Annotated in this window: 52 protein-coding genes and 1 tRNA gene (2 of these 53 cut by a window edge); 30 read left to right on the top strand and 23 right to left on the bottom strand. The window is 67.6% G+C overall.

All coding sequences use genetic code 11. From position 1 onward, the window contains the following. A protein-coding gene (locus tag KIT53_RS05050) for an MOSC N-terminal beta barrel domain-containing protein (RefSeq protein ID WP_297748607.1) crosses the window boundary here: on the bottom strand, window positions 1-809 show its 5' portion. 91 nt of this gene lie to the left of the window's left edge; only the first 809 of its 900 coding nucleotides appear in the window; its start codon is at window positions 807-809; its stop codon lies off the left edge, out of view. Window positions 810-899: 90 nt separating this feature from the next. Between KIT53_RS05050 and KIT53_RS05045 the strand changes: the two genes are divergently transcribed. From KIT53_RS05045 to KIT53_RS05035, 3 genes are read left to right on the top strand one after another with little or no spacing between them, the layout of a single operon-like run. Then, window positions 900-2,066, top strand: coding sequence for an FAD-dependent monooxygenase (locus KIT53_RS05045; RefSeq protein WP_297748604.1), 1,167 nt, complete (start codon window positions 900-902; stop codon window positions 2,064-2,066). 36 nt (window positions 2,067-2,102) lie between these two features. Then, window positions 2,103-2,819, top strand: coding sequence for a DsbC family protein (locus KIT53_RS05040; RefSeq protein ID WP_297748602.1), 717 nt, complete (start codon window positions 2,103-2,105; stop codon window positions 2,817-2,819). Next, window positions 2,819-4,627, top strand: coding sequence for a peptidase M61 (locus KIT53_RS05035; RefSeq protein ID WP_297748600.1), 1,809 nt, complete (start codon window positions 2,819-2,821; stop codon window positions 4,625-4,627). Before KIT53_RS05040 ends, KIT53_RS05035 begins: the two co-directional genes overlap by 1 nt. Window positions 4,628-4,636: 9 nt before the next feature. Here KIT53_RS05035 and KIT53_RS05030 read toward each other — a convergent pair whose 3' ends face one another. From KIT53_RS05030 to KIT53_RS05015, 4 genes are all read right to left on the bottom strand, one after another. Then, entirely contained in the window at window positions 4,637-5,167 is a 531-nt protein-coding gene (locus KIT53_RS05030) for a hypothetical protein (RefSeq protein ID WP_297748596.1), read from the bottom strand. Between the two features lie 157 nt (window positions 5,168-5,324). Next, window positions 5,325-6,620: a phenylacetate--CoA ligase PaaK gene (gene paaK, locus KIT53_RS05025; protein ID WP_297748591.1), complete on the bottom strand. Its 1,296-nt coding sequence runs from the start codon at window positions 6,618-6,620 to the stop codon at window positions 5,325-5,327. Further along, entirely contained in the window at window positions 6,617-7,057 is a 441-nt protein-coding gene (gene paaI, locus KIT53_RS05020) for a hydroxyphenylacetyl-CoA thioesterase PaaI (protein WP_297748586.1), read from the bottom strand. Before paaI ends, paaK begins: the two co-directional genes overlap by 4 nt. Next, window positions 7,057-7,851, bottom strand: a complete 795-nt coding sequence (locus KIT53_RS05015) for an enoyl-CoA hydratase-related protein (protein WP_297748583.1) — start codon at window positions 7,849-7,851, stop codon at window positions 7,057-7,059. The genes paaI and KIT53_RS05015 overlap by 1 nt, the downstream gene beginning before the upstream one ends. A gap of 141 nt (window positions 7,852-7,992) precedes the next feature. On the opposite strand from KIT53_RS05015, the gene KIT53_RS05010 reads away from it, so the two are divergent. The 11 genes from KIT53_RS05010 to mdoH all read left to right on the top strand — a co-directional run bounded on the left by KIT53_RS05010 (window position 7,993) and on the right by mdoH (window position 20,122). Further along, window positions 7,993-8,778 (top strand): enoyl-CoA hydratase, encoded by a 786-nt coding sequence (locus tag KIT53_RS05010; protein ID WP_297748579.1) that lies wholly within the window; start codon window positions 7,993-7,995, stop codon window positions 8,776-8,778. Window positions 8,779-8,847: 69 nt separating this feature from the next. Then, a tRNA-Met gene (locus KIT53_RS05005) sits at window positions 8,848-8,924 on the top strand. Between the two features lie 57 nt (window positions 8,925-8,981). Further along, a complete protein-coding gene (locus tag KIT53_RS05000; RefSeq protein WP_297748576.1) occupies window positions 8,982-9,542 on the top strand; it encodes a YaeQ family protein in 561 nt (186 codons plus the stop codon). A gap of 15 nt (window positions 9,543-9,557) precedes the next feature. Further along, entirely contained in the window at window positions 9,558-10,877 is a 1,320-nt protein-coding gene (locus tag KIT53_RS04995) for an aspartate aminotransferase family protein (protein ID WP_297748573.1), read from the top strand. 88 nt (window positions 10,878-10,965) lie between these two features. Then, on the top strand, window positions 10,966-11,409 hold the full coding sequence (locus KIT53_RS04990) for a hypothetical protein (protein ID WP_297748570.1): 444 nt from the start codon (window positions 10,966-10,968) through the stop codon (window positions 11,407-11,409). 69 nt (window positions 11,410-11,478) lie between these two features. Further along, a complete protein-coding gene (gene miaB, locus KIT53_RS04985) occupies window positions 11,479-12,822 on the top strand; it encodes a tRNA (N6-isopentenyl adenosine(37)-C2)-methylthiotransferase MiaB (RefSeq protein WP_297748566.1) in 1,344 nt (447 codons plus the stop codon). Next, the gene (locus KIT53_RS04980) at window positions 12,819-14,231 is read left to right on the top strand and encodes an ATP-binding protein (RefSeq protein WP_297748562.1); all 1,413 of its coding nucleotides are present in this window, start codon (window positions 12,819-12,821) and stop codon (window positions 14,229-14,231) included. The genes miaB and KIT53_RS04980 overlap by 4 nt, the downstream gene beginning before the upstream one ends. Then, a complete protein-coding gene (locus KIT53_RS04975; RefSeq protein WP_297748559.1) occupies window positions 14,225-14,968 on the top strand; it encodes a hypothetical protein in 744 nt (247 codons plus the stop codon). Before KIT53_RS04980 ends, KIT53_RS04975 begins: the two co-directional genes overlap by 7 nt. Next, the gene (locus tag KIT53_RS04970) at window positions 14,965-16,401 is read left to right on the top strand and encodes a sigma 54-interacting transcriptional regulator (RefSeq protein ID WP_297748556.1); all 1,437 of its coding nucleotides are present in this window, start codon (window positions 14,965-14,967) and stop codon (window positions 16,399-16,401) included. Before KIT53_RS04975 ends, KIT53_RS04970 begins: the two co-directional genes overlap by 4 nt. Window positions 16,402-16,592: 191 nt before the next feature. Continuing rightward, window positions 16,593-18,164 (top strand): glucan biosynthesis protein G, encoded by a 1,572-nt coding sequence (locus tag KIT53_RS04965; protein ID WP_297748553.1) that lies wholly within the window; start codon window positions 16,593-16,595, stop codon window positions 18,162-18,164. After that, window positions 18,161-20,122, top strand: a complete 1,962-nt coding sequence (mdoH, locus tag KIT53_RS04960) for a glucans biosynthesis glucosyltransferase MdoH (RefSeq protein WP_297748551.1) — start codon at window positions 18,161-18,163, stop codon at window positions 20,120-20,122. The genes KIT53_RS04965 and mdoH overlap by 4 nt, the downstream gene beginning before the upstream one ends. Window positions 20,123-20,203: 81 nt before the next feature. On the opposite strand, the gene KIT53_RS04955 is transcribed toward mdoH, so the two are convergent. Genes KIT53_RS04955 through KIT53_RS04935 form a run of 5 tightly spaced genes read right to left on the bottom strand, consistent with a single transcriptional unit; the run spans window position 20,204 to window position 25,183 of the window. Beyond that, window positions 20,204-21,118: an EamA family transporter gene (locus tag KIT53_RS04955; protein ID WP_297748548.1), complete on the bottom strand. Its 915-nt coding sequence runs from the start codon at window positions 21,116-21,118 to the stop codon at window positions 20,204-20,206. Further along, window positions 21,115-22,113, bottom strand: coding sequence for an SDR family oxidoreductase (locus KIT53_RS04950; protein WP_297748544.1), 999 nt, complete (start codon window positions 22,111-22,113; stop codon window positions 21,115-21,117). The genes KIT53_RS04955 and KIT53_RS04950 overlap by 4 nt, the downstream gene beginning before the upstream one ends. After that, a complete protein-coding gene (locus KIT53_RS04945) occupies window positions 22,110-23,036 on the bottom strand; it encodes a bile acid:sodium symporter family protein (protein WP_297748540.1) in 927 nt (308 codons plus the stop codon). The genes KIT53_RS04950 and KIT53_RS04945 overlap by 4 nt, the downstream gene beginning before the upstream one ends. 24 nt (window positions 23,037-23,060) lie before the next feature. Further along, window positions 23,061-24,371 (bottom strand): NAD(P)-binding domain-containing protein, encoded by a 1,311-nt coding sequence (locus KIT53_RS04940; protein WP_297748538.1) that lies wholly within the window; start codon window positions 24,369-24,371, stop codon window positions 23,061-23,063. Next, entirely contained in the window at window positions 24,368-25,183 is an 816-nt protein-coding gene (locus KIT53_RS04935; protein WP_297748535.1) for an SDR family oxidoreductase, read from the bottom strand. Before KIT53_RS04935 ends, KIT53_RS04940 begins: the two co-directional genes overlap by 4 nt. Window positions 25,184-25,283: 100 nt before the next feature. On the opposite strand from KIT53_RS04935, the gene KIT53_RS04930 reads away from it, so the two are divergent. Continuing rightward, window positions 25,284-26,045, top strand: a complete 762-nt coding sequence (locus tag KIT53_RS04930; protein ID WP_297748531.1) for an IclR family transcriptional regulator — start codon at window positions 25,284-25,286, stop codon at window positions 26,043-26,045. Between the two features lie 23 nt (window positions 26,046-26,068). Here the strand turns inward: KIT53_RS04930 and KIT53_RS04925 are convergent, their stop codons facing one another. Both KIT53_RS04925 and ffh read right to left on the bottom strand, forming a co-directional pair. After that, window positions 26,069-26,695 (bottom strand): energy-coupling factor ABC transporter permease, encoded by a 627-nt coding sequence (locus KIT53_RS04925; RefSeq protein WP_297748967.1) that lies wholly within the window; start codon window positions 26,693-26,695, stop codon window positions 26,069-26,071. A gap of 26 nt (window positions 26,696-26,721) precedes the next feature. Further along, window positions 26,722-28,092, bottom strand: a complete 1,371-nt coding sequence (gene ffh / locus KIT53_RS04920; RefSeq protein ID WP_297748528.1) for a signal recognition particle protein — start codon at window positions 28,090-28,092, stop codon at window positions 26,722-26,724. A 174-nt stretch (window positions 28,093-28,266) separates the two neighbouring features. Here ffh and ccsA point away from each other — a divergent pair, with 174 nt between their 5' ends. From ccsA to KIT53_RS04880, 8 genes are all read left to right on the top strand, one after another. Then, window positions 28,267-29,067 (top strand): cytochrome c biogenesis protein CcsA, encoded by an 801-nt coding sequence (gene ccsA, locus KIT53_RS04915; protein ID WP_297748525.1) that lies wholly within the window; start codon window positions 28,267-28,269, stop codon window positions 29,065-29,067. 19 nt (window positions 29,068-29,086) lie between these two features. Further along, window positions 29,087-29,332: a PP0621 family protein gene (locus KIT53_RS04910; protein ID WP_297748522.1), complete on the top strand. Its 246-nt coding sequence runs from the start codon at window positions 29,087-29,089 to the stop codon at window positions 29,330-29,332. A gap of 1 nt (window position 29,333) precedes the next feature. Then, complete coding sequence (locus KIT53_RS04905) at window positions 29,334-31,127, top strand: PAS domain-containing sensor histidine kinase (protein ID WP_297748518.1); 1,794 nt, start codon at window positions 29,334-29,336, stop codon at window positions 31,125-31,127. 11 nt (window positions 31,128-31,138) lie between these two features. Next, complete coding sequence (locus tag KIT53_RS04900) at window positions 31,139-32,629, top strand: sigma-54 dependent transcriptional regulator (RefSeq protein ID WP_297748515.1); 1,491 nt, start codon at window positions 31,139-31,141, stop codon at window positions 32,627-32,629. 4 nt (window positions 32,630-32,633) lie between these two features. Then, the gene (ampD, locus tag KIT53_RS04895; RefSeq protein ID WP_297748512.1) at window positions 32,634-33,251 is read left to right on the top strand and encodes a 1,6-anhydro-N-acetylmuramyl-L-alanine amidase AmpD; all 618 of its coding nucleotides are present in this window, start codon (window positions 32,634-32,636) and stop codon (window positions 33,249-33,251) included. Window positions 33,252-33,664: 413 nt separating this feature from the next. Further along, on the top strand, window positions 33,665-36,571 hold the full coding sequence (locus KIT53_RS04890; protein ID WP_297748508.1) for a ribonucleoside-diphosphate reductase subunit alpha: 2,907 nt from the start codon (window positions 33,665-33,667) through the stop codon (window positions 36,569-36,571). A gap of 142 nt (window positions 36,572-36,713) precedes the next feature. Next, on the top strand, window positions 36,714-37,892 hold the full coding sequence (locus tag KIT53_RS04885; protein WP_297748505.1) for a ribonucleotide-diphosphate reductase subunit beta: 1,179 nt from the start codon (window positions 36,714-36,716) through the stop codon (window positions 37,890-37,892). A gap of 216 nt (window positions 37,893-38,108) precedes the next feature. Next, window positions 38,109-38,597 carry a histone H1-like DNA-binding protein gene (locus tag KIT53_RS04880; RefSeq protein WP_297748502.1) on the top strand — a complete coding sequence of 163 codons (489 nt, stop codon included), beginning with the start codon at window positions 38,109-38,111 and terminating at the stop codon, window positions 38,595-38,597. An 81-nt stretch (window positions 38,598-38,678) separates the two neighbouring features. Here the strand turns inward: KIT53_RS04880 and KIT53_RS04875 are convergent, their stop codons facing one another. The 7 genes from KIT53_RS04875 to KIT53_RS04845 all read right to left on the bottom strand — a co-directional run bounded on the left by KIT53_RS04875 (window position 38,679) and on the right by KIT53_RS04845 (window position 44,938). Continuing rightward, window positions 38,679-39,563, bottom strand: coding sequence for a carbohydrate kinase family protein (locus KIT53_RS04875; protein ID WP_297748499.1), 885 nt, complete (start codon window positions 39,561-39,563; stop codon window positions 38,679-38,681). A 20-nt stretch (window positions 39,564-39,583) separates the two neighbouring features. Further along, window positions 39,584-40,717, bottom strand: a complete 1,134-nt coding sequence (locus KIT53_RS04870) for a DUF3426 domain-containing protein (protein ID WP_297748496.1) — start codon at window positions 40,715-40,717, stop codon at window positions 39,584-39,586. A gap of 41 nt (window positions 40,718-40,758) precedes the next feature. Beyond that, entirely contained in the window at window positions 40,759-41,688 is a 930-nt protein-coding gene (gene prmA, locus KIT53_RS04865; protein WP_297748493.1) for a 50S ribosomal protein L11 methyltransferase, read from the bottom strand. Continuing rightward, window positions 41,678-43,027: an acetyl-CoA carboxylase biotin carboxylase subunit gene (accC, locus tag KIT53_RS04860; RefSeq protein ID WP_297748490.1), complete on the bottom strand. Its 1,350-nt coding sequence runs from the start codon at window positions 43,025-43,027 to the stop codon at window positions 41,678-41,680. The genes prmA and accC overlap by 11 nt, the downstream gene beginning before the upstream one ends. A gap of 20 nt (window positions 43,028-43,047) precedes the next feature. Next, a complete protein-coding gene (gene accB / locus KIT53_RS04855; RefSeq protein WP_297748487.1) occupies window positions 43,048-43,515 on the bottom strand; it encodes an acetyl-CoA carboxylase biotin carboxyl carrier protein in 468 nt (155 codons plus the stop codon). Between the two features lie 239 nt (window positions 43,516-43,754). Next, window positions 43,755-44,318 (bottom strand): TlpA disulfide reductase family protein, encoded by a 564-nt coding sequence (locus KIT53_RS04850; RefSeq protein ID WP_297748484.1) that lies wholly within the window; start codon window positions 44,316-44,318, stop codon window positions 43,755-43,757. After that, entirely contained in the window at window positions 44,315-44,938 is a 624-nt protein-coding gene (locus KIT53_RS04845) for a hypothetical protein (RefSeq protein ID WP_297748482.1), read from the bottom strand. Before KIT53_RS04845 ends, KIT53_RS04850 begins: the two co-directional genes overlap by 4 nt. A 134-nt stretch (window positions 44,939-45,072) precedes the next feature. Here KIT53_RS04845 and mpl point away from each other — a divergent pair, with 134 nt between their 5' ends. Next, on the top strand, window positions 45,073-46,551 hold the full coding sequence (gene mpl / locus KIT53_RS04840; protein ID WP_297748479.1) for a UDP-N-acetylmuramate:L-alanyl-gamma-D-glutamyl-meso-diaminopimelate ligase: 1,479 nt from the start codon (window positions 45,073-45,075) through the stop codon (window positions 46,549-46,551). On the opposite strand, the gene KIT53_RS04835 is transcribed toward mpl, so the two are convergent. The 4 genes from KIT53_RS04835 to rodA form a co-directional block, all read right to left on the bottom strand. Next, the gene (locus KIT53_RS04835) at window positions 46,541-46,861 is read right to left on the bottom strand and encodes a hypothetical protein (protein WP_297748477.1); all 321 of its coding nucleotides are present in this window, start codon (window positions 46,859-46,861) and stop codon (window positions 46,541-46,543) included. The genes mpl and KIT53_RS04835 overlap by 11 nt on opposite strands. A gap of 79 nt (window positions 46,862-46,940) precedes the next feature. Further along, window positions 46,941-48,074 carry a 3-deoxy-7-phosphoheptulonate synthase gene (locus KIT53_RS04830; protein WP_297748474.1) on the bottom strand — a complete coding sequence of 378 codons (1,134 nt, stop codon included), beginning with the start codon at window positions 48,072-48,074 and terminating at the stop codon, window positions 46,941-46,943. A gap of 261 nt (window positions 48,075-48,335) precedes the next feature. Next, window positions 48,336-49,796 carry a metalloprotease TldD gene (gene tldD, locus KIT53_RS04825; RefSeq protein ID WP_297748471.1) on the bottom strand — a complete coding sequence of 487 codons (1,461 nt, stop codon included), beginning with the start codon at window positions 49,794-49,796 and terminating at the stop codon, window positions 48,336-48,338. Window positions 49,797-49,989: 193 nt separating this feature from the next. After that, window positions 49,990-51,144, bottom strand: coding sequence for a rod shape-determining protein RodA (rodA, locus tag KIT53_RS04820; RefSeq protein ID WP_297748468.1), 1,155 nt, complete (start codon window positions 51,142-51,144; stop codon window positions 49,990-49,992). A gap of 24 nt (window positions 51,145-51,168) precedes the next feature. Between rodA and KIT53_RS04815 the strand changes: the two genes are divergently transcribed. The 6 genes in view from KIT53_RS04815 to KIT53_RS04790 are tightly spaced (at most 39 nt apart) and all read left to right on the top strand, a layout consistent with a single transcriptional unit that may run on beyond the window. Then, window positions 51,169-51,789, top strand: a complete 621-nt coding sequence (locus KIT53_RS04815) for a YqiA/YcfP family alpha/beta fold hydrolase (protein ID WP_297748465.1) — start codon at window positions 51,169-51,171, stop codon at window positions 51,787-51,789. 39 nt (window positions 51,790-51,828) lie between these two features. After that, window positions 51,829-53,901: an RNB domain-containing ribonuclease gene (locus tag KIT53_RS04810; RefSeq protein WP_297748464.1), complete on the top strand. Its 2,073-nt coding sequence runs from the start codon at window positions 51,829-51,831 to the stop codon at window positions 53,899-53,901. A gap of 33 nt (window positions 53,902-53,934) precedes the next feature. Further along, window positions 53,935-54,801 carry a TonB C-terminal domain-containing protein gene (locus KIT53_RS04805; protein ID WP_297748460.1) on the top strand — a complete coding sequence of 289 codons (867 nt, stop codon included), beginning with the start codon at window positions 53,935-53,937 and terminating at the stop codon, window positions 54,799-54,801. Between the two features lie 3 nt (window positions 54,802-54,804). Continuing rightward, window positions 54,805-55,551, top strand: coding sequence for a monofunctional biosynthetic peptidoglycan transglycosylase (gene mtgA, locus KIT53_RS04800; RefSeq protein ID WP_297748458.1), 747 nt, complete (start codon window positions 54,805-54,807; stop codon window positions 55,549-55,551). Beyond that, window positions 55,548-56,165: a lysophospholipid acyltransferase family protein gene (locus KIT53_RS04795; protein ID WP_297748456.1), complete on the top strand. Its 618-nt coding sequence runs from the start codon at window positions 55,548-55,550 to the stop codon at window positions 56,163-56,165. Before mtgA ends, KIT53_RS04795 begins: the two co-directional genes overlap by 4 nt. Window positions 56,166-56,176: 11 nt before the next feature. Continuing rightward, window positions 56,177-56,324 carry the 5' end (the start) of a phosphatidate cytidylyltransferase gene (locus tag KIT53_RS04790; RefSeq protein WP_297748453.1) on the top strand. 842 nt of this gene lie beyond the right edge of the window, so the window shows 148 of its 990 coding nt (coding positions 1-148); the start codon lies at window positions 56,177-56,179; its stop codon lies off the right edge, out of view.

Genomic DNA, 56,324 nt, shown 5'->3' with positions numbered 1-56,324 from the left:
ACGGCCCCGTTCAGGCGCGGGTCCTGCCGGTAGCCTTGCAGGGTGTCGTTGACCTCGGGGCTGGAGGTCGCGCGGTCGGGGTCGATGTTGGGAATGGGGCAGCGCGCGCAGGGCTTGACGGTCTCGATCTGCGCACCGCTGCCCTCGGTGGCGATGCGCAGGGGTCCGACGCGGTCCTCGTCGTGCGCCTCCACGCCGCGCAGCACGATGTTGGGCCGGAAGCGCCGCATGTCCACCGGTGCCTGCCCGGCGGCGGCGAGGCGTTCGTTGAGTCCATCGAGCGACGCGGTGCTGGTCACCAGCAGGGCGAAGCCGTCGGCGAACTGCGTGCCGGCTTCGCGGCCGCTCAGCCAGCGCGCGCTGCTGGGGCGGCGGACTTCGGGGTCGAAACGGGCCAGGCGCAGACGCCGCAGGCCTTCGGGCGCGTCGGCGCCGAGGAAGTCGCTGAACCACTGCGCCGCGAGGTCGCCCATGTCGCAGGCCTGGACTTCGTCGTCCCATACGCGCACCTTCATCGGCTCCTCGGCCGCGTTCAATTCGAGGTGCAGGGACAGCATGCCCGGCGCGCGCAGCACCAGTTGGCCCATGCGGAACGAAGGCTGGATCAGGGCCATGCGCGGCAGTTCGCGCTGGGTCACGAACTCACCCTGAGCATCGACCACCATCCAGGCACGGTCGTACAGCAGGCCGGTGTCCGTCAGCTCCGCTTCGGTCAGGGCCACGCCAGCGCAGGACTTCACGGGGTACACCCAGAGCTGGTCGATGGTCGCTTTCACGTCGGCGTCGGGACTGGTGGGGCTGGTGGTCATGGCGGGCTGGGCGTTGGGAGCGACGGACGGCTGGCGCGGATGGCGCGAGCGAGAAGGCCCGGATTGTGCCCTGCTCCTAAAATCCCAGGCATGAACTCGACCGCCTCCCGCGCCAGCCAGACCCGGCGCTTCGATGTCGCCATCCGCGGAGCCGGCGTGGTGGGCCAGACCCTGGCGCTGCTGCTGGCCCGCGAGCGCCTGCGGGTGGCCCTGGTCGGCGCGGCGCGCCCCGGCAACGGCCAACCCGACGTGCGCGCCTATGCCCTCAACGCGGCCTCGCGCGAACTGCTGCGTTCGGTGCGCGCCTGGCCCGAGCGCGCCGAAGCAGACGCAGGCCCGGTGGCCGTCACACCGGTCACGGCCATGGAAGTCTGGGGCGACGACGGCGGTGAACTTCGGTTCTCGGCGCAGGACCAGGGCAGCGAGGCGCTCACCTGGATCGTGGACGTGCCCGCGCTGGAGCAGCGCCTGGGCGATGCGGTGGGCTTCCAGGCCAGCATCGAGCGTCTGGACGAGGCCCCGCCCGCTGCCCTGACCGTGGTCTGCGAAGGCAAGCGCAGCCAGACGCGCGCCGAGCTGGGGCTGGAGTTCGACGTGCGGCCCTACCCGCACAAGGCCATCGCCGCGCGCCTGCGCTGCGAAAAACCGCACGGTGGCGTGGCCCGCCAGTGGTTCTCGCAGGGTGAAGTGATGGCCCTGCTGCCGCTGGGCGGCGAACAAGGGAACTCCGTTGCCTTGGTGTGGTCAGTTCCCACACAGCAGGCCGACACCTGGCTGCAAGCCGATCCCGAAACCCTGGCCCAGGCCGTGCAGACCCGCTGCGCGCTCGCCCTGGGCGCCATGCACATGGAAAGCCCCGCACAGGCCTGGCCCCTCGAACTCTCCCGCGCCCAGCGCTGGATCGCCCGCACCGCGGGCGGCGGCGTGGCGCTGGCCGGTGATGCGGCCCACGCCATGCACCCGCTGGCCGGACAGGGCCTCAACGTGGGCCTGGCCGACGTGGCCGAACTCGCCCGCGTGCTGCACGGGCGCGAGTACTGGCGCGAGCTGGGCGACCTCAAACTGCTGCGCCGCTACGAGCGCGCGCGTGCGGCCGAGGTGGGCACCATGAGCTGGGTGACCGACCGCCTGTTCGGCCTGTTCTCGCACGACGACACACGCCTGCAGGCGCTGCGCAACTGGGGCATGAGCGGCTTCGACCGCATGGCCCCGCTCAAGCGCTGGGTCGCCCGCCAGGCCATGGGCCAGAGTACCTGAGCGCGCCCACCACTTCCGAACGAACCACCCTCACCGATGAAACGCCTCAAACCCCTCCTGATCGCTGCCCTGGCCGCTCTGCTGTCCCTGGGCGCCTTCGCGCAGGAAGCGACCATCCGCAAGAACCTGGCCGAACGCCTGCCCAACCTGCCGCCCATCGATGAGGTGAGCAAGACGCCGCTGCCGGGCATCTTCGAGGTGCGCGTCAACCACAGCGACCTGTTCTACACCGACGCCGAGGGCAACTACCTGATCCAGGGTTCGCTCATCGACACCCAGGCGCGCGTGGACCTGACCGAGCAGCGCCAGCAGAAGCTGACCGCCATCGCGTTCAAGGACCTGCCGTTCAAGGACTCGTTCACCATCGTGCGCGGCAATGGCAAGCGCAAGCTGGCGGTGTTCGAGGACCCCAATTGCGGCTACTGCAAGCGCTTCGAGCGCGACCTGCTCAAGGTCAAGGACGTGACGGTGCACGTGTTCCTCTACCCCATCCTGAGCGCCGATTCGGCGGAGAAGTCGCGCCATATCTGGTGCGCCAAGGACAAGGGCAAGACCTTTGTGGACTGGATGGTGCGCGACGTGACGCCGCCCGAGGCCACCTGCGACGACGCCGCCGTGGCACGCAACTTCGAGTACGGCAAGAAAGCCCGCATCACCGGCACGCCCACCATCGTGTTCGCCGACGGCACGCGCGTGCCGGGCGCGATCGGCGCCGACCGCATCGAGAAGATGCTCAACGACGCCAAGCCGTGATGGCAAGGCGCAGTTCGGCCGCCACTGCGGCGGTGCACTACAGCGTCTCCGTCCTCGACGCGCATGCGCACCTGTTCCAGGTGACGCTGCGCGTGCAACGGCCAGCCAAGGACCAGCGCCTGAGCCTGCCCGTCTGGATTCCGGGCAGCTACCTGGTGCGCGAGTTTTCGCAGCACCTGCAGAACCTCTCGGCCCGCCAGGGTGGGCGCGGCATCGACTTGCGCCAGATCGACAAGCACCGCTGGCAGGCGCGCTGCGAAGCCGGCAAGCCACTGGAAGTCCGCTGCGAGGTCTATGCCTTCGACGCCTCGGTGCGCACCGCTTTCCTCGACGCCACGCGCGGCTTCTTCAACGCCACCAGCCTGTGCCTGCGCGTGGTCGGCCAGGAAGACCTGCCACACGGCCTGGACATCACGCCGCACGAGGCCACCCAGGGCTGGCAGGTGGCCACCGGCCTCGCGCCCCGGCGCGTGGACGCCGACGGCTTCGGCCGCTACGAGGCGGCGAACTACGACGAACTGGCCGACTGCCCGGTGGAGATGGGCCGCTTCTGGAGCGGCGAGTTCACCGCCGGCGGTGTGCCGCACCGCTTCGTGGTCAGCGGTGCGGGCGACTGGGTCGACGGCGAGCGCCTGCTGGCCGACACCCGGCGCATCTGTGAAGCGCAGATCCGCTTCTGGCACGGACAGACCGGCGAGAAGCCCCCCTTCGAGCGCTACGTGTTCATGCTCTGGGCCACAGGCGAAGGCTATGGCGGCCTGGAGCACCGCAACTCCACCGCGCTGATCTGTCAGCGCGCCGACCTGCCGCGCCTGCGAGCGCCGGGCGAAAAGGCCGCACCACTGAAGGCCACCGACGGCACCACCACGCTGCTCGGGCTGATCAGCCATGAGTACTTCCACACCTGGAACGTCAAGCGCCTGCGGCCGGCGGAGTTCGCGCGTTACGACTACGACGCCGAGAACCACACCGAGCTGCTGTGGTTCTTCGAGGGCTTCACCAGCTACTACGACGACCTGATGCTGCGCCGCGCCGGCCTGATCGACGATGCGACCTACCTGCAACTGGTCGCCAAGACGCTCAACCAGGTGCGCCAGACCCCCGGCCGGCTGGTGCAGACGGTGGCGCAGGCCAGTTTCGACGCCTGGGTGAAGTACTACCGCGTGAACGAGAACACGCCCAACGCCACGGTGAGTTACTACACCAAGGGCGCTCTGGTGGCCCTGTGCCTGGACCTCACGCTGCGCCGCGAAGGCCGCGGTTCGCTGGACACTGTGATGCGCGAACTCTGGCGGCGCTGCGCGGGCGGTCCGATGCGCGAAGCCGACCTGATGCGCGTGCTCAAGCAGGTCGGTGGAAGAAGCTACGAGCGAGAGATCGCCGCCTGGGTGCACAGCACGGACGAGTTGCCGCTGCCCTCCCTGCTGGAAGACATGGGTGCCAAGGCCACGCTGGAGAAAGCGCCCGTGGCCCAGCAACTGGGCCTGCGCGTGGCCGAGTCCGGTGGCAACGTGGTGCTCAAGAGCGTGCTGCGCTCCGGTGCCGCCGAGGCGGCGGGCATGGCGCCTGGCGACGAATGGATCGGCATCGAACTGCCACCGCCCCGGCGGGGCGCGGCTGTGGAGGCCTGGCGCATCCAGCGCCTGGACGATGTCGATGCGCTGCGCGGTCGCAGCAACCGCCTCACGGCCCTGGTCTCACGCGACCGGCGGCTGCTGCGCTGTGCACTGGACTGGCCCACCGCTTCGCACACCGTGCGTCTGGGCGTGGGTGATGCCACGAAGCTCGCCGCCTGGCTGACGGGCTGAGCGCCGCGTTCAGAAGCGCGGCAGGCGCGGGAACACCTCCTGGTCAAAGCGCTGCGCCGTGGCGCCGCCTTTGAAGTTCGCCAGCCCATCTCGAACGCGCGGCAGCAGGGCCTGCAGGTCGACCGGCGACTTGCAGGACTCCACGCGCAAGGCGAGCTGTTCGCCCATGGGCCCGAGCTGGTCGTTGATGAAACGCACCACCAGCCGCCGTGCCTCGCCAAAGGGCAAGGCTGGCGTGCGAGGAGGATCCACAGGCGGCGGCGCGGAGGCCGGCTCGCCCGCCTCCGGTGGGGCCGGTGGCAAGGCCGATAGCGGCCGGCCACTGGGGTCGACGGCTTCCACCCAGCCCGATGCCTGCAACTGCTCCAGCAGCGGCGCGGCACTGCCCTCGCCTGCGACGAGTGGATCCAGGTCGGCAACGGTGCGCTTGCCATCCACCATGATGAGCAGCATGCGCAGACGGGGAGCGAGACCGGCGGGCCGACTGGTCAGCGCTTCGCGCCCCTTGTCGGTCTTGGCGAACAGGGTTGTGGGTTCCATGGCCATACAGAGTTTGCCGAAATGTAGGCCCAGCCCCAGCCCGTGCCAACCGGGTTAGACCGGGTACGGGGTGCAGCCGGTCGCCCCAGACCGACCGCAGGGCGCTTGCAAGGCGCGAACACGGACTTTTCGCACGCCCCCGCAGAACCACGGTACCTCAGCGCGGGCGCAGATCCACGACCCGCCTGGCCTTGCCCTGGCTGCGCTCCACGCCGCCTTCGGCACGCAGTTCGACCACCACGGAGCTGCCCACATAGACCTTGATCTCGTGCTGCAGAAGCCGGGCCGCCTCGCGCGCCGCATCGGTTTCGGGACCCAGGCCGGCACGGGTCTCCACCACCACCGTGAGATCGTCCATCGGCCCCTGGCGCGAGAGCACGCACTGGTAGTGCGCGCTGAGTTCCGGGCGCCGAAGGATGAGTTCCTCGATCTGGGTCGGAAACACATTGACGCCGCGCACGATCATCATGTCGTCGCTGCGGCCGGTGATCTTTTCCATGCGGCGCATGGTGCGCGCGGTGCCCGGGAGCAGCCGCGTGAGGTCGCGCGTGCGGTAGCGGATGATGGGCAGCGCTTCCTTGGTCAGGCTGGTGAAGACCAGTTCGCCGATCTGGCCGTCGGGCACCGGTTCGCCGGTCTCGGGGTCGATGATCTCGGGAAAGAAGTGGTCTTCCCAGATGGTCGGCCCGTCCTTGGTTTCGACGCACTCGTTGGCCACACCCGGCCCCATCACCTCGGACAGGCCGTAGATGTCCACCGCGTCCAAGCCCATGCGCGCCTCGATGGCGGCGCGCATGTCGTTGGTCCAGGGCTCGGCCCCGAAGATGCCCACGCGCAGGCTGCTCTCGCGCGGATCCAGCCCCTGGCGCTCGAACTCATCCGCGATGGCCAGCATGTAGCTGGGCGTGACCATGATGATGTCCGGCCGGAAGTCCTGGATCAGTTGCACCTGGCGCTCGGTCTGCCCTCCACCGAAGGGCACCACCGTCAGGCCCAGTTTCTCGGCGCCGTAGTGCGCGCCAAGTCCGCCTGTGAACAGGCCATAGCCATAGCTCACGTGCACCAGGTCGCCAGGGCGCGCGCCGCTGGCGCGGATGCTTCGCGCCACCACCGTGGCCCAGGTGTCGATGTCGCGCAGGGTGTAGCCGACCACCGTGGGTTTGCCGGTGGTGCCGCTGCTGGCGTGGATGCGCGCGCACTGTTCACGCGGCACGGCGAACATGCCGAACGGGTAGCTCTCGCGCAGGTCCTTCTTGGTGGTGAAGGGAAACCTGGCCAGGTCCGACAGGCTGCGGCAATCGTCCGGGTGCACGCCCGCCGCATCGAACTTGGCGCGGTACACGGCGGAGTGCTGGTAGGCGTGGCGCAAGGTGGCCTGCAGGCGCTTGAGCTGCAGCGCGCGCAACTCATCGACGCTGGCCTTCTCGATCGGCTCCAGGGGAAACTTCGTCATGGCCTGCCCTCCTCGGGAAACACGGTACCGGCGATGGTGGCGCTCTTGCCGCGGAACATCGCCACCACCTCGCCACGCTGGTTGCTGACCTTCATGTCGTAGATTCCGTGGCGCCCGCTCAAGGTCTGCTCAAGGCCCTCGCACGTCAGCACGTCGCCCGCGTGCGCGGGCCGCAGGAACTCGATGCTGCAGCCTGCCGCCACGGTGACGCGGTTGTGGCTGTTGCAGGCGAAGGCGAAGGTCGAGTCCGCCAGCGTGAAGATGAAGCCGCCATGGCAGATCTGGTGGCCGTTGAGGTGCAAGGGCCGCACCTCCATGCGCAGCACGGCGCGCCCCGGCTCGCAGGCCAGCAACTCCATGCCCATGGTGTCCTTGCTCGCGGTGTCGACCGCGAACATGGTTTCGCCCACCCTGCGGGCCTTCTCCTGCGGGCTCATCAGGCCCCCTTGAAGCGGGCTGGGCGCTTCTCGCGAAAGGCCATCACGCCTTCGATGTAGTCGTGCGTGCGGCCCAGTGCCGACTGGGTGTCGCGCTCGGCGTCGAGCTGCTGGTTGAGCGTGCGGGTGCTGGCGTCGCGCAGCAGCGCACGGGTGGCCACCAGGGCCTTGGTGGGCATGGCTGCCAGGCGTTCGGCCAGGGCCAGGGAGGCGCCGACGCAGTCCTCGGCCACGTCCCAGACCATGCCCCAGTCGCGCGCCTGCGCGGCAGGCAGCTTGTCGCCCGTCATGGCCAGGGCCATGGCGCGGGCCAGGCCCAGGCGCTCGACCAGGAACCAACTCCCACCGGCATCCGGGATCAGGCCGATCTTGCTGAAGGCCTGGATGAAGCTCGCGCCCGGCGCGGCGATGGCAATGTCGCAGGTCATGGCCAGCGACGCGCCGGCGCCCGCCGCCACGCCGTTGACCGCGGCCACGGTGGGCATGCGCAGGCCCTGCAGGCGGCGTACCGTGGGGTTGAAAGCCTGGTCGATCACAGGCCCCGGGTCGGCGCGCTCGACCAGGCCCGGGCCGGGCTCGAAGTCGAATTCGGCCAGGTCGGCACCCGCGCAGAAGCCGCGTCCCGCGCCGGTGATGACCAGCGCGCGCACCGCTTCGTTGGCCTCGGCGCGGTCCAGCGCGGCCCAGAGGTCGCGGTGCATCTGGCGGGTGAAGCTGTTGAGGGTTTCGGGGCGGTTGAGGGTAAGCAGGGCCACGGGCCCACGCTCTTCGTACACGACGGTGGCGGCGGTCATGATCGGCTGGTCTCCTGTGATCGTTCTCGTTGCGATGCAATGTACCATTCGCCAACCAATCGGTCGGTTAATGTTTTCCCGGAGTTCCGGCCGCTATAGTGCGTGGCTCGCAGCCCCTTCGACCTACAGGAGAAACCATCCATGACAGCCGCCTCCCCTGAGTTCATCACCGTGCGCACCGAGGGTCGCGTGGGCATCGTCACACTGAACCGGCCCAAGCAGCTCAACGCACTGAACAACCCGCTCATGGACGAGCTCGGCGCCGCGCTCAAGGCGTTCGACGCCGACGAGGGCATTGGCTGCATGATCGTCACCGGCAGTGAGAAGGCCTTTGCCGCCGGGGCCGACATCGGCGCCATGGCCGGCTACACCTTCGCCGATGTCTACAACGGCGACTACATCACACGCAACTGGGAGACCATCCGCTCCATCCGCAAGCCGGTGATCGCGGCCGTCAGCGGCTTCGCCCTGGGCGGCGGCTGCGAGCTGGCCATGATGTGCGACTTCATCATCGCCGCCGACAACGCGAAGTTCGGCCAGCCCGAGATCAAGCTGGGCATCATCCCCGGCGCGGGTGGCACGCAGCGCCTGCCGCGCGCCATCGGCAAGTCCAAGGCCATGGACATGGTGTTGACCAGCCGCATGATGGACGCGGCCGAGGCCGAGCGCGCCGGTCTGGTCAGCCGCGTGGTGCCGCTGGACAAGCTGATGGACGAGGCCCTGGGCGCGGCGCTGGTCATCAGCGGTTTCTCGCTGCCCAGCGTGATGGCGGCTAAGGAATCGGTCAACCGCGCCTTCGAGGGCAGCCTGTCCGATGGCGTGATGTTCGAACGCCGCATGTTCCACGCGCTGTTCGCCACCGAGGACCAGAAGGAAGGCATGGATGCTTTCGTGAACAAGCGCGCGGCGGTCTTCAAGCACCGCTGAGCAGGACATCCCCCGCGAAGCGGAGCCCGTGAAGCGCCCCAAAAAGCTCGCTATAATGCGCGCTTCGCTGGCGATATAGCTCAGTTGGTTAGAGCGCAGCATTCATAATGCTGATGTCGGTGGTTCAAGTCCACCTATCGCCACCAGCACTTTCAGAAGCGGGCTCCGGCAACGGGGCCCGCTTCTTTCATTGGGCATTCCGAATGGCCTTGAAATCGACCATCTTCAAGGCGAACCTGCAACTCGCCGACATCGACCACGGCTACTACGCCGACCATGCGCTCACCCTGGCCCGCCACCCGAGCGAGACCGACGAGCGCATGATGGTGCGGCTGGTGGCGCTGGCGCTGCACGCCCATGAACTGCAGGACACCTGCCACGGCGACGGCACGCTGGCCTTTGGTGCCGGCCTGTCCGACCCCGACGACCCCGATGTCTCCCTGACCGATTTCACCGGCCGCAAACGGCTGTGGATCGAGGTCGGCCAACCCGAGGAAAAGCCGCTGGCCAAGGCCTGCAGCAAGGCCGATGCGGTGGTGGTGCTGGCCTTCGGCAGCGCGGCCGACGTCTGGTGGCGCGGCATCGAAAACAAGCTCACCCGGCTCGACCGCCTGCAGGTCTGGCGCCTGCCCACCGAGGTGGCCCCGGCGCTGGCCGAACTCGCGGAGCGCAGCATGCAGTTGCAGGCCACGGTCCAGGAGGGTGCGATCACCCTGAGCAGCGAACGCGGCAGCGTGCACGCCGAGCCGGTGCGCTGGAAATAGCCCGAGGAGACTCCCATGCCCACTTCCGCCCCCACGCGCGACGCCGCGCTGTCCGACGCCCTCGCCCAGGCCACGGCCCGCTATGCGCAGCGCCACCCGGCCAGCCGCGCCCAGTACGAACGCGCGCAGCAGGTCATGCCCGGGGGCAACACGCGCAGTGTGCTGTTCTACGAACCCTTCCCGCTGGCGATCCGCCGCGGCGAGGGCTGCCGGCTCTGGGACGCAGACGACCATGAATACACCGACTTTCTCGCCGAGTTCACCGCCGGCCTGTATGGCCACTCGCACCCGGTGATCCGTGCGGCGGTGCTGGCCGCGCTGGAAAACGGCATCAACCTCACCGGCCACAACCTGCTGGAGAGCGAGTTGGCCCGCCTGGTCTGCGAGCGCTTCCCGTCCATTGCTCAGGTGCGCTTCACCAACTCCGGTACCGAGGCCAACCTGATGGCGCTGGCTGTGGCCACAGCCTTCACGAAGCGACGCCGCATCCTGGTCTTCCGGGGCGCCTACCACGGCGGCGTGCTCACGTTCGGCGCCGGTCACTCACCGGTCAACGTGCCACACGATTTCCTCATCGGCCGCTACAACGACACCGAAGGCGCGCTGGCGCTGATCCGCGAGAACGCCGCCGATCTGGCGGCTGTGCTGGTGGAGCCCATGCAGGGCTCGGGGGGCTGCATCCCGGCCGAGCCCGCGTTCCTGGCGGCGCTGCGGCAGGCCACGGCCGAGGCGGGCGCGCTGCTGGTGTTCGACGAGGTCATGACCTCGCGCCTGGGACCACACGGGCGCCAGGGCCAGCTGGGCATCGCGCCGGACCTCACCACGCTGGGCAAGTACATCGGCGGAGGCATGTCCTTCGGCGCCTTTGGTGGCCGCGCCGACATCATGGCGCTGTTCGACCCGCGCCGCCCTGGCGCGCTCGCGCATGCCGGCACTTTCAACAACAACGTGCTCACGATGGCGGCCGGCATCGCGGGGCTGCGCGACATCTACACCCCTGAAGCCGCGCTGACGCTCAATGCGCTGGGCGACAGCCTGCGCGAACGCCTCAACGCGGTCTGCCGCGCGCAGGGCGTCGCACTGCAGTTCACCGGCCTGGGCTCGCTGATGAACCTGCATGCCACGGCCAGCGATATCCGGAACGTGGGCGACCTTGCGGGCACCGATGCGCGCGTGCGCGACCTGTTCTTCTTCCACATGCTGGAAGCGGGCCTCTACGTGGCCCGGCGCGGCTTCACCGTGCTCTCGCTGCCCATCACCGAAGCCGACACCGGGCGCTACGTCGCCGCGTTCGAGGACTTCGCGCGGCGCCACGGCGCGCTGCTGGCCGGTTGACCCGCCAGCGGGCCGCCCGTCGCCCCGCGTGAGACAATCCCGCGCTCGCGTGCCACGCTCACGCCACCACAGCCTCTGGACACATACCATGAACCGCTGCCTCTCCACGACTTCCCCCCTCCCCACGCGCCGCCGCATCGCGGCATCGCTGGCCCTGGCCGGCTGCCTGGGCCTGCTGGCCACGGGCCAGGCCCAGGCCCAGGCGGTGCAGCGCAGCTTTCCCGCCAAGGCCCTGCGCGGCGCGATGGTGGTGACGCAGCCGCCCCTGGTCACCATGGACGACCGCGCCACCCGCCTGGCGCCGGGCGCGCGCATCCTGGATGCCAGCAACAAGCTGGTGATGCCCTCCACCCTGATCAACCAGGAGCGGACGGTGAACTACACGCTGGACCAGCGCGGCCAGGTGCACCAGGTGTGGCTGCTGACCGACGCCGAGGCCAAGGAAAAGCGCGCGGGCTTCGGCACGCAACGCAACTTCACCTTCGAGTCGCAGCAGACCGAAGCCGCGACCAGCGGCACCCGCGCCAACTGAGGCACCCCTGCCTGCACGCGCCCGCGCGTCGCACGCGGGCGAACCCCTGTTTCCCTGATGGACCTCACCATGACCCGCAAAGTCTTCATCAAAACTTTTGGCTGCCAGATGAACGAGTACGACTCGGACAAGATGGCCGACGTGCTGGGCGCCGCCCAGGGCTACGAACCCACGCAGGACGTGGAGGAGGCCGACCTGATCCTCTTCAACACCTGCTCGGTGCGCGAGAAGGCCCAGGAGAAGGTGTTTTCCGACCTGGGCCGCGTCAAGCACCTCAAGAAGAAGGGGGTGCTGATCGGCGTGGGGGGCTGCGTGGCCAGCCAGGAAGGGGCCGAGATCATCAAGCGCGCGCCGTATGTGGACGTGGTGTTCGGCCCGCAGACCCTGCACCGCCTGCCCGAGCTGTTGAACCAGCGCACGCGCCAGGACCAGCCCCAGGTGGACATCAGCTTCCCTGAAATCGAGAAGTTCGACCACCTGCCGCCGGCCCGCGTCGAAGGCGCGAGCGCCTTCGTCAGCATCATGGAGGGCTGCTCCAAGTACTGCAGCTACTGCGTGGTGCCCTACACGCGAGGTGAAGAGGTCAGCCGCCCCTTCGACGACGTGCTGGTGGAAGTGGCCGGGCTGGCCGACCAGGGCGTGAAGGAAGTGACCCTGCTTGGGCAGAACGTCAACGCCTACCGCGGCGCGATGGGAGGCACCGCCGAGATCGCCGATTTCGCGCTGCTGCTTGAGTACGTGGCGGACATTCCCGGCATCGAGCGCATCCGCTACACCACCAGCCACCCCAATGAATTCACGCCGCGCCTGATCGAGGCCTATGGCCGGGTGCCGAAGCTGGTGAACCACCTGCACCTGCCGGTGCAGCACGGCAGCGACCGCATCCTGATGGCGATGAAGCGCGGCTACACCGCCATGGAGTACAAGAGCACCGTCCGCAAGCTGCGTGCCATCCGGCCGGACATGGCCATGAGCAGCGACTTCATCGTCGGTTTCCCCGGTGAGACCGAGGACGACTTCCAGAAGATGATGAAGCTGATCACCGACATCGGCTTCGACGCCAGCTTCAGTTTCATCTTCAGCCCGCGCCCAGGCACGCCAGCGGCCAACCTGCCCGACGACACGCCGCACGAGGTCAAGCTCAAGCGCCTGCAGCACCTGCAGGCCACCATCGAGGACAACGTGCGCCGCATCAGCGCCAGCCGTGCAGGCACGGTGCAGCGCATCCTGGTCGAGGGCCCGTCGCGGCGCAACGCGGCCGAGCTCATGGGCCGCACCGAGTGCAACCGCATCGTCAACTTCGACGGTGGCCCGCAGGCCGCGCGGCTGGTCGGCGAGATGATCGACGTGCGCATCACCGAAGCCCTGCCGCATTCGCTGCGTGCCGAGGTGCTGGTGCGCGAGTCCGCGTGAAGCCTTCGCGCTTTTCCTTCCAGCAGTTGCTGCTGGTCGCGTTCCTGCTGATCGGCGCCCTGCTGGGCGCGGCCGCGCTGCGCGCGCTGTTCTCGCTGGAGACGCTGATGGCGCAGAGCCGCGAGAGCGCGGCGCAGGCGATCGCGCTGTCCACCGCGGCGCAGTCGCTCTCCGAGCGCAGCCTGACCATGGAGCGCGCGGCGCGCCAGTCGCTGGTGCTGCGCGACAACCAGCTGCGCCAGCGGTTCAATGAAGCGGCCGGCAACGCGCGCGACATTTTGCGGCGTCTGGAAGACAACGAGTTGCCACCCGAGTACGCAACCAACTGGCGCGAGCGTCTGGACGTCATCACCGATCTGCTCGATGGCCCGTCCGAGACAGCGCTGGACCGCGAGCGCGAGGTGGCCCGCGTGTTCCGCGAGATCGACGGCCACAGTGCCTCGATCGCGCAGAAGGTGCAGTCCATCATCGCCAGCCGCAACGACGCGTTGCAGGCCCGCTTCGAGACCAGCCGGCAGGAGCTCGCGCAGCAGGTCGTGGGTTCGATCGGCGTGGCCGCGATCCTGGCGCTGGCCTTCGGCATCTGGCTGGCGCGGCCGTTCAAGCGGCTGGAAAAGGCCATCCAGGGCCTGGGCGAAAACCGGCTGGACCTGCCGATCGACATTCCCGGCCCATCCGACGTGCGGCGCGTGAGCCAGCAACTGGATTGGCTTCGCCTGCGCCTGACCGAGCTCGACGCCGACAAGGCCCGCTTCCTGCGGCACGTGTCGCACGAGCTCAAGACACCGCTGGCGTCGATGCACGAAGGCGTGGCGGTGCTGGGCGATGGCGTGGCCGGCGCCCTGACGCCCAGCCAGGCCGAGGTGGTGCACATCCTGCGGCACAACACGCAGCTGCTGCAGCACCAGATCGAGGCGCTGCTGCGCTTCAACGCCGCCGCCTTCGAGGCGCGCCAGCTCAGGCGCGAGCGCACCGACCTGATGGCGCTGGTGGAAGACCAGATCGACACCCAGCGCCTGCAGTGGCAGGCCCAGGGCCTGCAGGTGCGGGCCGAGGGGGTGGCGGTGACGCTGCCGCTGGACCGGGAGAAGATCGCCTCGGCCGTGGGCAACCTGCTCTCCAACGCGATCCGCTATTCACCGCGAGGCGGACTGATCCGCCTGGTGCTGCTGGAACTGCCCGGGCGCGCCTGCCTGGACATCATCGACCAGGGCCCCGGCGTGGCGGAGGCGGACCGCGACCGCATTTTCGAGCCCTTCTACCGCGGCGAGCGCCAGCCCGAGGGTGCCGCGCGCGGCACCGGCATCGGCCTGTCCATCGTGCACGAGTACATTGTGGCCCACGGGGGACGCATCGAGCTGCTGGCGCAGCGCCAGGGCGCCCACTTCCGGATCGAACTTCCATGTTGAACAACCCCTTCGTGGCGAGCGCGCCCTGCGGCCCCGCCACCGCACCAACGCCCCTGGCGGCACCTCGCGCCGCCGGCGCCGGCCTGCTGGCCGCGCTGGCCATCGGCCTGGCCGCGTGCGGCTCGGTTCCGGCCGCGCCCAGCGTGCCCGAACCCGCGGGCCCGCCCACCAACATCGTGACGGCGCAGGCCGCCGATACCGCGGCACCGCCCTTGCTGGTGATGCCGGTGCAGAGCACGCAGGCGCCGTCGCCCATGGTGCTGGATGCGGAGGCACCGGCGGTTCCGGACCTGGTGACCGCGCTGCTGACCTATGCCGAGCGCCTGCGCGTGCTCAGCCCCGCGGAGCTCACGGCCGAGATCGTGCTGCAGGGCGACCCGGGCAACGCGCCGCTGCGCCAGATGCAGTTGGCGCTGGCCCTGATCCACACGCACCAGGCGGTGGACACCGCCAAGGCCCTGGGCCTGGTGCAGCGCGTGGTCAACCACACCGGCCCTGAGAGCGTGCCCTTCAAGCCCCTGGCCCGCCTGCTGGCCGCGCGGCTGCTGGAGCAACGCCGGCTGGAAGAGGTGGTGGACCGCCAGACGCAGCAGTTGCGCGACAGCCAGCGCCGCATCGACCAGCTCAACGACCGCCTGGAAGCCATGCGCGCCATCGAGCGCAGCATCAACTCACGGCCCAGCGCGGCGCCGGTTCCCCCCGCATCCGCGCCGGGCGCCGGCCGGCCGGCGCCATGAACGCCGCCGTCTCGTCCACCTCGCCCGTCGCCGGTGCGCCGCGCGCGCGGCTGCTGGTGGTCGACGACGACGCCGACATGCTGCGCCTGCTGGCCATGCGCCTGGGCTCCGCCGGCTACCAGGTCACCTCGGTCGGCTCCGCCGAAGCGGCGCTGGCGCAGTTGGACATCCAGCGGCCGCAGCTCGTGCTCTCGGACGTGCGCCTGCCCGGGCGCGACGGCCTGGCCCTGTTCGACGAGATCCGGGCGCGGCACCCTTCGCTGCCGGTGATTTTGCTCACCGCGCACGGCACCATTCCGGATGCGGTGGAGGCCACCGCGCGCGGCGTGTTCACCTACCTCACCAAGCCCTACGACGCCAAGGAACTGCTGGAGAAGATCGCGCAGGCACTGGCCCTGAGCGCGCCGGCCGGCGACAGCCCTCATATCGACGAGGCCTGGCGCAGCGAGATCGTGAGCCGCTCCAACCGCATGGCGGATCTGCTGGCCGAAGCGCGCATGGTGGCGCAGTCCGATGCCAGCGTGCTGCTGCGCGGCGACTCGGGTACCGGCAAGGAGATGCTGGCGCGCGCCATCCACAAGGCCAGCGCGCGGGCCAACAAGCCTTTCGTGGCGGTGAACTGCGGCGCCATTCCCGAGGCGCTGCTGGAGTCCGAGCTGTTCGGGCACGTCAAGGGCGCGTTCACCGACGCGGTGAGCAACCACAAGGGCCTGTTCCAGACCGCCGACGGTGGCACGCTGCTGCTCGACGAGATCGGCGACATGCCGCCCGCGCTGCAGGTGAAGCTGCTGCGCGTGCTGCAGGAACGCGCGGTGCGCCCACTGGGGTCGAGCCTGTCGTTGCCGGTGGACGTGCGCATCATCTCCGCCACCCACCGCGACCTGGAAGCCGCGATGGCCGAAGGTCAGTTCCGCGAGGACCTGTACTACCGCCTCAACGTGGTGACGCTCACCCTGCCCACCCTGGCGGAGCGCCGCGAGGACATCGCTCTGCTCGCCAACCACTTCCTGGCGCGGCTGGCGGCCAAGTACGGCAAGCGCAGTTCGGGTTTCGCGCCCGAGGCGCTCAAGGCACTGACCATGGCGCCCTGGCCAGGCAACGTGCGCCAGCTCTACAACGTGGTCGAGCAGGTGTGTGCCCTGTCCACCACGCCGCTGGTCTCGCTGGCGCTGGTGCAACGCGCGCTGCGCGTGCCTTCTTCGGTGGAGGTGCTGAGCTTTGCGGACGCCAAGCAGCGCTTCGAACGCGAGTACCTGGTCGGCCTGCTGAAGATGACCGACGGCAACGTGGCGGATGCGGCCCGGCTGGCGCAGCGCAACCGCACCGAGTTCTACCGGCTGCTGCAGAAGCATGCGCTCACGCCCGGCCTGTTCAAGAGCGACGCCCCGGCCGGTGGGAATGGGGTCGGCGTGGACCCTGTCGCCGATGAGTGACACGCACAAGGCCTTGTTTTTCCTGGAGTTTTCTCCAGACGCCAAGTGAGCTGTCGCTGATCGGCGACAAAAAACAGGGCTGAGAGGCCTCTGTGGCGGCGATGGCCGCGACTGGACATGGATTTTCAAGCATAAGCCATTGATCTGAAAGGATTTTTCCAGGCTGGCACAGGGTTTGCCCTAGGAAGGGCATGTCCTCGCTTTTCACCCCTTTCTCCAGCCTGCGCCGTCTGCGCGCCTGGACCGTGCTGGGTGTGCTGCTGGCCACGCTGGCCGGGGCGTCGGCGCAAACGCCGCGCTTCGACTGGAACAGCCTGAGCGAGCTGGCGCAGACACGCGCGCGCCAGCCGTTTCAGGCAAACGGCGACAAGCTGCCGCCCGAGCTGGCCAACATCACCTACGACCAGCTGCGCGACATCCGTTTCCGTCCCGAGCGCTCGCTCTGGCGGGCCGAGGGCCTGCCCTTCGAAGCCCAGTTCTTTCACCTCGGGCTGTACCAGACCGAGCCGGTGCGCATCCACGAGCTGCTGGCCGACGGCACCGTGCGCCACGTGCCCTACCGGACCAGCGACTTCGACTACGGGCAGAACTCCTTCGACCCCCGCCCCTGGGGCGATCTCGGCCACGCCGGCTTCCGCCTGCATTTCCCGCTCAACAGCACCGCCTACAAGGACGAGTTGGTGGTCTTCCAGGGCGCGAGCTACTTCCGCGCGCTCGGTGCCGGTCAGCAGTACGGCCTGTCGGCGCGCGGCCTGGCCATCGACACCGTGGGCGGCACCGGCGAGGAGTTCCCGCGCTTCACCGAGTTCTGGATCCAGCGCCCGGCCGCCAACGCCACCGAGGTCACCGTGCTGGCCCTGCTGGAGTCGCCACGCGCCACCGGCGCCTACCGCTTCGTGATCCGCCCTGGCCGCCAGACGCTGACCACCGTGACCGCGCGCGTCTTTCTGCGCGCCGGTGCCGGCCCGGTGAACACCCTGGGCATCGCGCCGCTCACCAGCATGTTCCTCTCGGGTGAGAACCAACCGATGCCGGGCGACTTCCGCCCCGAGGTGCACGACTCCGACGGCCTGATGATGGTCAACGGCGAGGGCGAATGGCTGTGGCGTCCGCTGCAGCGCCCCCAGGCGGTGACGGTGAGCTCCTTCGGCATGCGCAACCCGCGCGGCTTCGGCCTGATGCAGCGCGACCGCAGCTTCGCCAGCTACGAGGACGTGGAGGCCCGCTACGAACGCCGACCCAGCGCCTGGATCAAGCCACTGGGCGACTGGGGCGATGGCCGCGTGGAACTGGTGCAGTTGCCCACGCCGGACGAGACGCACGACAACGTGGTGGCCTACTGGGTCCCCGCCGCCCTGCCCGCGCCGGGCCAGGCCATGGAGTTCGCCTATGAGATGGCCTGGCAAGGCGACGACCAACAGCGCCCGCCGTCGAGCTGGGTCACGCAAAGCCGGCGTGGCTACGGCTTCACCCGCCTCACGCCGGCCGAGCAGGCGCGCCAGCCGCAGTACGTGCTGGACTTCGCCGGCCCGGCACTGGACGCCCTGCCCGCCGGTGCGCAGGTGCGTGCCGTGGTCACCACCAACACCAATGGCCGCGTGCTCGAAGCACTGGCCTACCCCAACCCCGCCACGCGCACCTGGCGCGTGAGCCTGCGCGTGGAACGCATCGATCCGGCCCAACCGGTCGAGCTGCGCGCCTTTCTGCAACACCTCAACGACACCGTGAGCGAAACATGGACACATCTGCTGCTACCCGAATGAGCACCGCCCGCACCACCGTGCGCGCCGAGCGCCATCCGAATTCGGTGACCGCACCGCCGATCCACCGCGGCTCCATGGTGCCCCGCCCGTGGCGCGGTTTCTGGAACAGCATCGGCACCGCGCTGCTGAGCACGGCCAGCGGTCTGCTGCCGCCCTGGGCTGCGCCGACCGAAACACCCAGGCCCGCCCTGCAGGCCTGGGAGCACGCGGCCAACCGCCGCCGGCTGGTGTTCGCGTTGCTCACGGTGTTGAGCACCGCCTTCGCCACCAGCCTGTTCGCCGACGCGCAGCCCGAACACCACAACACCTGGCTGCAGTACGGCCAGCTCGCCTTGTTCGGCCTGCTTTCGGCCTGGGTGGTCACGGGCTTCGTGACCGCGCTCATGGGCTTCTGGGTCTCGCTGCGCGGTGACGCCCACACGCTGTCGGCCGCCGCCGTGCGCGACAACCCCATGAACCCGGACGCACGCACGGCCATCATCATGCCGATCTGCAACGAGGACGTGGCCACCGTGTTCGCCGGCCTGCGCGCGACCTGCGAGTCGCTGGCGGCCACCGGTCACGCGCGCCAGTTCGACGTGTTCGTGCTCTCCGACAGCTACGACCCCGCGATCGCCCGGGCCGAGCGCCGGGCCTGGGAAGACCTGCGCGCCGCGCTGGCCGCGCAAACGGAACTGCCGCAGATCGAGGTGTACTACCGCCTGCGCACGCGCCGCACCCACCGCAAGGCCGGCAACGTGGCCGACTTCTGCCGCCGCTGGGGCAAGGACTACCGCTACATGGTGGTGCTCGACGCCGACAGCGTGATGAGCGGCTCGTGCATCGTCTCCATGGTCAAGCTCATGGAGGCCCATCCCAAGGCCGGCATCATCCAGACCGCCACCCAGGCCATCGGCCACGCCACGCTGCACGCCCGCGCCCAGCAATTCGCCTCGCGCGTGACCGGCCGCCTGTTCACGCTGGGCATGCAGTTCTGGCAGTTGGGCGAGTCGCACTACTGGGGTCACAACGCCATCATCCGCGTGGAGCCCTTCATGCAGCACTGCGCCCTGGCGCCCATCAAGGGCACGGGTGGCATGTCCGGCGGCATCATGTCGCACGACTTCGTGGAAGCCGCATTGATGCGCCGCGCCGGCTACCACGTCTGGCTGGTCTCGGACCTCAGCGGCAGCTACGAGCAGCAGCCCCCCGACCTGCTGAGCGAACTGCAGCGCGACCGCCGCTGGTGCCAGGGCAACCTGCAGAACTCGCGGCTGATGGCCGAGCCCGGCATCCACCGCGTGCACCGGGCCATGTTCGCCATTGGCGCCATGTCCTATGTCTCGGCGCCGCTGTGGCTGGCCTTCCTGAGCTTCGGTACCGCGCTGTGGATGTCGGACGAAAGCGTGGCGACCTTCTGGCACACGGTGCCCAGCGAGCTGCGCGGCCTGTGGGCCTGGACGCTGTGCATGCTGTTCATGCCCCGCGTGCTGGGTCTGCTGGCGGTGTTCCTGCGGCGCGAACAGAAGAACTTCGGCGGCACCGGCACGCTGCTGGGCAGCGCGGCGGTGGAGACCGTGCTGGCTCTGCTGCAGGCGCCCATCCGCATGCTGGCGCACTCGCTGTTCGTGCTGGTGGCCATCACCGGCATCCAGCTGGACTGGAAGTCGCCGCCGCGGGAAGCCGCCGGCGTGCGCTGGCGCGATGCCGCCGCCCGCCTGGCGCCCATGACCCTGGTCATCGGCCTGCTCGCGGTGGGCGTGACCGCCATCAATGCCCAGGCCCTGATCTGGCTGGCACCGGTGGCCCTGCCGTTGCTGCTGGCCGTGCCGCTCACCGTGGCCACCAGCCACGTGGAACTGGGCGCCTGGATGCGTTCGCGCGGCGTGCTGCTGATCCCCGAGGAATCGTGGTCGCCCGCGGTGCTGCGCCGGGCCTGGCGGCATGCGAGCCGTTTCTCGCTGGCATCCGCCGCCTGATCGCCTGCCGCGCTGAGGCACGGACAGCGCCGGCCAGCGACCGGCAACCCTGTCCTGGCGGGAGGTCTTCGGGCAAGGCCCTCAGGACCGCCGCCACCACCCCAGCCACGCGCCGCCGAGCTGGTTCACCACCAACCCGACAAGCACCAGCCCCGTGCCCAGCCACTGCTGGGGCAGCGGCATCTCGCCGAAGAAGACCCAGGCGGCCGTCAGGCCCACCACCGGCACCAGCAACGAAAACGGCGTGACGCGCCCGGCTGGATGGCGCTTGAGCAGGCGCGTCCACAGGCTGTAGGCCAACAGCGTGGCCAACCAGGCCAGGAACAGCACCGACAGGATGGCCCCCAGACGCAGGCCCGTCACCTGTTGCCACACCTGTGGCGGCCCGTCGGTCCACAAGGCGAGTGCGAGAAACGGCAGGATGGGAAACACGCTGCTCCAGACGATGAAGCCGAAGGGGTCGTAGTCGGCCTGCCGGTTGGCCAGGCGGGCCACCACATTGGAGACCGCCCACATGAAGGCGGCCGAGAGGGTGAGCACAAAGCCGGCCAGCGTCATCTGGCCCGGCCCGTCGCCGTGCGCGGTGGCGATCAACAGCAGGCCGGCCAGCGCCACCGCGAGCCCCACCCACTGCGCCTTGCGCGCACGCTCACCCAGCAGCGGCATGGCGAGCAGCAGCGTGAAGAAGGCCTGCGTCTGCATGACCACCGAGGCCATGCCCGCCGTCATGCCCAGCTTCAGGCCCAGAAAGAGAAAACCGAACTGGCCCAGGCCTTGCGCCAGGCCATACGCGGCCACGCAGTGCCAGGGCAGGCGTGGAAAGCGCACCAGCAGCAGAAAGGGCAAGGCCGCCAGCGTGAAGCGCAGGGCACCCAGCAACATGGGGCTCACGTCGCGCAGCCCCACCTTCATGACCACGAAGTTCAGCCCCCAGATCACGACCACGCCCAACGCGCGCAGCAGGTCGCCGCGCGAGAGTGGCTGCGCGTCGCTCATGCGGGTACCCTGACCGGCCGGCCCTGCGCCGTGCGCGCGGCCACGAAAGCGTCAAAGGCCTGCGCGCTGGTCTTGCGCGGACGGTAGCCCAGACGCTCCTTGAGCGCGGTGTTCAGCAACACGGGCCGGTAGCGCAGAAAGTCCAGTTGCTCTGGCCCGTAGCGGCTCACCCCCAGGGCGGAACCGATGCGCAGCGCGGTGCGCAGCAGGCCAGCCGGCAGCACGCGCAGCGGCTTGTTCAGGCGCCGCGCGATCTCAGCGAGGGTCAGCGCGCCGTCGCCCGCGAGGTTGTAGCAGCCGGGCACGCCGTGCTCGCTCAGCGCGTGCAGGATGGCGCCGGTCACGTCCTCGTCCCAGATGAACACGAAGGGACTGTCGCTGCCGGCGATCGCCAGGATGCGGGGTTTCTCGAACAGCGCCGTGATCTGGTTGTCCACGCGCTCGCCCAGGATGGTGCCGATGCGCAGCACCGTCTGGCGCAGCGCGGGATGGGCGGCCCGCGTCTCGGCCAGCATCTCCTCCATCAGGCGCTTGTGGTGGGCGTAGGCAAACACCTCGTTGCCGCGCAGGGGATGGTCTTCGGTGAGCCAGGCCGGGTTGTCGGCGTGGTAGCCGTAGGCCGCGCCACTGCTGGACACCACGAGGTGGCCCACGCCATGGGCCAGGCAGGCGTCGATCACGTTGCGCGTGCCGCCCACGTCCACCGCGTACTCGAACTCCCGGTTGGACCCTTTACCGGGCGTCACGATGGAGGCCAGGTGCACGACGCTGTCGATGCCGTGCGCGGCCACGCTGGCACCCAGCGCGCGGTCGCGCACGTCCTGCGTCACGTAGATGACGTCGGGCAGCCGGCGCTCCTGCGGTACCTCGCGCACGTCCACCGCCACCACCTGTTCCACGGCCGGCTGGCGCACGAGCGCAGCCACCAGACCGCGGCCCAGAAAACCGTCGGCCCCGGTGACCAGCACGCGCCGCGCGGCGTGGCTCCGCGTCACGTCCGCACCTCGGTCGGGCGGCCACCCCGCAAGGGCTTGCGCGACCACCAGTGCGCCAGCAGCAGGCCGGCGATGATGTCCCAGAAACCCCAGACGCCCGCGACCACGGCCATGCCGCCAAGGCCACCGAAGAAGCTGAAGATGAGCACCAGCCCCAGGCCGGCATTGCGGATGCCGACCTCGATGGACAGGGCGCGCCGGTCGTAGTCCGGCAGGCCGGCGGCACGGGCAATGGCGTACCCCGTGCCGAAGGCCAGCGCGTCGTGGATGACGACCGCCAGCAGCACCAGGCCCACGTAGTCGAGGAAGTAGCGCCAGTTGCCCGCGATGGCGCCGACGATGAAGGCGATGAGCGCCAGGAAACTCAGGATGCGCACCGGCTTCTTGAAACGCGCGGTCCAGGCGGGGAAGCGGTGCGCGCACCACAGGCCCAGCGCGAAGGGCACGCCAATGATGAGCAGGATGTGGCCGACCATCTCCAGCGGATCCAGGGCGATGGTCTTGAGCAGAGGCGCGGCCGTCGGGTGGATGCCACCCCAGAACGCGAAGTTCAGCGGCATGGCCACGATGGCGATGGCGTTGGAGACCGCCGTCATCGACACGCTGAGCGCCACGTTGCCGTTGGCGCGGTGCGTGAGGATGTTGCTCACGTTGCCCGGCGGGCAGCAGGCTACCAGGATCATGCCCAGCGCGATGCTGGGGCCAGGCTGGAGCAGCAGCGTGAGCACATAGGTGATGGCGGGCAGCGCGACGAACTGCGCGACGATGCCCACCGTGAAAGCCAGCGGCATGCGCAGCACGCGGCGAAAGTCCTCGATGCGGGTGTCCAGCGCGATGCCGAACATGAGGAAAGCCAGCACCGCGTTGAGCACGGCCAGCGAGGCCGGGTTGAAGTTCAGGCGTATTTCGTCCACGGGCAGCATGGGGGTCTCCTCGTTGGGGGGTGGTCAGCCCTGCGCAGCGGCGGCTTCGCGCACCGCCTTGCGGTACGCGTCCTTGTTCACGTAGTAGGCCATCCGTTCGAGCTGCAGGTATGTGTAGCCGCCGGAGAGATCTGGCGGCGGGCCGGCCTTGGCGGCCTTGAGCGCGGCCGCGCTGGCGCGCCCTTCGTCCAGTCCCTTGAGGTAGCGCGCCACCAGTTCGGCCTGCTCGTAGCGGCCTTGCCAGCCCAGGCCGCTGGCCTCCACCATGCCCAGCACCGCCAGGCGGTCAAAGCGTGGCGCGAAGATGTTGAGGTAGAGCGCCGGCGCCATGCCCTGCCAGTTGAGCAGCGCGCGGTCCAGGAAGGGGTAGTGCAGCTTGTAGCCAGTGGCGGCAAGGATGAGGTCGTAGTCGCGCGCGCTGCCATCGCGGAAGTGCACGGTGCGGCCATCCAGGCGCGCGATGTCGGCACGCACGCCGACGTCGCCATGGCCGATGTGGTAGAGGATCAGCGAGTTCACCACGGGATGCGACTCGTACATTCTGTAGGCGGGCTTCGGAAAGCCGAAGCGCACCGGGTCACCGGTGAACCACTTGAGGATGGTGCTGTCGATGCGCTGCTTGAGCCAGGGCGGCAGCGTGATCCTGCCGCCGATGCTGTCGGCCGGCTTGCCGAACACGTACTTGGGCACGAAGTAGTAGCCGCGCCGCACCGAGATGTCCACGCTGCGCGCCTGGTGGACCGCATCGACGGCGATGTCGCAACCGGAATTGCCGGCGCCCACGATGAGCACGCGCTTGTCCTTGAAGAGGCTGGCGTCCTTGTAGGCCGAGGTGTGCAGCAGCTCGCCATCAAAGTGGCCCTCGAAGCTCGGCATGTTGGGCTCGGCCAGCGTGCCATTGGCAATGACCACCCCCTTGTACTCTGCGCTCTCGCGCACACCGTCCGCCGACTCGGTGCTCACGCGCCAGAGGGTGTCGGGTGCATCGCTCACCGGCTCGACCTTCAGCACGCGGGTGCCAAAGCGGAAATGCCCACGCAGCCCGAAATGGTCGGCGAAGGCGCGAAAGTAGGACAGCAGTTCGCGGTGGCTGGGGTAGTCGGCGACCCGCTCGTCCATGGGGAATTCGCTGAACTCGGTCATGCGCTTGCTGGAGATCAGGTGCGCCGACCGGTACACCGTGGAACGCGGGTTGCCGATGTTCCACAGGCCGCCCACGTCGGTGTGGGCCTCGAAGCCCTGGAAGGGGATGCCGTGTTTCTGCAGGCAGCGCGCGCCCGCCAGGCCGGACGGGCCGGCGCCAATGAGGGCGATCTGTTCGGTGGTGTGGGTCATGGTTTCTCGATGCCAGGGATCTCGGTGGCGCCCGCTTCGCCGACGCGGGGCTTGCGCGGCTGGCCCAGCAGGATGCGGTCGTGCAGCCGCGCCGGGAGCAGCCCCAGCAGGCGGGAGAGCCAGCCCACGCGGCGCGGCAGCACGATGTGTTCGGCGCCAGCCGCGACGCCGGCCAGCAGGCGCCCGGCGGCCTCGTCGGGCTCCAGCAGGCCGGGCATGGCGAAACGGTTGCCCGCGGTGAGCGCGGTGCGCAGGTAGCCGGGGCTGACCGTGTGCACCGTCAAGCCCGTGGGCCGCAGCTCGGCGCGAAGGCTCTGCAGGTAGGCGATCAGGCCGGCCTTGCTCGCGCAATAGGCTCCGTTGCCCGGCATGCCGCGCCAGCCGGCGATGCTGGCCACGCCCACCAGCGCGCCGGGGCGCCCGCTCTCCCGCATGGGCGCCAGAAAGGGCTGGAACGTGGTGGCCACGCCCAGCAGGTTGATCTCCAGCATGCGGCGCATCACCACAAGGTCCTCGGCTTCTGCCGTGTCAAAACCCCCTGCCACGCCGGCATTGGCGATGACCAGGTCCGGCACGCCCGCGCGCGCCATCCAATCGGCGGCCATGGCCTGCACGGCCAGCGCGTCGGACACGTCCGGCCGGTAGACCGCGCAGCGCTCCGGAGCCTGCGCGGCCAGGGCATCGAGCACGGGTGTGCGCAGTCCCACCAGGGCCACGCGCGCACCCGAGGCGATGAGCGCCTGTGCCAGCGCTTGTCCGAGACCGCCACAGGCACCGGTCACCACCGCGTTGTGAAAGCTCGACCGTCTCAAAACCCGTCTCCTCGTTGCACGCCACCGCTTGTGGGGAGACTGTAGGCGCCACTAGAATTCATCTCGAAATATTTATTCAATTCGTCTCGTTTTCCGAGATATGAACACCGACACCGAGAGCAGCCCCGGCCTGCGGCTCATGGAGTTGCTGGACCTGATCACCCGCCAGGACAAGGCGCTGGCGCTGCCCGAACTCGTCGCACTCACCGGCTGGCCCAAACCCACGGTACACCGCATGCTGGCACAGCTGGAAACCGGTGGCTGGCTGCAGCGCGAGCCCGGTGGGCGCCATTTCGCGCTGGCACCTCGCTTGCTGCGCCTGTCGGAGGCGGCCCTGAGCACCAGCGCCCGCCAGGGGGTGCGCCATGCGGTGCTGCGCCAACTGGTCAGCGAGGTGGGCGAAAGCTGCAACCTCACCGCCCTGTCGGGCGCGGACGTGGTCTACCTCGATCGGGTGGAGTCGGCCTTTCCGCTGCGCCTGGAACTGCGCCCGGGCACCCGCGTGCCCATGCACTGCTCGGCCAGCGGCAAGCTGTTCCTGGCCTGGATGAATGCACGGCAGCGGCGCACACTGCTCGATGGCATGGCGTTGCCGCGCTACACCGCGAACACGCTCACCGAGCGCGCCGCGCTGGAGGCGGAACTGCAGGTGATCCGCCGCGATGGGCACGCGGTGGATGCCGAGGAGTTTGTCGATGGGCTGGTGTGTGTGGCGGTTCCGGTGTTCGCCCCTGGCCAACGCACAGTGCGCTGCGCGCTGGCCCTGCAAGCCCCCGCGGCCCGCATGACACTGGCCCAGGCGCGGCTGCAACTGCCCCGTCTGACGCTGGCCGCGCAAGCGCTGGCGCGCACGCTGGGCTGAGCGCGCGGCGTGGCGCCGTTCGCTCAGGCTCCCGGTGGCGGGGGCTTCAGGTAGCGCTCGTCGGACCAGGTGGCCAGCCACTGCGGCCGGAACGCGACGAAGACCGCCACCAGCATGCCGGTGAGGAACGCATCGCCCCAGGCCATGAGCCAGCGGCTCACCAGTGCCTGCTCCAGCGCCACGCCGCTGAAGCCGTGGTGCAGCAGCTCCATCACCGAGCCGGAGACGAACAAGGCGGCGGCCGTCCCTAGAAAACCGCGCCCCAGGGTGTAGACGAAGGGGTTGGGCGGCAGGTAGCGCTTGAGCACCGCGCCGATGGCCAGCACCAGCGTGGCCGGCACCAGGCCCAGCCAGAAACCCTGCGACAGCACGTCCCCCGCACCCGTCTGACCGATCAGCCAGACCTGCAGCGCGACCAGCGCCAGCACCGGCACCGCCAGTGGCCAGCCCAGCATCAGGACCAGCAGGCTGGCACCGGAGAACTGCACCGGAAGGCCGGCGGGCAGGCGCTGCGGCAACAGCCACAGCCAGGGCAGCAGGGCCAGGGTCGCCAGCGCGGGCGTGAGCAGGGGACCACCCAGCATGCGCCAGGGGCGCAGGGACAAGGCCAACGCCAGCGCGGCGATGGACAGCGCGGCCTCCAGTGCCAACTCCATCGCGCTGCCTTCCGGGCCGATCAGCCCATGCCCGGTAGCTTGGGCATGCCTTTCATGCCGCCCAGGCGTTTCATCATCTTCATCATGCCGCCACCCTTCATCTTTTTCATCATGCCCTGCATCTGCTCGAACTCCTTGAGCAGGCGGTTGACTTCCTGGACCTGCACGCCCGCCCCCGCGGCGATGCGGCGCTTGCGTGTGGCCTTGATGATGTCGGGCCTGCGGCGCTCCTGAAAGGTCATGCTGCAGATGATCCCCTCCTTGCGCCGGATGTCCTTCTCGGCGCGCCCCATGTCGACCTCGCCGGCCTTGGCCGCGATCGCGCTGGGCAGTTTGTCGATGAAGCTGGAGAGCCCGCCCATCTGCTTCATCTGGCGCAATTGGTCGAGGAAATCGTTGAGGTCGAAGCCCTCGCCACTCTTGACCTTGGCGGCCAGCTTCTGGGCCGCGGCCATGTCCACGCCGGCCGTCACCTGCTCGACCAGGGCCACGATGTCGCCCATGCCCAGCACGCGCCCTGCATGGCGTTCGGCGTCGAACACCTCCAGGCCATCGATCTTCTCGGACACGCCCGCAAACTTGATGGGCGCACCAGTGATTGCACGCACCGACAACGCGGCGCCACCGCGCGAATCGCCGTCCAGCTTGGTCAGCACGATGCCGGTCAACGGCAGCGCCTCCTTGAACGCCTTGGCGGTGTTGATCGCGTCCTGACCCTGCATGGCGTCCACCACGAACAGGGTCTCCACCGGCTTGAGCACCGCGTGCAGTTCCTGGATCTCGCGCATCAGCGCCTCGTCGATCGCCAGGCGACCCGCGGTATCGACCAGCAGCACGTCGAAGTAGTGGCGGCGCGCATGGTCGAGCGCCGCGCGCGCGATGTCCACCGGCTTCTGGTCCGGCGTGCTGGGGAACCATTCGGCACCCGCCTGCGCGGTCACGGTCTTGAGCTGTTCGATGGCCGCGGGCCGGTAGACGTCACCGGACACCGTGAGCACCTTCTTCTTGCGCTTCTCGATCAGGTGGCGCGCCAGCTTGGCCGTGGTGGTGGTCTTGCCCGCGCCCTGCAGGCCGGCCATCAGGATCACCGCCGGTGGCTGTGCCGCCAGGTTGAGGTCGGCCACGCCATCGCCCATGGTGGCGGCGAGCTCGCGGTTGACGATGCCCACCAATGCCTGCCCTGGCGTGAGCGAACCCACCACCTCCTGGCCCAGCGCTTTTTCCTTCACGCGGGCGATGAAGTCGCGCACCACCGGCAAGGCCACGTCGGCCTCCAGCAGGGCCATGCGCACTTCGCGCAGCATGTCGTTGACATTGCTCTCGGTGATGCGGGCCTGGCCGCGCATTTCCTTGACGATGCGTGAGAGACGTTCTGAAAGGGCTGAGGCCATGCTGCGCGCTGCGGTTGGGAAGTGGGGTGCCGCGCCAGGCGGCCATCGGAGCCGGCGGGCCGGCACATCCGGGCCGCGACAGGCCCGTTAAACTGTGCAGATGATTCTAGAGCCTGTTCAAAGTCTGCCTGGGGTCTCTTCCTTGTCCCACATACCGTGCGTGTCCTTTCCGGCATGAACCTGCTGCCCGCGTTTGCGTCAAACCCGCTGGCCGTGCTGCTGTCCGTGTTCGCGGCGCTGGCCTATGCAGCGCTCGCCGTCTTCCACCCCCGCATGGGCGCCACCCAGAGCCGTGGTCTGCTGGGGTTGGCCTGGCTGCTGCACCTCGGCGTGCTGGTGGTCAACCTGTTCGAGCAACCGGCACGCTTCGGGTTTGCGCCGGCGCTCTCCGTCACCGGCTGGCTGGTGCTGACCGTCTACCTGATCGAAAGCCGCCTGTATCCGCAGATGCGGGCCCGCTGGACGCTGTCGGTGCTGGGCACGCTGGTGGTCCTGCTCGCGCTGGCCTTTCCTGGCACGCCCTACCCTTCGCTGCATTCCAGCTGGCTGCCACTGCACTGGGCGCTGGGCATCGCGTCCTACGGTCTCATCGCCGCCGCCGTGGTGCATGCCTGGCTGATGCAGCGCGCCGAACGCGCCATGCGCCTGGGCCAGTCGGACGAAGCCGCGATGCCGCTGCTGACGCTGGAGAGACTGACCTTTCGCTTCGTCGCCGCGGGCTTCGCCCTGCTCAGCGCCACGCTGCTGGCGGGCTGGTACTTCACCGAGCAGTTGAACCACCGCTGGGTCTGGGACCACAAGACGGTCTTTTCGGTGCTGGCCTGGCTGACCATGGGCATCCTGCTGTGGGGCCGCTGGCAACTGGGTTGGCGCGGACGCGCGGCGGTGCGCACGCTCTACCTGGGCGCGGGCCTGCTGCTGTTGAGCTACGCCGGTTCGCGCTTTGTGCTGGAAGTGCTGCTGCACCGCGGCTGAGCCTCCATCCGGGACCCTCATGAAATACCTGCTTGTACTGGCTGTCGTGGTGGTGGCCTTCTATATATGGCGCAACAACCGGCTGGCCGATCGAGGTGATGCGGCACCGCCCAACCCGTCGCGCCGGCCGGCCACGCCCGCCATCATGGTGGCCTGCCGCCAGTGCGGCACCCATCTGCCGCAGAGTGAGGCCGTGCAGGGGCGCGATGGCAGCTGCTACTGCAGCGCCGAACACCGCCAACTGCAGGAAGGCAGCACGCACTGACATGGCCCGCGACGTCAGCTCGCAATTCGCACCGTCCTGGTACTCCGCCTTCGAGGGTGGAAACCGGCAGAGCCGCGAGCAGCGCACCCGGGCCTTCGTGCGCCTGTGGACCACGTTCATGCGGGCACGCGTGTTCATCGCCGCCGTGCTGCTGGCCCTGCAGGCCTTCCTGGCCATCACCGCCAACGGTCCCACTTGGCTGGTGGCGGTCTGCACCCTGCACCTGGGCGCGGCCATCTTCGTGCTGTACGGCTGGCGGCCGGTGGAGCAGGGTTCGCCCATGCACCCGCAGTGGCTGCTGACCATCGGCGTCGATGTGGTGGTGTTCGCCATCCTTCAGTACTTCCACGTCAGCGACATCAGCTACATCCCCCTGTTCGCACTGCCGGTGCTGATGTCGGCCATCCTCGGTCCGCTGATGCTGGCACTGGGAACCGCGGCCAGCGTCACCCTGTACCTGCTGCTGGAAGCATGGCTGAGCGCACCGCTGCTCAGCGATGTTTCCACCAACCGGTTCCTGCAGACCGCGCTGACCGGCACCGGCTTTTTCCTCGTCGCGGCCCTGGCCAACCAGTTGGCCATCCGCCTGGCCCGCGAGGAGGCCCTGGTGGCCAGCAGCCAGGCCGCCGCGCGCACCCAGGCACAGGTCAATGAACTGGTCATCGAACACCTGAGCGTAGGCGTACTGGTGGTGGATCCGCATGGCGTGGTGCGCAACGCCAACCCGGCCGCGCAGGCCATGCTGCTGGGCGAGGTGTCGGCGCAGCCCGCCAAGTTGCTGCTTTCCGCAAGATCGAGCTGGCACCACCTCTCCGCTCTGGTGAGCGAAACCTTCGCCTCTGGCCAGTCGCTGGAGGCGGAGACCACCATCGACAACGAGGATCGGCCCAGCCAGAGGCTGCACGCGCGCACCAAGCTCACCGCACAGTCCGGCCGGCGTTCGGGCCTGTGCGTGCTTTTCCTGGAAGACCTGCGCGAGGTGGAGGCACGGGTACGCACCGAGAAGCTGGCGTCCATGGGGCGCATGTCAGCGGCCGTGGCGCATGAGATCCGCAACCCGCTGTCCGCCATCTCGCAGGCCAACGCCCTGCTCGACGAAGAGGTGCGCGAGCCGGCGCAGAAGCGGCTGACCAGCATGATCGAGCAGAATGCGCAGCGCCTGTCTCGCATCGTCGACGACATCCTCAACGTCGCGCGGGCCCAGCCCAGCCAGGGTCTGGGGGCGTCCACCTCGCTGCCGCTGGACCAGATGGTTCGCCAGATCACCCACGAATGGACGCGGCAGAGCCGGGCCGAACGCGTGCTGGGTGTGCATACGCACGCGCCAGCCGCGCACGTCGCCTTCGACCCCGAACACCTGCGCCGCCTGCTGGTCAACCTGCTGGACAACGCCATCCGCCACGCCAGCGGCAAGCCCTCGTCGATCCGCGTGATCACGCAGCCCAGCGGCGGCGACCACATCCGTCTCTCGGTCTGGAGCGATGGCCATCCGCTGGAGGCCAGCGTGATGCGCCATCTGTTCGAACCCTTCTTCTCCTCTGAAAGCCGCTCCAGCGGCCTGGGCCTGTACATCTGCCGGGAGTTGTGCGAGCGCTATGGCGCGCAGATCGCCTACCAGCGCACGCGGCTCGACCAACGCGAAGGCAATGAGTTCTATGTGCTGATGCCTGCCGCGGCCCAGCCGACGGCCGGCGGCCAACCGGTGCAGCAAAGCCTGTCGTACCCGGTGGTGGACTCGGTCGCCACGCGCGCCAGCAGCACCCTCTCGGGCGATCCCCCCATGGCCACCCATTGACCGGGCACCCGATGAACGCCTCCGCCCCCGCTTCCGTGCTGGTCGTCGACGACGAACCCGACCTGCGCACCCTGTACGAACTCACGCTGCTGCGTGAGGGCCACTCGGTGGTGGCCGCCCCTGACCTCACGCAGGCACGCGAGTGGCTCGCGCAGCGGCGCTTTGACGTGCTCATCACCGACATGCGGCTGCCCGACGGCCTCGGCCTGGAATTGCTGCGCGAGATCGGCGAACAGCAGCGCAGCGAAAAGTGCATCGTCATCACCGCCTACGGGTCGGCCGAGAACGCGGTGGAAGCCCTCAAGTCCGGTGCCTTCGACTACCTCACCAAGCCAGTGGACCTCAAGCAACTGCGCAGCGCCGTCACCGCTGCGGTGCAGAGCCAGCAGCCCCGGCCGGCCCAGGGCGCCAACGGTGGCGCATCCGCCATGGCCCAGGGGCCGGGGGAGGCGGTGCGCCGCCACGGCGCCGCTGGCACTCAGGCGCTCCATCGCATCGTGGGGCGCTCACCCAGCATCCAACAGATCAAGGGCCGCATCGAGAAAGTGGCCACCAGCATGGCGCCAGTGCTCATCCTCGGTGAATCGGGCACTGGCAAGGAACTGGTGGCCCGCGCGGTGCATGAATGCAGCCACCGCGGCACCGGGCCCTTCGTCGCGGTGAACTGCGGTGCCATTCCCGAAAACCTCATCGAAGCCGAGTTCTTCGGAGCGCGCAAGGGCGCCTACACAGGTGCGACGCAGGACCGCGAAGGCTACTTCCAGGCCGCGCGCGGCGGCACCCTGTTCCTGGACGAGATCGGCGATCTGCCACTGGCCATGCAGGCCAAGCTGCTGCGTGTGATCCAGGAACGCCGCGTGCGCTCGCTCGGCGGCGTGCAGGAGGAATCGGTCGACGTGCGGCTGGTCAGCGCCACCCACCGAGACCTGGCCATGCTGGTGCAGAACGGGCTGTTCCGGCAGGACCTCTTCTACCGGCTCAACGTGATCGAGTTGCGCACGCCCGCCCTGCGCGAGCGGCGCGAGGATCTGGCCGCGCTCGTCGACGCGCTGCTGGCGCGCCTGTGCGCAGAGTCGGCGCAGAGCGTGCCCACCCTTTCTCCGCGCGCACTGGCCTGGCTGCAGGCACGTGAACTGCCGGGCAATGTGCGCGAACTCGAGAACCTGCTGCAGCGTGCACTGGCACTGAGCAACAGCGACACCCTGGAGCCGGAGGACTTTGGCGACGGTTTCGACGACGAGATCCCCACCCAGCCCGACGTGCTGCCCGAAGATCGCGACGACGAAGGTTCGTCGTTTTCCCGCCCCCCCGACGACATCCCCGTGGACCTGCAGGCCTACCTGGACGAGCAGGAGCGCCAGGTGCTGCTCAAGGCACTGCGCGAATGCGACTACAACCGCACCGCTGCGGCGGCGCGCCTGGGCCTCAACCTGCGGCAGATCCGCTACCGCATTCAGCGGCTGGGCATCGCCATGCCGACCGCCGATGACGACGCCACCTGACGCCATGCCGACCACCCGTCCGACGCAGGTCGGCTGGCAGGGCGGGTGGCTCCTCGGCGCCCGGCACCGTCTGTCACCCAACCACGGCCCGCGGCCCGAGGGCGCCCACATCGACCTCATCGTGATCCATTCCATCAGCCTGCCACCGGGCGAGTACGGCGGCCCGGAGGTGGAGCAGCTCTTCACCAACACGCTGGACTGGGATGCCCATCCGTACTTCGGACAGATCCGCGGCATGGAGGTCTCGGCCCATTTCTTCATCCGGCGCGATGGCGAACTGGTGCAGTTCGTGGATGCCGATGCACGCGCCTGGCACGCCGGCCGTTCGCACTGGCAGGGGCGCGACAACCGCAACGACGATTCCATCGGCATCGAACTCGAAGGCCTGGAGGGCGAGCACTTCGAGCCCGCGCAATACGAGACGCTGGTCAGGCTGTGCACCGAACTGGCGCGCCGGTATCCGGTGGCACAGATCGCGGGGCACGAACACATCGCACCTTCGCGCAAGCTAGACCCCGGCGCTGGATTCGACTGGACACTGCTGCGCCGAGCGCTGGGTTGGACGCATGCGTGTTTTCCCTCATCGGTGGTGGGCGACGAACGGAGTTCCGCGACGACGTGAAGGACCGCCCATGGGCAGGTTGCCCACGTGCCACGCAACGGCGCGGCATGCCACGGCAAATCGGCCCGGATGGCGCGGCCACACTGCATTCCAGACAACGGCCTCAACAACCGTCTGTGCTGTGCAGGCATGCGAACCTCCACCTGTGCCCACGGCCCGCGCATCAGCTCAGGTGGTTTTTTTCAAACACTACCGGTAGTGGCTTGAATGGCCCCTGTACACCAGATATAGTGTGCGCTGTGCATTCCGGAGCCTACCTCTATCCCTATCGGCCCCACCTGATCACCCGGCATCAGGTGACCAGCGCCGAAGCCCAAGCGCGTCACGCCTTGGTCGCGGCTCCCTGATCACACCCGACTTCCCTGACGCCGCGCACCCGGTGCAGTCATCACACAACAAATGAAAGAGGAACCATGCTGACCGCTTCTCCCATCACCCCTTCCGCACAGGCCTCCCTGAAGCCCACCGCCGGTTCGTCTGGCGCGGCTTCGTCGGCAGCGAGCAGCTCGGTTTTCGCCCACTACCAGATCATCCGCCGCAACGGCGCCGTGGTGCCCTTCGAACCGAGCAAGATCGCGGTGGCGATGATGAAAGCCTTCCTGGCCGTGCACGGCACCCAGGGAGCGGCCTCCGCCAGCGTGCGCGAAATGGTGGACGAACTCACGCAGGCCGTGACCCGTGCGCTCATGCGTTCGCGTCCTGGCGGCGGCACCTTCCATATCGAGGACGTGCAAGATCAGGTCGAGCTGGGCCTCATGCGCGGCGGCCACCACGAAGTGGCGCGTGCCTATGTCCTCTACCGCGAACGCCGCACCCAGGAACGTGCCCACCAGGCCGTGGCCGCCCAGCCTGCCGAGCCCGTGCTGCACGTGGTCGACAACGGCGAGCGCGTACCGCTGGACCTGCGCCGCCTGCAGGACATCATCGCCACCGCCTGCAGCGGTCTGGGTCAGGACGTCAAGGCCGACCCCATCGTGGCCGAGACCAAACGCAACCTGTACGACGGCGTGCCGATGGAAGAGGTCTACAAGGCCTCCATCCTGGCTGCGCGCACGCTGATCGAAAAGGACCCCGACTACACCTACGCCACCGCCCGCCTGCTGCTGCACACCATCGTCAAGGAAGTGCTGGGCCAGGAAGTGCCCGCCGCACAGATGGGCGCGCGCTACGCCGAGCATTTCCCGGCCTTCATCAAGAAGGGGGTGGACAACGAGCTGCTGGACGAGAAGCTGCTGCAGTTCGACCTGGAGCGGCTGGGCGCCGCGCTCAAGCCCGAGCGCGACCTGCAGTTCGACTACCTGGGCCTGCAGACCCTGTACGACCGCTACTTCCTGCACGTGCGCAAGACCCGCATCGAGCTGCCCCAGTCCTTCTTCATGCGCGTGGCCATGGGCCTGGCCCTCAACGAGATCGACCGTGAAGCCCGCGCCATCGAGTTCTACGAGGTGCTCTCCTCATTCGACTTCATGTCGTCCACGCCCACGCTGTTCAACAGCGGCACGCTGCGCTCGCAGCTCTCCAGCTGCTACCTGACCACGGTTCCCGACGACCTGGACGGCATCTACGAGTCCATCAAGGAGAACGCCCTGCTCTCCAAGTTCGCAGGCGGCCTGGGCAACGACTGGACGCGCGTGCGCGCCCTCGGCTCCCACATCAAGGGCACCAACGGCGAATCTCAAGGCGTCGTGCCCTTCCTCAAGGTCGTCAACGACACCGCCGTGGCGGTCAACCAGGGCGGCAAGCGCAAGGGTGCGGTCTGCACCTACCTGGAAACCTGGCACCTGGACATCGAAGAGTTCCTGGAGCTGCGCAAGAACACCGGTGACGACCGCCGCCGCACCCACGACATGAACACGGCGAACTGGATTCCCGACCTGTTCATGAAGCGCGTGCTCGAAAAAGGCGAATGGAGCCTGTTCTCCCCGTCCAACACCCCGGACCTGCACGACAAGTTCGGCACCGACTTCGAGAAAGCCTACCTGGCCTACGAAGAAAAGGCCGCACGCGGCGAGATCAAGCCCTACCGCAAGGTGTCCGCCAATGACCTGTGGCGCAAGATGCTCTCGATGCTGTTCGAGACCGGGCATCCCTGGATCACCTTCAAGGACGCCTGCAACGTGCGCAGCCCCCAGCAGCACGCTGGCGTGGTGCACTCTTCCAACCTGTGCACCGAGATCACGCTGAACACCAGCGACACCGAGACCGCGGTCTGCAACCTGGGCTCGATCAACCTGCTGCGCCATGTCCAGAACGGCCAGATCGACCACGCCAAGCTGCAGAAAACCATCGCCACCGCGATGCGCATGCTCGACAACGTGATCGACATCAACTACTACGCGGTCAAGAAGGCGCGCGATTCCAACCTGCGCCACCGCCCGGTCGGCCTGGGTGTGATGGGCTTCCAGGATGCGCTCTACGAATTGCGCATTCCCTACGCATCCAATGAAGCCGTGGAGTTCGCCGACCGATCGATGGAGGCCGTCTGCTACTACGCTTACTGGGCATCGACCGAACTCGCCAAGGAGCGCGGCCGCTACGCCAGCTACCGCGGATCGCTGTGGGACAAGGGCATCCTGCCGCCGGACACGCTGGACCTGCTGGCGCGCGAGCGCGGTGGTTATGTGGACGTCGACCGCTCCAGCAGCCTGGACTGGGATGCGCTGCGCCGCAAGATCGCTACCGATGGCATGCGCAACTCCAACTGCGTGGCCATCGCACCCACCGCCACCATCTCCAACATCATCGGCGTGGACGCGTCCATCGAGCCCTGCTTCGGCAACCTCTCGGTCAAGTCCAACCTCTCCGGTGAATTCACCGTCATCAACAGCTACTTGGTGAAAGACCTCAAGCGCCTGGGCCTCTGGGACGACGTGATGGTCATGGACCTCAAGCACTTCGACGGATCGCTGCGTCCGATCGATCGCGTGCCTCAGGAGGTGAAAGCGCTGTATGCCACCGCGTTCGAAGTGGAGCCGCTGTGGCTGGTGGAAGCCGCCGCGCGCCGCCAGAAGTGGATCGACCAGGCCCAGAGCCTGAACATCTACATGGCAGGCGCATCGGGCAAGAAGCTGGATGACACCTACAAGCTCGCTTGGCTGCGTGGCCTCAAGACCACCTACTACCTGCGCACCACCTCGGCCACGCAGATCGAGAAGTCCACTGGCCGCACGGGTCAGCTCAACTCGGTGTCATTGGATCCGACGCCAGCCAGCAGTGCCGGCGCAGCCGTGATGACAACTGCACCCGAGATGGCCATGGAGCCCGCCACCGACATCAAGTTCTGCGCGATCGACGACCCCGGCTGCGAGGCCTGCCAGTGATGCATGTGTGCGATGAGACATGCGTCGCGCTCTTCAACACGCACGCATCCGATGCAACACCGCAACAAAAATTGCGCTCATCGCACACGATCACTTTGCATTTCAAGCAGACACTTTGATAATCCGAGCATTGGACACAACTATGTTGACCTGGGACGATCACGTCACGCCCTCATCGAAGCCAGCAACCAGCCCACAGCCCTCCGGCATGTCGGGCCTGCAGCCCTCACTGTCCAGTGAGCGCACTTCTTCCACTCACGCGGCCACTCCGGTTGCCAAGACGCCTGCCGCTTCGGCATCGCCTCGCCGCATCAACGTGGCCGACAAGCGCATCATCAACGGCCAGACCGACGTCAACCAACTGGTGCCCTTCAAGTACAAGTGGGCCTGGGAGAAGTACTTGGCGACCTGCGCCAACCACTGGATGCCGCAGGAAGTGAACATGAGCCGCGACATCGCGCTCTGGAAGGACCCCAACGGCCTGACCGAAGACGAGCGCCGCATCGTCAAGCGCAACCTCGGCTTCTTCGTCACGGCCGACTCGCTCGCGGCGAACAACATCACCCTGGGCACCTACCGCCACATCACCGCACCCGAGTGCCGCCAGTTCCTGCTGCGCCAGGCCTTCGAGGAAGCGATCCACACCCACGCTTACCAGTACATCGTGGAATCGCTGGGCCTGGACGAAGGCGAGATCTTCAACGCCTACAACGAGGTGACGTCGATCCGCGACAAGGACGAGTTCCTGATTCCGTTCATCGACGCGATCATGGACCCGAACTTCAGGACCGGCTCGCCAGAGAACGACCAGACGCTGCTCAAGAGCCTGATCGTCTTCGCCTGCCTCATGGAAGGCCTGTTCTTCTATGTCGGCTTCACACAGATCCTTGCACTGGGCCGCCAGAACAAGATGACCGGTGCTGCCGAGCAATACCAGTACATCCTGCGCGACGAGTCCATGCACTGCAACTTCGGTATCGATCTGATCAATGCGATCAAGATGGAGAACCCGATGCTGTGGACCAGCGAGTTCAAAGCCGAGATCAAGGACCTGTTCCTCAAGGCCGTCGAACTCGAGTACCGCTATGCCGAGGACACCATGCCGCGCGGCGTGCTGGGCCTCAACGCCTCCATGTTCAAGGGCTATCTGCGCTACATCGCCAACCGGCGCGCCACGCAGATCGGCCTGGAGCCATTGTTTCCGAACGAAGAAAACCCGTTCCCCTGGATGAGCGAGATGATCGATCTCAAGAAGGAACGCAATTTCTTTGAAACCCGTGTGATCGAGTACCAGTCCGGCGGGGCGCTTTCCTGGGATTGACGCCACGCCAATGGGAAATGACCCTCTATTGACATGTGTTCCGTACATTCAGGACCCTGCTCCCGACGCCATGGCGCCGGCAGCGGGGTCTTGTCACAGGATTCAACACCTTGGGGCCAGCCGTGGATGCATCCACGTGGCTCCAGGGCGCTGAATCACTTCACCGGCGACAAGACCGGCTGAAGTGCTCTTTGCAACTTGATCAAGGAGAAAACAATGGCAACTGCAAAAAAAGCCCCGGCCAAGAAGGCCGCTCCGGCTAAGAAGGCTCCGGCCAAGAAACCCGCTGCGAAGAAGGCAGCTCCGGCGAAGAAGGCTCCGGCGAAGAAGGCCGCTGCCAAGAAGGCCCCGGCGAAGAAGGTCGTCGCCAAGAAGGCTCCGGCGAAGAAGGTCGTCGCCAAGAAGGCTCCGGCGAAGAAGGCCGCTGCCAAGAAGGCCCCGGCGAAGAAGGTCGTCGCCAAGAAGGCCCCGGCGAAGAAGGCCGCTGCCAAGAAGGCTCCGGCGAAGAAGGCCGTCGCCAAGAAGGCCCCGGCGAAGAAGGCTCCTGCGAAAAAGGCCGCTGCGAAGAAGGCCCCTGCGAAAAAGGCAGCCCCCGCAAAAAAAGCTGAGCCGGCCAAGAAGCCGGCAGCCCCTGCTGCGCCTGCGGCGCAAACGAAGCTCAACCCTCAGGCAGCCTGGCCGTTCCCCACGTCCAGCAAGCCCTGATACCTTCGTTGAGTTGACGTTCAAGCCCGGCGCGCAAGCGCCGGGCTTTTTCATGTCGGCAGGCGCTGTTCAGGACGCCGGTCAGAGCGTGTAGTTCTGGCCGCCCCGGCTGGCAATCTTGAGTGCGCCGATGCGGTTGCCCAATTCAGCGCAGCGCTGCAGCGCCCAACCTTGCTCCAAGCCATGCAGCAAGGCCGCGCGGAAGGCATCGCCACAACCCGTGGGATCCACCACCGCCTCCGCGGCCACGCCTGGCACGCGGACCACGGCGTGCGCACCGTCCCACACATCACACCCCTGCTCCCCCAGCGTCACGATCAGGCCGCGCACCTTGGCGGCGATCTCGTCCAGCGTGAGGCCCGTCCGGTCGCAGAGCATGCGGGCCTCGTAGTCGTTGAGCGTGACCCAATCGGCCAGCTCGATGAACTGGCGCAGTTCCTCACCGTTGAACATGGGCAGGCCCTGGCCTGGGTCGAACACGAACGGAACGCCGGCACGGTGCAACTGGCGTGCATGCGTGAGCATGGCATCGCGGCCATCGGGCGAGATGATGGCCACCGTGATGTCGCCACGCGAAGGCACCGGGTTGTCGTGCGCCATGGACATCGCGCCCGGATGGAAGGCCGTGATCTGGTTGTTGTCGCGGTCGGTCATGATCATCGCCTGCGCGGTGTAGCTTTCCGACGCCGTGCTCACATGCCGCGTGTCGACGCCGAGCGATGCCAGGCGGTCGAGGTACTCCTGGCCATCGTTGCCCAGCATGGCCAGCGGCACCGCTTGTGCACCCAGCTGGCGCAGGCCGTAGGCGATGTTGCCTGCGCAGCCACCGTATTCGCGGCGCAGCCCAGGCACGAGAAAAGAGACATTGAGGATGTGGAGCTGGCTGGGCAGGATCTGCTCGGCGAAGCGGCCCTCGAAGGTCATGATGGTGTCAAAGGCCAGCGAACCGCAGACGAGAATGGGCATGATGGAAATGGACTTCCTGTTCAGGGATAGAAAACCAGGGCGCGGTAACCGGCCATGGGTGTGGACTCGCCCAACGCAAGCGACAGGCTGAAATTCACCGTGACCGAGCCTTGGGCCGGCAGAAGCGCCGGTGCATCGGGCCACTCCTCGGGCAGGAACACGCGCCGTGCAATGACGCCGTCGCGCGTATCGGTCAGACTCAACTCGAGTGCAGGTACCGCGAGCGGGATGGAGGCCGTGTTGCGCAGCACCAGATCAAAGGCATAGAAGTTGCCCAGCTTGCGCACCAGCGCCGTGCTGTCGATCACGACAGCGTCGATGCGCCGCACCGGAGCCAACCGGCAGCCCAGCACATCACACGCTTGCTGCAGCGCCGGGCGCCACTCTGGCCGCGCGGCGGCCAACCGGTCCCGTTCATGCCAGACCCATTGCCCCGCCAGCAGCGCGGTCAACGACAACGCAATGAGCACCAGCACGGCACGCATGCCCGGCGACTGCCAGAACGCACGCCGGCGCGCCTGGCGCACAAAACCGGGTTCGGCGTGCGCGTCGTCCAACACGCTCTCGCCGAGAGGCGCCACACTGTCCGCCGCGATCGGCGCGACCTCCTGAGCCAACGGACTCTGCACGCCAACGGCGTCCGCTCCGGCTGCGCCGTCGTTGCCGATCGTATCCGCAGACGGAAGACGCCCCACGCCCTCGGCGAACCGCTGGAGGTCGGAATGGAAATCCGACACCTCGCTGTCATCGTCCACTTCATCTGCTCGATCATGGACGCCGGCCGACGCCGGAGAGGGTTCGGGAGGCAGAGGTGCTGGCGGGTCCTGCGGCAGAGCCTCCTCAGGCTCAAAGGCCACGCGGCCAGACCCTTCCATCGCAGCCCATTCGCCCGCCATCTCGGCGTCTTCCATGATGGCGGTCTCGGGCTCGTCGGGGTCGTCGTAGGCGGGCTCCTCCCGTACGGACGCAGAAGCCGGTGAGGCGGCGCTGTCGTCCGCCGCCTCACCGGGGGGCGACCAGGGCCGCAGGTACAGCGTGGCGTCAAACACATCGGCGCAATGGCCGCACCGCACCCAACCCTCGGAGATCTTCAGTTGGTCGGCCACGACCCTGAAGGTGGTTCCGCAAGCCGGGCAACGGGTGGTGAAGCTCATGCGCCGATTATTGCAGGCGGGTGGCGCGGGCCCGCGTGCGCTCAGGCCTTGCGGGCGGTCATGAGAATCCAGCCGTCTTCCTCATCGCTCACCTCCAGCACCACCCAGGGCGCATAGGCGTTGCGCAGCTCCTCAGCCTGCCGCAGCAGGATGCCGGCCAGCACGAGCTGCCCACCGGAGCGCACGTGCGAGCACAGCAGGGGAGCGAGGACACGCAGCGGCGTGGCAAGAATGTTGGCGAGCACCAGATCGTGCTCGCCTGCGGCCATGTGAGGCAGGCCAGCCTCCAGGCTCACCTGATTGGCCTCGGCATTGAGCCGCGTGGACTCCACCGCCGCGGGATCGATATCCACCGCGATGATCTGGGCGGCACCAAATTTAGCAGCGCCAATGGCCAGGATGCCCGAGCCGCAACCGTAGTCGAGCACACGCTGGCCCGAGGGCGCGTGCCGCGCGATCCAGCGCAGGCACATGCGGGTGGTCGGATGGGTACCCGTACCAAATGCCAGGCCCGGGTCCAGTCGAATCACCTGCTGCGCATCCGCGGGCGGCTCATGCCATGAGGGCACGATCCAGAACCCGGGAGTGATCGGCACAGGATCGAACTGCGACTGTGTCAGGCGGACCCAGTCCTGCTCCAGCACCGGGCGCACGCCCTGCACCGCGCAGCCTTCAAAAAAGTCCTGCAGCTTGAGAAGACCCGCTGCCTCCTGCGCAGCGGCCTGCGTGGGAAACAGGGCCACCATGCGCGAGCGCTGCCAGCCCTCCTTGGGCGGCGGCATGCCGGGCTCACCGAACAAGGCCGACTCGGCGTCGGTCATCGCGTCGGCGTCTTCCACCGAAACGCTCAGTGCATCCAGGGCCACAAAGGCATCACCCACCGGGTCCACCGATGCCTCAGGCACCAGCAGCACCAGTTCAAAGAGGCAACCGCTGGGCGGCTGGGTCTCCAGGGCGGCTTCAGCGTTCACGTTGAGACAACCACTCTTCCAGGTAATGGATATTGGTGCCGCCGGCAACGAAGCTGGCGTCGACCATCAGTTCTCGGTGCAGCGGCACGTTGGTCTGGATCCCTTCGATCACGGTCTCGGCCAGGGCGGTGCGCATGCGCGCCAGCGCCTGTTCGCGGGTGTCGCCGTGCACGATGATCTTCCCGATCATGGAGTCGTAGTTGGGTGGCACGAAATAGTTGGCATAGACATGCGAATCCACCCGGACACCCGGACCGCCCGGCATGTGCCAGGTCGTGACCCGCCCCGGAGAGGGGGTGAACTTGTAGGCGTCCTCGGCATTGACGCGGCACTCGATCGCGTGGCCGCGCAACTGGATCTGGCGCTGCGTGAACGGCAACTTCTCGCCGGCCGCCACCGCGATCTGCGTCCGCACGATGTCAACGCCCGTGATCCACTCGGTCACCGGATGCTCCACCTGAACGCGGGTGTTCATCTCGATGAAATAGAACTCGCCGTTCTCGTACAGGAACTCAAACGTACCGGCCCCGCGATAACCGATCTTCTTGCAGGCGGCAGCACAGCGCTCGCCGATCTTCTCGATCAGACGACGCGGAATGCCCGGCGCCGGGGCTTCCTCGATCACCTTCTGGTGGCGGCGCTGCATGGAGCAATCCCGCTCGCCCAGGTAGACCGCGTTGCGGTGCTGGTCCGCCAGGATCTGGATCTCGATGTGGCGCGGGTTCTGGAGAAACTTCTCCATGTAAACCTCGGGATTGCCGAACGCGGCGCCAGCCTCGGCCTTGGTCGTCTGCACCGCGTGCAGCAGCGCGGCCTCGGTGTGTACCACGCGCATCCCGCGGCCTCCACCACCCCCCGCAGCCTTGATGATCACCGGGTAGCCGACCGCCTTGGCAGTGCGCTTGATGACCACCGGATCGTCGGGCAATGCGCCCTCCGAACCCGGCACGCAGGGCACGCCCGCGCGGATCATGGCCTGCTTGGCCGACACCTTGTCCCCCATGATGCGGATGGACTCGGGCGTCGGCCCGATGAAGGTGAATCCGCTTTTCTCCACGCGCTCTGCGAAGTCCGCGTTCTCGGAAAGAAAGCCATAGCCCGGGTGGATGGCCTCGGCATCGGTGACTTCCGCGGCCGAGATGATCGCCGGCATATTGAGGTAGCTCTGGGCGCTGGGCGCCGGGCCGATGCAGACCGCTTCGTCAGCCAGACGCACATACTTGGCGTCTCGATCGGCTTCGGAATACACCATCACCGCCTTGATGCCCATCTCCCGGCAGGCCCGCTGCACCCGCAGCGCGATCTCTCCCCGGTTGGCAATCAGGATTTTCTTGAACATGGGTACGGCGTCTTCCGGGTTTACTCGATCACGAACAAAGGTTGGCCGTACTCCACCGCCTGACCGTTCTCGACCAGGATCTGCGTCACGGTACCGGACTTGTCGGCCTCGATCTCGTTGAGGATCTTCATCGCTTCGACGATGCAGATGGTCTCGCCTTCCTTGACCACGGAACCCACTTCGACAAAGGCCTTGGCGCCCGGGCTCGAAGCGCGGTAGAAAGTGCCCACCATCGGCGACTTCACCGTATGGCCTGCCGGGGCCGCCGGAGCGGACGGGGCAGACGCAGGTGCCGCAGCCACCTCCACCGCCGGCACCACCGTAGGTGCCACGGGCGCCGGTGCCATGCTGTAGGTCACGGGAGCGGCTGCCACCACGGGAGCGCTTTTGACGATGCGCACCTTGCCTTCGGCTTCGGTGATCTCCAGCTCGGACACGTTCGACTCGGACACCAGATCGATCAGTGTCTTCAGTTTTCTCAAATCCATGATTTCTCCAACGAATTTCGGTCAAATTGATTTAAACGTCTGCCAATTTCGTTGAATTGCCAGTCCATCAATTCGCCGGGGTGCCGCAGTGTACACGAGGTGCCCCCCATTTTCTGTAGCCCCCGCTCCAGGCGTGGCGGCTCAAGGGCCTGGGCCGTTCCTGCGGCCTTTTCCAAAGAAGTCGGAATTTACCTCGATTTAGGGGTTGTTTGCAGCGAGATGACCAATGGCGCTGGAGCTCAAGCCAATTGGGCCCACTGCGCGAGGTCGGCGTCGGACACCTTGCCGATCTTGCGATGCAGCACCTCGCCAGAAGCGCCGAACACCACCGTGAACGGCAGGCCACCGGTGGCATTGCCCAAGCTGCGGCTGAGCTCGGTACCGCCCAATCCCGCCATGCCCACCGGGAACACCAGCGGCAGTTTCTGGAGAAAACCGCGCACCGCGCTGGGCTGGTCCACCGCCAGCCCGAGCACCTGCCAGCCTCGCGCCGCGTTGGCGCGGTGGAAGGCGTTGAGCATGGGCAACTCCTCCACACACGGGGGACACCATGTAGCCCAGAAATTCACCAGCAACGGCTTGCCGCGAAGATCTGCCATACGCAGCTTTTCGCCATTCGGGCCATCGAACTCGCCAAGCCAGAAGGCCGACTCGGCCTCCGCCAGAACTGGCTGCAACTGCAACCGGCGGTGCGAGAACCACACCCCGGCAGCGCCCGCGGCCAGAGCCACGCCGGCCGACCACAACACACGTCGCCGCAGCCCCACCGGACGCCGATCACCCTCTCCAACGACTTCGCTCATGTGGAGGCTTCCCCTTCGTTTTGCACCACCATCAGACGCCGCACGGCCGCCACGTCCCCACGCGGCTTGCGCCCCTGGGCGTCGGGCTTGAGCGCCCCACGGACATCGTCATGGGCATGCACCAGCAGGTGAACCAGCACCCACTGCTCCAGCGCCCCGCTGCGCTCGCGCAGGCTCAGCGCCGGCACAGACTCACCTCTCGCACCCTGAACTTCGCCGGGGTGGTAGTCCACGCGATGGTCCAGCAAGGCCCATTCAGGGGCCTTGGAATCGTCGCAGAACAGGTGAATGTATATGTCACTGTGGCGGGTGGCGGTGCCATGCCAGACCGCGCCGCCCAAGTGTGGGCGGAAAGCCTGCAAACGCTCCATCCACACCAGCGCCAACTCGCGCAAGGCGCGCAGTTCCCGGGGTTGGGTGTCGGCGCAGAACACCGCGATGTCATCGCGGATCGCGGACTCCAGCGTCGCATTGTCCGGCAGCGGTGTGCGTGGCGGCAGGCCGAGCTGCTTGAGCGCACGGCGCTTGGCCGCCGCGTACTCCAGGCCCTCGTCGACCACGAAGCGGGCAGCGACGGCGGCGATTTCGGCGGTGAGGTCATCCCGGCGCACAAGTTCCATTCAGGGATTGTGCCCGCTGACGCCACCCCATGCCGGCCCGTCCGCCCAAACCCGCACGGGCGCCTGCAGGAGAAGATCACCACTGCCCGGACACGTACGGCAGGGACCGTGCCGACCTTCCCTAGAATCGCCCCATGCATATTCACATTCTGGGCATCTGCGGCACGTTCATGGGCGGCCTCGCTGCCCTCGCTCGCGAAGCCGGGCACCGCGTGACCGGCTGCGACGCTGGCGTCTACCCCCCCATGAGCGACCAATTGCGCGCGCTGGGCATCGACCTCATCGAGGGCTTCAGCGCCAGCCAACTCGACCTCAAGCCCGACCTGTTCGTGGTGGGCAACGTGGTCAGCCGTGCGCGGTTGGCCAGCGGCGAGCCCAAGTTCCCGCTGATGGAAGCCATCATGGACAGCAGCGCACCCTACACCAGCGGCCCACAATGGCTGGCGGAGCATGTGCTGCAGGGCCGCCATGTGCTGGCCGTGGCCGGCACGCACGGCAAGACCACCACAACGGCCATGCTGACCTGGATCCTGGAGTCGGCCGGACACCAGCCCGGCTTCCTGATCGGCGGCGTACCCATGAACTTCGGCGTGTCGGCCCGCCTGGGCGCGACAGCCGTGGACGACGGCCGTTTTGCCACCGAGCCGTCCCAGACTCCCGCAAGCCCCGCGAAGAGAAGCGAACCCCACGCAATGGCGCGCGCGCCTTTCGTCATAGAGGCAGATGAGTACGACACCGCGTTCTTCGACAAACGCAGCAAGTTTGTCCACTACCGCCCGCGTACCGCCATCCTCAACAACCTGGAGTTCGACCACGCAGACATCTTCGATGACCTGGCTGCGATCGAACGACAGTTCCACCACCTGGTGCGCACCGTCCCTGCCAGCGGCCGCGTGGTGGTCAACGGACTCGAAGAGAGCCTGGAGCGCGTGCTGCACAAAGGCCTGTGGAGCGAAGTACGCAGTTTCGGCGCCACGGTGAGCGACTTCACCGCGCGCGGCGAGCCCCATGCCTTCGACGTGCTGCAACAAGGCGAGGTGGCAGGCCGGGTGGAATGGGACCTCACGGGCCAGCACAACCAGCTCAACGCGCTGGCGGCCATCGCGGCGGCGGAGCATGTGGGCGTGCCACCGGCACAAGCAGCAAAAGCGCTGGGCAGCTTCCAGAACGTGCGCCGCCGCATGGAAGTACGTGGCACGGTTCCGCGCGCAGGCGGCGTCATCACCGTCTACGACGACTTCGCCCACCACCCCACGGCCATACGCACCACGCTGGACGGCCTGCGTCGTCGCCTCGGCGCGGCGCCCGGCCGCATCCTGGCGGTGTTCGAACCACGCAGCAACACCATGAAGCTGGGCACGATGAAATCGCAATTGCCCTGGAGCCTGGAGAGCGCCGATCTGGCCTTCTGCCATGCGGGTGGACTGGATTGGGACGCCACCGAAGCGCTGGCTGCCATGGGCGCGCGCGCGCGCGTGGGCCGCGACATCGACGAACTCGTGCAACAAGTCAGCGCAGCGGCACGGCCTGGCGACCATATCGTCTGCATGAGCAACGGCGGCTTCGGTGGCATCCACCCGCGCCTGTTGCAGGCGTTGCAGGCTAGTAGTTGAGCGTCTGAGCCGGCACGTCCACCGACACCACCGGCTTGGCCAGCGCCGCGCTCGTGGCCCGGGCGAACACCAGTGCCCAAGGGCGGTGCGTTGCGTCGCGGAAACGTGATTCCCCGGCCGCCTGCGCCACGCACAGGATCTTGTCCGCGGTCAACACCTTGCCGGTGGCACGGATCGGGTCACAGCCCAGGAATGTGAACTGCTCGTCCAGCCAATGGCGCGCCTGGTCATGCGGCATCGGCTGGACTTCTTCCAGATCAAAGTGGTAGGTGGAAGATCCACCCCAGCTGACGGTCACTTGGCTGCGCATGGCGTGTCTCCTGGCAAGGGCCCATTGTGGACCGCAGCCCGGCGATGCGCCACCCCGTGAAACCCCGCTGGCAGCCCACTCAGCCTTTGGCGCGCCGCGCCGCGAGGACCGCGTCAGACAACAGCGCCAGCGTCTGCACCGAATCGTCCCAGCCCAGGCAGGCATCGGTGATGCTCTGGCCGTACCGGAGATCGGTCACGCTGTCCTTGCCGGGCGAGAACTTCTGGGCGCCGGCCTCGATGTGGCTTTCGATCATCACGCCGAAGATGCTGCGCGAGCCTCCTGCAATCTGGCCGGCGATGTCGCGCGCCACATCCATCTGCCTTTCATGCTGCTTGCTGCTGTTGGCGTGGCTGCAGTCGATCATCAGGCGCGGCGTGAGCTTGGCGGCTTCCAGGTCCTTGACGGCCGCGGCCACACTGACGGCGTCGTAGTTGGGCGTCTTGCCGCCACGCAGGATCACGTGGCAGTCCTTGTTGCCATTGGTCCGCACGATGGCCACCTGGCCATTCTTGTGCACCGAAAGGAAGTGGTGACCGCGCGCCGCCGCCTGGATGGCGTCGGTGGCAATCCGGATGTTGCCGTCGGTACCGTTCTTGAACCCGATGGGCGCAGACAGGCCGGAAGCGAGCTCGCGGTGCACCTGACTTTCGGTGGTGCGCGCACCGATCGCCCCCCAGGCGATCAGGTCACCAATGTACTGAGGCGAGATCACGTCCAGGAACTCGCTGCCCGCCGGCACCCCCACGCGGTTGATTTCGATCAGCAATTGCCGCGCAATGCGCAGACCTTCATCGATGCGGAAACTCTCGTCCAGGTACGGGTCGTTGATCAGGCCCTTCCAGCCGACCGTGGTACGGGGCTTCTCGAAATACACCCGCATCACGATCTCCAGCGAATCCGCGTACTGTTCGCGCAGCGGCTTGAGGCGACGCGCGTAGTCCAGCGCGGCGGCGGGGTCGTGAATGGAACACGGGCCAATCACCACCAGCAGGCGATCGTCCTGTCCCTGCAGGATGCGGTGCACGCGCCTGCGCGTCTGGCTGATCAGGGCCTCCACCGGCGTACCGCCGATGGGGAAGAAGCGAATCAGGTGTTCAGGAGGGGGTAGCACGGTGATGTCCTTGATGCGTTCGTCGTCGGTCTGACTGGTCTTGTCGACGGGACGGGCATGCCAGGCGTCGCCTTGGGCGGAAACGTTTCGTGCGTTCATCGTGGAGCTCCTGAGGGTGATGCGGGTGAAAAAGGAACGAAGGGACAAAAAAAAACCGCCGGGCTTGCAGCGCCGGCGGTTGATTCGAGATTCGGTGATGCGCCTACGGCCTCGCCTCTCGTCCGCCGGGGACAGAGAACCAAAAGTAAAAGCCGAAGAAATACGCACGCGCAGTCATGGCCGCAAATGTAGCACAGCCGCAGAAAGCCAAACGATGGGCCATCGCCTGCAATGCCTCGCAGCAGCCAGCGATCATCGCGCTCAGGCGGTGCCGCCGACGGTCAGGCCGTCGATGCGCAGAGTAGGCTGGCCAACGCCCACCGGCACGCTCTGGCCTTCCTTGCCGCAGGTGCCCACGCCACTGTCCAGGCGCATGTCGTTGCCGATCATGGAGACGCGCGTGAGCGCGTCCGGGCCGTTGCCGACCAGGGTCGCGCCCTTCACCGGGTACTGGACCTGGCCGTTCTCCACCCAATACGCCTGGCTGGCGGAGAACACGAACTTGCCACTGGTGATGTCGACCTGGCCACCACCGAAGTTGGTGGCGTACAGCCCCTTCTTGATGCTGGCCACGATCTCTTCGGGTGCCTTGTCGCCACCGAGCATGTAGGTATTGGTCATGCGGGGCATGGGCACATGGGCGTAGCTCTCGCGCCGACCGTTGCCCGTGGGCTTGACGCCCATGAGGCGCGCATTCATGGCGTCCTGGATGTAGCCGCGCAGGATGCCGTCTTCGATCAGTACGTTGCGCTGCGACGCATGGCCCTCGTCGTCCACGTTGAGCGAGCCACGCCGGTCGGCGATGGTGCCATCGTCCAGCACGGTCACGCCCTTGGCCGCCACGCGCTGGCCAACACGGCCCGCGAAGGCGCTGGAGCCCTTGCGGTTGAAGTCTCCTTCCAGGCCGTGGCCCACGGCCTCGTGCAACAGGATGCCGGGCCAGCCCGAGCCCAGCACCACCACCATTTCACCCGCCGGCGCGGGCCGGGCGTCGAGGTTGGTGAGCGCATAGGACACGGCTTCGTCCACATAGGACTGCACCATGGCATCGTCAAAGTAGGCCAGGCCGAACCGGCCGCCGCCTCCCGAAGTGCCGGACTCGCGGCGCCCCCCCTGCTCGGCGATCACCGTCACGGAGAGGCGGATCAGCGGCCGCACGTCGGCCGCCAGCGTGCCGTCGGCACGCGCCACCAGCACCACGTCGTACTCGCTGGCCAGACCGGCCATGACCTGCTTGACCCGCGGATCCTTGGCCTTGGCCAGGCGTTCCACCTTCTCCAGCAGGGCCACCTTGGCCGTACTGTCCAGGGTGGCGATGGGGTCCAGTCCAGCATAGAGGGAGCGTGACTTCGCCACCTTGGCCGAAGGCACGCGTGCCTTGCGCACCTGGCCTTGCGCCGAAATCGACCGCACCGTGTGGGCCGCATCCAGCAGCGAGTCCCAGGAAAGGTCATCGGAATAGGCAAAAGCGGTCTTCTCGCCACTGACCGCGCGCACGCCAACCCCTTGATCGATGCTGAAGCTGCCGGTCTTGACGATGCCTTCCTCCAGACTCCAGCCCTCGCTGCGCGTGGTCTGGAAGTACAAGTCCGCATCGTCCACCCCATGCGACATGATCTCGCCCAACGCACGCTGAAGGTGCGAAGGCGTCAGCCCGAAAGGTTCCAGAAGCAAGCCTTGAGCGGTGGCCAACCGGGCCAGGGTAGGTTCACGAGCAATCATCGCCCCATTGTAAGAACCCCCGCAATCGCCGCTGGCGACAGGGTCATCCGCCCCCAGGGCGAGCGAAGCGAAGCGCCCAACCCAGAGATGCCGAGGGTCCGGCTCCGCCGGCCCAAGGCATCGTCCCCCCTCCCAGCGCCGAAGGCGCGCCAGAGAGGGGGGAAGCCGCGCAGCGGCGCAGGGGGGAGCCCCTCTACGACTGCATGAATCGCCGGGACTTGGCGATGGACATCAGGATGCCCAGGCCCACCCCCATGGTGACCATGGCGGTGCCGCCGTAGCTCACGAAGGGCAGAGGCACGCCCACCACAGGCAGGATGCCGCTGACCATGCCCATGTTGACGAAGGCGTAGACGAAGATGTTGAGGGTGATCGCACCGGCCAGCAAGCGCGCAAACAGGGTGGGCGCCTCCACCGCGATCACCAGGCCACGCGCGATGAGAAAGACAAAGCCGGCCATGAGGCCCAGCACGCCCATGAGACCGAATTCCTCGGAGAAGGCGGCATAGATGAAATCGGTCGTGCGCTCGGGAATGAACTCCAGGTGGGTCTGTGTGCCCTGCATGAAACCCTTCCCCCAGACGCCACCGGAGCCGATGGCGATCATCCCCTGAATGATGTGGAAGCCCTTGCCCAGAGGGTCCTTGGAGGGGTCGAGCAGGGTACAGACACGCTGCCGCTGGTACTCGTGCAGCACGCGCCAGTCGACGTCGGGCATGCAAAGCTGCGGCTCGAAAGCGATCAGCAGCACCACGCCCACGGCACCCAGCACCACCGGCGGCAGGATCAGCTTCCAGCTCAGACCGGCAAAAAAGATGACGAACAGCCCCGATGACAGCACCAGCAGCGAGGTGCCCAAGTCGGGTTGCTTGACGATGAGCGCCAGAGGAAACGCCAGCAGCACGCCGGCCACCACGAAGTCCAGCGGCTTGAGCTGGCCTTCGCGTCGGTGAAACCACCAGGCCAGCATCAGGGGCATGGCGATCTTGAGCAATTCACTGGGCTGGATGACGATACCGACGTTGAGCCAGCGTTGGGCGCCTTTGCGCGCAATGCCAAAGAATTCGACGCCCAGCAGCAGCACGACCCCCACCAGGTAGATCGGCACCGCCAGGCTCATCAGGCGATGAGGCGGTATCTGCGAGACGAGGAACAGCACACCCGCGGCCAGCAGCATGTTGCGGCCGTGCTGCACGAACCGCAGGCCATGGTCGAAACCCACGGAATACATGGTGGCCAGACCAATACCGGCCATGAGCAGGATGGCGGCCAGCAGCCACAGATCGAAGCCCTGGAAGACGGGGACTATGCGCTGCAGCAGGGTGGGTTTGTCAAGAACGACGGCCATGGAGCACCGATTATCCTTCGCGCCATGAACCCGACCTCAGCCACCACCCATCTGCTCTACCTGCATGGCTTCCGTTCTTCCCCTTTGTCCATGAAGGCGCAGCAGGTGGGTGCGCGTGTGCAGGAGCGCCATCCGGACGTCGTCTGGTGGTGCCCTGCTCTGCCGGCGTCCCCGGCGCAGGCCATGGCCATGGTGGTGGAGGGCGTGCGCGCCTGGCCCCGAGCGACCATGGCCGTTGCCGGGTCGTCGCTGGGCGGCTTTTACGCCCGATGGCTCGCGCTGCAGGCCGATTGCCGCGCGGTACTGCTCAATCCGGCGGTGCATCCCGCCCGCGACCTGAAGGCCTACGTCGGCGAGCAGACCGTCTGGCACGCACCTCAGGAGCGCATTTTTTTCCAACCCACCTACGTCGACGAACTGCGCGAGCTGGAGAGCGACATCGCACGCCAGGCGGCGCTGCGTCCTGCCACGCCGCAGCGGCAGTTCGCCATCGTGGCGCAGGGCGACGAGGTGCTGGACTGGCGCGAAATGCAGGCCTTTTGCGCCGGTGGCGGGTTGCGCCTGCTGCCTGGCAGCGACCACGCCATCAGCGACTTCGACCAGCACATCGATGCGGTCTTCGACTTCCTGTTTCCCGCCGGTTGAGACAGAGGGGCGCCGTTCCCGCGTGGGACAATCCGCCCCATGCACATTCTGTTCGATGAAGCCGGCAAACTGCTGACCGGCCGCCTGCTGTCCGAAGCCGAAAGTTCGCTCCAGGTCGAGCTGGATTCCGGCAAACGGGTCAAGGTCAAGTCCGCCAACGCACTGCTGCGTTTCGAGAAACCCGCCCCCTCGGAACTCATGCCCCGGGCCAGCGAACTGGCGGCGTCGATGGAACTGGAACTGGCCTACGAGTTTGCGCCGGAAGACGAGTTCGGCTTCATCGATCTTGCGCAGGAGTATTTCAGCGCCGACGCGGGCATCCCGGAGCAAGTGGCCGCCCTCCTCTGCCTGCAGGGCGCCCCGCACTACTTCCGCCGAGCCGGCAAGGGCCGTTACAAGAAGGCGCCGCCCGACGTCCTGGCTCAGGCCCTGGCCGCGATCGAGAAGAAGAAGCAGGTTCAGGCCCAGATCGACGGCTGGGCCGCCGATCTGGCCGCCGGCCAATGCCCGCCGCCGGTGCGCGAGCAGCTCTACCGCATCCTGTTCCGTCCCGACAAGAACGCCCCCGAGTACAAGGCGGTGGTGGAGGCCGCGCGCAACAGCCACACCGCGCCGCTGGAACTGCTGCAGAAAGCGGGCGCGATCAGCAGCGCCTACCAGTTCCACTGGCAGCGCTTCCTGTTCGACCAGTTCCCCAAGGGGACCGGCTTTCCGGCGCTGCAGGCCCCGGCCATCGCCGACGAGTTGCCCACGGCCAGGGTGCGGGCGTTCTCCATCGACGACTCCCACACCACCGAGATCGACGATGCACTCTCGCTGCAAGGCCTGGGCACGGGCACCGTGACGCTGGGTATCCACATCGCCGCGCCGGGGCTGGCCATCCAGCCGGAGGACGCGTTGGACCAGGTCGCGCGCACGCGCCTGTCCACGGTCTACATGCCGGGCCACAAGATCACCATGCTGCCCGACGACGTGGTGCAGGCCTACACGCTGGAAGCCGGGCGCGACTGCCCGGCGGTGTCGCTGTACGTGGACATCGACGAGGCGACGCTGGAGCCGCGCGAGAGCCGCACCGTGCTGGAGCGCGTGCCCATCGCCCTCAATTTGCGGCACGACCAGCTCGACACCGTGATCACCGAGGACTGGCTGGAGGGCCGCACCGCAGCCGCCACCGCAGCGGCGGAGATCGCCGCGTTGCAGCCAGAGTTGGCATTTCTTCACCGCCTGGCGCGCCACCTCAAGGCCCAACGCGAACTGGCGCGCGGCAAGCCCGAAACCTTCAACCGCCCGGACTACACCTTCCGCCTGCAAGGCGTGCAAGGCAGCGAGCCGACCGGCGACGAGCGCGTGCTCATCGGCACCCGCCAGCGCGGCGCGCCGCTGGACCTGATGGTCGCCGAGGCCATGATCCTGGCCAACAGCCGCTGGGGCCAGTGGCTGGCCGACTGCGGCGTGCCCGGCATCTACCGCAGCCAGGCCAGCCTGGCGCCCGGCATGAAGGTGCGCATGGGCACCAAGGCATTGCCACACGCGGGCATCGGCGTGAAGTGCTACGCCTGGAGCACCTCACCGCTGCGCCGCTATGTGGACCTGGTCAACCAGTGGCAGATCATCGCCTGCGCGCGCTTTGGCAAAACCGCGGCCCTGGCGGCCCCCTTCAAGCCCAAGGACGCCAACCTGTTCTCGGTCATCAGTGCCTTTGACGCGGCTTACACGGCCTACAACGGGTTCCAGAACGGCATGGAGCGCTACTGGACGCTGCAATTCCTGCGCCAGAACGGTATCACCGAACTGACGGCCAGCCTGATCAAGGACAACCTGGTGCGCGCCGACACCCTGCCGCTGGTGCTGCCGGTGCTGGGCGCCGAGGGTCTGCCGCGTGGCGCCCACGTGCGTCTGCGGCTGGGCGAGATCGACGACATCACACTGGACGTGCACGGCACGGTGATCGAACGCCTCGACCTGCAGGCGGACAGTCCTGCCGACGGAGCCCAGGCCAGCGAGGACGAGGAAGACGAGGCCCTGGCCACGCCTCTGGCGTTGGCCATCGACGTCAGCGACACCGACGATGCCGCCCAGGCGCCTCAAACGCCCGGCCCGGCGGGGCACTGACGCTCCTGGACAAGCAGCACGGATAATGCGCCCGTGAAGTCCGCCACGAAGTTCCTGAAGCAACTGAGCACGCTGCAACTGGCGCTGGGCGTCTCGGTGGCGGTGCATGCCGCGCTGCTGACGGTGCGGTTCGTGAACCCCGAAGGCTTCAACCGGGTGTTCCAGGACACCCCCCTGGAAGTGATACTGGTCAACGCGCGCAGCGACGAAAAGCCCGAAAAGGCGCTGGCCATTGCACAGGCTTCCCTGGCGGGTGGCGGCGATGCCGAGCGCGGGCGCGCCACCTCTCCACTGCCGCCGTCGATGACGGCTCGCGTGGGCGACACCCCGGAAGACGACGAGCGCATGATCGAGGCCATGCGCGAACAGCAGAACCAGTTGCTGGCCCAGGTGCGGCGGGAACTGGCCAACATGCCACCGCCCGACGTGGCATCGCTCACGCCCAGCCGCGAAGCCATCGAGCGCGAAGAGAAGCGCAAGGCCCTGGTCAAGGTGCTGGCCGAGATCGAGAAGCGCATCAACGAAGAGAACAGCCGCCCGAAGAAGCGCTACATCAGCCCGGCGACGCGCGAGGAGATCTATGCCATCTACTACGACGAGTTGCGCCGCCGCATCGAAGAGCGGGGCACCAGCAATTTCCCCGAGGCCGGCGGACGCAAGCTGTATGGCGAGCTGACCATGGTGATCACGGTGAACCACAGCGGCGGCGTGCTGGACACCGAGGTGGTGCAGACCTCCGGGATCGCGCTGCTGGATCGCCGGGCACAGGCCATCGTGCGCAGCCTGAGTTTTGGCCGTTTCAACGATGCCATGCGGCGCCAGGCAGACCAGATCGTGGTCGTCTCGCGCTTTCGCTTCACGCGCGACGAAACGCTGCAGACCCAGCTTTCGTCGCAATAGCCCATGAGATCGTTCGGACGCTGGTTGCTGTGGATCCTCCTCGCTGGCGTGGCCCTGCAGCTGTTCTTCGTGCTGCGCATCGCGCTCATGGCGGTGGTGGACCCGGTGAGCACCTCGTTCATGCGGTCGGAGGCTTGGCGCATCGCGGGCGACCGCCTGGAGGGCGACAAACCCTGGCGCTGGTCGCACCAATGGGTGGACGAGGCGCAGATCAGTCCGCACCTCAAGCGCGCGGTGATCGCCTCGGAGGACGCCGGTTTCATGGACCATCGCGGCGTGGACTGGGCCGCCATCGAAACCGCCTGGCAGAAAAACGAACGCCGCCAGCAGCAGGCCGAGCGCCGCGCCGCACGCCAGCCGGAGCAAGCCGCTCGCGAACCGAAGATCGTCGGCGGGTCGACCATCACCCAGCAATTGGCCAAGAACCTGCTGCTCTCGGGTGAACGGCAGTTTCTGCGCAAAGGCCAGGAACTGGTGCTGGCCCTTGCACTGGAGACCCTGCTGGACAAGCGCCGCATCCTGGAGATCTACCTCAACAGCGTGGAATGGGGCGAAGGCATCTTCGGCGCCGAGGCCGCGGCCCAGCACTATTTCAACAAGCCCGCCAGCCGCCTCAGCCCACACGAGGCGGCCCGCCTGGCCGTGATGCTGCCCTCCCCCAAGTTCTTCGAGACCCGCCAAGGCTCGGCCTACCTGGCGCGGCGCACCGTTACCATCGTCGCGCGCATTGGCGCCATCACGCCACCATGAATATCCCGGCCTCACTCATGAGCATGTTCCTGCTCGGGTTGGTGCGCCTGCTGACCGGCGCGCAGGCGCGCTGGCACGGCTGCCCGCCCAAGGCCGAGCAGCGCATCTACTTCGCCAACCACCAGAGCCATGCCGACCTGGTGCTGATCTGGGCCGCGCTGCCGCAGGAACTGCGCAGTATCACCCGGCCCATCGCCGCCAGGGACTACTGGACGGCCTCGAACTTCAAACGCTGGATCACCACCGAAGTTTTCCACGCGGTCTATGTGGAGCGCGAACGCAAGGGCGAGGAGGATCCGCTGGCCCCGCTGATCCAGGCCCTGGAGAGTGGCGACTCGCTGATCCTGTTTCCCGAAGGCACGCGTGGCCACGAGGAGGATCCGCAGCCCTTCAAGTCGGGCCTGTACAACCTGGCCCGACGCTTTCCGGACGTGGTGCTGGTGCCGGCCTGGATCCACAACGTGCAGCGCGTGATTCCCAAGGGCGAGGTGGTTCCGGTGCCGGTGCTGTGCTCGGTCACGTTCGGTGAACCCGTGGTGCTCGGCACCGATGAGCCGCGTGCCGATTTCCTCACCCGCGCGCGACAGGCCGTCATGGCGCTGCGCGACGTCTGAACGGTCCGTCCATGGGTTCCTTTCTGCGCAGCCTCACGCCAGACCAGCAGGTCAGCCTGGTGTTCGTCGTGCTGTTTGGCTTGCTGACCATCGCCAGCGGCATCGGCCTGCTGTTGTCGCTGCGCGAGCGCCGCGCAGGCGAAGACCCCACTGGCGAAC

Source organism: Hydrogenophaga sp. (assembly GCF_026125785.1).
GTDB lineage: Bacteria > Pseudomonadota > Gammaproteobacteria > Burkholderiales > Burkholderiaceae_C > Hydrogenophaga.
The sequence above is the reverse complement of the archived record's forward strand: the minus strand, read 5'-3'. Positions and strand labels throughout refer to the sequence as shown.

Coding starts and splice junctions, on each gene's coding strand:
- KIT53_RS04870 (WP_297748496.1), bottom strand. CDS start 40,717: ATGAGCTTCACCACCCGTTGCCCGGCTTGCGGAACCACCTTCAGGGTC.
- KIT53_RS04885 (WP_297748505.1), top strand. CDS start 36,714: ATGTTGACCTGGGACGATCACGTCACGCCCTCATCGAAGCCAGCAACC.
- KIT53_RS04875 (WP_297748499.1), bottom strand. CDS start 39,563: ATGCCCATTCTCGTCTGCGGTTCGCTGGCCTTTGACACCATCATGACC.
- KIT53_RS04835 (WP_297748477.1), bottom strand. CDS start 46,861: ATGCGCAGCCAAGTGACCGTCAGCTGGGGTGGATCTTCCACCTACCAC.
- KIT53_RS05045 (WP_297748604.1), top strand. CDS start 900: ATGAACTCGACCGCCTCCCGCGCCAGCCAGACCCGGCGCTTCGATGTC.
- KIT53_RS05015 (WP_297748583.1), bottom strand. CDS start 7,851: ATGACCGCCGCCACCGTCGTGTACGAAGAGCGTGGGCCCGTGGCCCTG.
- KIT53_RS04945 (WP_297748540.1), bottom strand. CDS start 23,036: ATGCTGCCCGTGGACGAAATACGCCTGAACTTCAACCCGGCCTCGCTG.
- KIT53_RS04795 (WP_297748456.1), top strand. CDS start 55,548: ATGAATATCCCGGCCTCACTCATGAGCATGTTCCTGCTCGGGTTGGTG.
- KIT53_RS04910 (WP_297748522.1), top strand. CDS start 29,087: ATGAAATACCTGCTTGTACTGGCTGTCGTGGTGGTGGCCTTCTATATA.
- mpl (WP_297748479.1), top strand. CDS start 45,073: ATGCATATTCACATTCTGGGCATCTGCGGCACGTTCATGGGCGGCCTC.
- miaB (WP_297748566.1), top strand. CDS start 11,479: ATGACCCGCAAAGTCTTCATCAAAACTTTTGGCTGCCAGATGAACGAG.
- KIT53_RS05010 (WP_297748579.1), top strand. CDS start 7,993: ATGACAGCCGCCTCCCCTGAGTTCATCACCGTGCGCACCGAGGGTCGC.
- KIT53_RS04930 (WP_297748531.1), top strand. CDS start 25,284: ATGAACACCGACACCGAGAGCAGCCCCGGCCTGCGGCTCATGGAGTTG.
- accB (WP_297748487.1), bottom strand. CDS start 43,515: ATGGATTTGAGAAAACTGAAGACACTGATCGATCTGGTGTCCGAGTCG.
- ampD (WP_297748512.1), top strand. CDS start 32,634: ATGCCGACCACCCGTCCGACGCAGGTCGGCTGGCAGGGCGGGTGGCTC.
- ccsA (WP_297748525.1), top strand. CDS start 28,267: ATGAACCTGCTGCCCGCGTTTGCGTCAAACCCGCTGGCCGTGCTGCTG.
- tldD (WP_297748471.1), bottom strand. CDS start 49,796: ATGATTGCTCGTGAACCTACCCTGGCCCGGTTGGCCACCGCTCAAGGC.
- KIT53_RS04890 (WP_297748508.1), top strand. CDS start 33,665: ATGCTGACCGCTTCTCCCATCACCCCTTCCGCACAGGCCTCCCTGAAG.
- accC (WP_297748490.1), bottom strand. CDS start 43,027: ATGTTCAAGAAAATCCTGATTGCCAACCGGGGAGAGATCGCGCTGCGG.
- mtgA (WP_297748458.1), top strand. CDS start 54,805: ATGAGATCGTTCGGACGCTGGTTGCTGTGGATCCTCCTCGCTGGCGTG.
- KIT53_RS04880 (WP_297748502.1), top strand. CDS start 38,109: ATGGCAACTGCAAAAAAAGCCCCGGCCAAGAAGGCCGCTCCGGCTAAG.
- KIT53_RS04900 (WP_297748515.1), top strand. CDS start 31,139: ATGAACGCCTCCGCCCCCGCTTCCGTGCTGGTCGTCGACGACGAACCC.
- KIT53_RS04990 (WP_297748570.1), top strand. CDS start 10,966: ATGAACCGCTGCCTCTCCACGACTTCCCCCCTCCCCACGCGCCGCCGC.
- KIT53_RS05000 (WP_297748576.1), top strand. CDS start 8,982: ATGGCCTTGAAATCGACCATCTTCAAGGCGAACCTGCAACTCGCCGAC.
- KIT53_RS04940 (WP_297748538.1), bottom strand. CDS start 24,371: ATGACCCACACCACCGAACAGATCGCCCTCATTGGCGCCGGCCCGTCC.
- paaK (WP_297748591.1), bottom strand. CDS start 6,620: ATGACGAAGTTTCCCCTGGAGCCGATCGAGAAGGCCAGCGTCGATGAG.
- KIT53_RS05030 (WP_297748596.1), bottom strand. CDS start 5,167: ATGGAACCCACAACCCTGTTCGCCAAGACCGACAAGGGGCGCGAAGCG.
- KIT53_RS04815 (WP_297748465.1), top strand. CDS start 51,169: ATGAACCCGACCTCAGCCACCACCCATCTGCTCTACCTGCATGGCTTC.
- KIT53_RS05040 (WP_297748602.1), top strand. CDS start 2,103: ATGAAACGCCTCAAACCCCTCCTGATCGCTGCCCTGGCCGCTCTGCTG.
- KIT53_RS04845 (WP_297748482.1), bottom strand. CDS start 44,938: ATGGAACTTGTGCGCCGGGATGACCTCACCGCCGAAATCGCCGCCGTC.
- rodA (WP_297748468.1), bottom strand. CDS start 51,144: ATGGCCGTCGTTCTTGACAAACCCACCCTGCTGCAGCGCATAGTCCCC.
- KIT53_RS05035 (WP_297748600.1), top strand. CDS start 2,819: ATGGCAAGGCGCAGTTCGGCCGCCACTGCGGCGGTGCACTACAGCGTC.
- KIT53_RS04995 (WP_297748573.1), top strand. CDS start 9,558: ATGCCCACTTCCGCCCCCACGCGCGACGCCGCGCTGTCCGACGCCCTC.
- KIT53_RS04965 (WP_297748553.1), top strand. CDS start 16,593: ATGTCCTCGCTTTTCACCCCTTTCTCCAGCCTGCGCCGTCTGCGCGCC.
- ffh (WP_297748528.1), bottom strand. CDS start 28,092: ATGGCCTCAGCCCTTTCAGAACGTCTCTCACGCATCGTCAAGGAAATG.
- KIT53_RS04970 (WP_297748556.1), top strand. CDS start 14,965: ATGAACGCCGCCGTCTCGTCCACCTCGCCCGTCGCCGGTGCGCCGCGC.
- KIT53_RS04810 (WP_297748464.1), top strand. CDS start 51,829: ATGCACATTCTGTTCGATGAAGCCGGCAAACTGCTGACCGGCCGCCTG.
- KIT53_RS04830 (WP_297748474.1), bottom strand. CDS start 48,074: ATGAACGCACGAAACGTTTCCGCCCAAGGCGACGCCTGGCATGCCCGT.
- KIT53_RS04850 (WP_297748484.1), bottom strand. CDS start 44,318: ATGAGCGAAGTCGTTGGAGAGGGTGATCGGCGTCCGGTGGGGCTGCGG.
- KIT53_RS04905 (WP_297748518.1), top strand. CDS start 29,334: ATGGCCCGCGACGTCAGCTCGCAATTCGCACCGTCCTGGTACTCCGCC.
- KIT53_RS04955 (WP_297748548.1), bottom strand. CDS start 21,118: ATGAGCGACGCGCAGCCACTCTCGCGCGGCGACCTGCTGCGCGCGTTG.
- paaI (WP_297748586.1), bottom strand. CDS start 7,057: ATGAGCCCGCAGGAGAAGGCCCGCAGGGTGGGCGAAACCATGTTCGCG.
- mdoH (WP_297748551.1), top strand. CDS start 18,161: ATGAGCACCGCCCGCACCACCGTGCGCGCCGAGCGCCATCCGAATTCG.
- KIT53_RS04975 (WP_297748559.1), top strand. CDS start 14,225: ATGTTGAACAACCCCTTCGTGGCGAGCGCGCCCTGCGGCCCCGCCACC.